Below are 57,392 nucleotides of genomic sequence, written 5' to 3'. Positions count from 1 at the left end.
TAAAGCAAGTGATGCATTAAACTTAGCCAACGGTGAGCTAGTTCTAATAGGTTCCTATATTTGCCTTACTCTAGTCGCAGTATATAAAATCCCTTTTATCATCGCACTTATTATTACACTAGTGTTCAATGCCCTTCTAGGAATGGCAATTGAACGAGTTGTACTAAGACCTCTCATAAATGCTCCAGTTATTTCAGTTATTATGGCCACGATTGGTTTAGCTAGTTTACTGGCTGGTCTTGTCCATATGATTTGGGGACACCAAACAAAATCTTATCCACCTATTTTTTCATCACAGCCTATCCGAATAGGAGAAATAATCATCGCTCCAGTTTACCTATGGTCTTTCATTATTGTAATGACTTTACTTGTTATATTTACACTCTTCTTCAAATACTCAAAAATGGGTCTTGCAATGCGAGCTGTTGCAGATGATCAGATGGCTGCACTTTCGATGGGCATTAGTGTTAAGTCCGTATATGCGATCACATGGGGTATTGCGGCATTAGTGGCTGCAGTAGGTGGAGTTTTATTAGGTAACATCAATGGTGTAAACGCTTCCATGGCAACGATTGGTCTAGCTGTTCTCCCAGTTGTTATTTTAGGGGGGTTAGATAGTATTCCAGGTGCAATAATTGGTGGGTTTATTATCGGAATCGTTCAAAACTTAGCAGCGGGATATTTACAACCTATCTTTGGTGGAGGATTAAAAGAAGTAATTCCGTTCATCATTGTAACGATTATTTTAATGCTAAAACCGAATGGCCTCTTTGGTAAAGGTGGAATAGAAAGGGTGTGAATAAATGAAAAATCCATTTGTTATGGAGTGTGGGAACTATAAAACGAGTTACAGCAGAGACATGGAGCTATTCCGAACTCCACAGATGAAACTGAGAATGTTAATCATCGTTATTTTACTATTTTTGTTCCCTCTAGTTGCATCTAATTACGTTGTTGGTTTAGCGACTCTCTGTGCAATCGCTGTTATTGGTGCAATCGGTTTAAATATACTAACCGGATTTACAGGACAAATTTCTGTAGGGGTTGGTGCATTTTTAGCGGTAGGTGGTTATACCTCAGCCATTTTAACAATGACCCTAGGATGGAGCTTTTGGATTGCACTGCCTCTTGCTGGATTAATTACAGCTGTAATTGGAGGGTTGTTCGGAATTCCATCTTTAAGGTTAAAAGGGTTATATTTGGCCATTGCCACTTTAGCTGCACAAGTAGTTATTCTTTGGATCATCGGTCGCTGGAGTAGCTTAACTGGTGGTGGAGCTGGAATGGTATTAAATCGCCCATCTATTGGCGGTTATACATTTTCTAGTCATAACAGTTATTACTTTCTATGTTTGATCATTGCAATTTTAACGACGATTTATGCTCTTAATCTATTCCGTACCCGTACAGGTCGAGCTTTTCTAGCTGTAAGAGACCGAGACGTTGCTGCACAAATTATGGGAATTAACTTGTTTAGTTACAAAGTAATGTCATTTGCCATCTCTTCCTTTATCGTAGGAATCGCTGGTGCACTTCTTGCTCACTATACGATGGTTGTTACGGTAGAACTTTATAGTATCCAAGTTTCAATTCAATACTTAGCGATGATCTTAGTAGGCGGATTAGGAAGTGTATTTGGAGCGATCTTAGGAGCCATTTTTATTACACTTCTTCCAGTTGGTTTAGGCTTCATGGTTGAATTCTTAACGATTTATATGCCAAATGCGTACCACCTGCTTTCTTCATTCCGTGAATTTGTCTTTGGTCTAGTCATTATATTGTTCTTAATTTTTGAACCTGGTGGTTTAGTACACATCTGGAATAACATTAAAAACTACTTTAGGTTATGGCCATTTTCTTACTAAGGGTTTGCACCCGCTTCTAAAGGGATTTCGAAGTCTCTTTACATAAGGGAACTTCAGCCAATAAAATGATGTATCTATTAAGGGGGAAAACAAATGAAAAAAAGTCATTGGAAAAAAACGATGACCGCAGTTGCAACTTCTGTACTTGCATTAGGGTTGCTCGCAGGTTGTGGGGGAAATGAAGCATCAAGTGATACATCAAATGACTCAAATGACTCAGGAAAAGTAATTAAATTAGGCGGGATTTTCGATGAGTCCGGTGCAACTGGGGATGTAGGAGCACCTTATGCAGAAGGTGAAAGAGCGTTCTTCGAATACTTAAATTCAAATGGCGGTGTGGATGGTTACACGATCGACTTTGTGGGTGAAGATTATGCTTATGATACAAGTCGTGCACAACAAGTTTATCAATCATTAAGAGACCGGCATAAAGTGGCAGCTGTTCTAGGTTGGGGAACAGCAGATACAGAAGCTTTACGTCAACAAATCATTAACGATGAAATCCCATTTTTCTCAGCTTCATATTCTGAAAATTTAAAAGATACTGGAAGTGAGAGCGGGTTTAATTTCCTAGTTGCAGCCAGTTATTCAGATCAAGGACGTGCCATGCTTGAATGGATTGGAGAAAATCACCAAGGCTCATCTCCTGCAACAGTAGCATTAGTTTATCACGAAGGACACCCGTTCAGTGAGTCACCGATTCAAGATATTAAAAACTATGCCGAAGAACATTTAGCAGGTGTAGTTGAAATTGTTCCTGACATCCAAATCGAGCTTGGTGACACTGATCCACAGACAACACTTCAATCATGGGTAAGAAATAATGAGGTTCCTGATTATGCAATTCTCAACTATACATGGAACCAAACGAGAAATGTTGTTCGTGATGGAAAACAACTTGGATGGGATACACAATTCATGGGTCTAAACTGGACAGCTGGAGAAGGTTTAGTTCCTAGTGGAAGTGATAACCAACAGTGGGTTGACGCATTAGATGGATTTATTGGAGTCGTCACACACGCATTTCCGACGGAAGATCTTCCAGGAATGGAGCCTATTATTGAGTACTTAGATTCGAAAGGTAGAAGCGTAGAAGATATTAATCAGAAGTTCGTTCAAGGATGGGCGACAGCATCAATCATGGCAGAAGCCATCCGAATTGCAATTGCTGAAACTGATGGAGACGTGACTGGCTCAGATATTCGTGCAGCAATTGAGTCAATCGACAACTTTGATCTAGGTGGTTTAGGTGCAAATGTTTCTTTCGCTCCAGATAATCACGCAGGTACAGATCAAATTCGTTTAGGTCAACTTAATAACGGTGAGTGGGAAATGATTACAGACTATTTTGGCGTAAGCGATATGCGCTAGTGGTTAAGGGGAGAGGGTACTTGCCGCTTAGTCCCCTCTCTCTAACCCATAAAGTGTTTTGATAATTTGCTAAGGTTAAGTCCCAATGACTGTCGTTTAAATCTAGGCGTGGGCGAGTTAGCCGAACATCTAGTTTAGATCATATAGTCCGTGTTCAAAAAGGAGGACAAAAAGATCCAAGAAGTTCGAGGCGGTGCAGTTGCGAGTACCGCAGCGTATGCTATTAATACGTGAGGAACGCAACAGCAAACCAACGAGCTTCCACAGGATGTGGTGACTTCGACGTTCCCACAGGACGTGGGGCTCTTAGTCGAAGGTCTTCTACCGCCAGAGATTTTTCCCGGACTTTTTGAACATCCTTTTATAGTTTCGTTATCTATTTTTTAGGGAGGGTAAACGATGCTCCGTCTAAACAATATAGAGGTTGTATATAACAAAATTATTTTAGCGATTAAAGGAATGTCACTTGAGGTACCTGATGGAAAAATTGTTGCTCTTTTAGGAAGTAATGGAGCGGGGAAGTCAACGACATTAAAAGCAATCTCAGGGTTACTAAAAAATGAAGGTGGCCAAATAACAGACGGCTACATAGAGTTTGAAGGAGAAAAAATTAGTGGGGTTGACCCAGATAAGATCGTGAAACAAGGGGTCTTTCAATGTATAGAAGGCAGAAGAGTATTTAAACATTTAACAGTTGAAGAAAATTTATTAGCAGGAGCGTATACGAGGAAAGACCGAAAGAACATCTCGGATGATTTAGAGAGGGTTTATCATTATTTCCCTAAATTAAAAGCACTTAGAAGCAGGGCATCAGGTCTTCTTTCAGGTGGGGAACAACAAATGCTTGCGATTGGAAGAGGAATTATGGCAAAACCTAAGATCTTATTACTGGATGAACCTTCCTTAGGAATTGCACCGCTCCTCGTAAAAGAGATCTTTCAAAATATTAAGCAAATCAATCAAGAAGAAGGTACATCGATCTTAGTAGTAGAGCAAAACGCCAATGTAGCACTTTCAATCGCTGATTTTGGTTACATTATGGAAAACGGAAGAATTGTTATGGAAGGACCTGTCGACCAGTTGCTTTCAAACGAAGGCGTTCGTGAGTCTTACTTAGGGATGAACAAAGAGGGGAAGAAAAGTTTCCGCGAAGTAAAGTCGTATAAAAAAATTAAACGTTGGGTGTAAAATAGGTATTTTTTTCAAAGAGAGATACTAACTTATTAAGAGGTGTTCAAATTAAAGAGGTTGATTAAAAAATAATGTTTCTAATGGCAATAAGTAACTAGCAGGGCGTGTTCAAAAAGGAGGACAAAAAGATCCAAGAAGTTCGAGGCGGTGCAGCTGCGAGTACCACAGCGTATGGTATTAATACGTGAGGAACGCAGCAGCAAACCAACGAGCTTCCACAGGATGTGGTGACTTCGACGTTCCCACAGGACGTGGGGGGGCTTAGTCGAAGGTCTTCTACTGCCAGAGATTTTTCCCGGACTTTTTGAACATCCTCTAGCAATCTCTTTTTTTTAGGATAAATTTGAACCATTGCTCAGTTACATTAAATTTAAATAAAAAATGATTATATATTAGGAGGAAATAATTATGAATTTTGAATTAACGAAAGAACAACAAATGATCCGTGATATGGTAAGGGATTTTGCACAAAATGAGGTAGCTCCAAAAGCAGAGCATGTCGATAAAACGGCTGAATTTCCGATTGAAACGTTTAAAAAAATGGGTGAGTTAGGCATGCTAGGGATTCCATTCCCAGAACAGTATGGGGGATCAGGCGGAGATACGATTTCTTATGCATTAGCCGTTGAGGAAATTGGTCGCGCTTGCGGAAGTACGGGATTAAGCTATGCAGCGGCAGTTTCTTTAGGTGCGAGTCCAATCTATTATTTTGGCAGTGAAAAGCAAAAGCAAGATCACCTTGTTCCACTTGCTTCAGGGGAAGCATTAGGTTCGTTTGGCTTAACAGAACCAAATGCTGGATCAGATGCAGGAGGTACACAAACTCGAGCAGTTATCGAAGGAAATGAATACGTTATCAACGGTGAAAAGTGCTGGATTACAAACGCTGGATTTGCAAGAACAGTCATTGTTACTGCAGTAACTGGAAAAGATGCAAGAGGGAAGAATATTATTTCAGCTATCATTGTTCCTACAGGTACACCTGGTTTCACAATTAATAGCAATTATGAAAAGATGGGTGTCCGTGGTTCCAATACATCTGAGTTAATCTTAGAAGATGTACGTGTTCCAACTGAAAATCTTTTAGGAGATCCGCAAGCTGGATTTAAGCAATTCTTATACACACTAGACGGCGGACGTATTTCAATTGCAGCGTTAGCCGTTGGTATAGCTCAAGGTGCTTTTGATAAAGCATTGCAATATTCGAAAGAGAGAAAGCAATTCGGTCAATCGATTTCTAACTTCCAAGCAATTCAATTTAAACTTGCCGATATGGCAATGGAAATTGAACTTGCACGAAATATGGTAATGAAAGCAGCATGGTTAAAAGATCAGGAGAAACCATTCTCTAAAGAAGGTGCTTTCGCTAAATTGTTTGCTTCAGAAATGGCGACAAGAGTATGTAATCAAGCGATCCAAATCCACGGTGGGTACGGTTATATGCGTGAGTACGAGGTTGAAAGAATGTTACGCGATGCTAAACTCATGGAAATTGGAGAAGGGACATCTGAAATTCAACGTCTGGTAATCGCACGTAATTTAGGTTGTGGCGAAAAAGCTAGAGTAAAAGCGTAAGACAAATCATAAAGTAAAAGTAAATAGATTTAAAGGAGGAATACAAATTGGCGGAGTTAATGAATGTAACGGTTGGTAGATTGCTAGAAGAGGTAGCTAGTAACCAACCGAATCATGAAGCTGTCGTATATCCTGACCGAGGATTGCGTTATACGTATCAACAGTTCGATGAATTATGTCGTCAAGTTGCCAAAGGGTTTATGAAGCTCGGGGTTGAACACGGTGAACATGTTGCCATATGGTCCACGAACATGCCTGAGTGGCTGACTTCTCAATTTGCCACAGGTAAAATGGGTGCCGTATTAGTGACGGTGAATACAAACTACCGTACGGCCGAGCTTGAATACTTACTGAAACAATCGGACTCATCGACTATCATTTTGATGGACGAATTTCGCGGTGCTTCTTACACAGAAATGCTCTATGAAATTATTCCCGAGCTAAAAACAGCAGAACCAGGAAAGTTACAGTCGAAAAAACTGCCACACTTAAAAAATGTTGTGTTTCTAGGAGATGAGCGTAAGCCTGGGATGTACACTTGGGCAGATCTACTTGAAATGGGTGACCAAGTAACAGATGCCGAATTAAATGAACGGATGAGTTCCCTTGAACCTGATGATGTGATCAATATGCAATATACTTCTGGTACAACCGGTTTTCCAAAAGGAGTAATGCTTACCCATAACAATCTAGTCAACAATGCAATTAATATTGCGGAATGTATGAATTTAACTGCAAGTGACCGGATGTGTATCCCTGTTCCATTCTTCCATTGTTTTGGATGTGTACTAGGAACGATGGCATGCGTGACGGTTGGAGCAACGATGATCCCCGTTCAAGAATTTGATCCAAAGCAAGTTCTTCAAGCCGTTCAGGATGAAAAATGTACTGCATTACACGGTGTACCAACGATGTTTATTGCCGAATTAAATGATAAAGAGTTTGAAAACTACAATTTGTCTTCGTTACGCACAGGAATTATGGCAGGGTCGAATTGTCCAATTGAAGTAATGAAAGCTGTAATCGAGCGGATGGGAGCATCTGAAATTACAATTGCTTATGGTCAAACGGAGTCTTCTCCTGTTATTACACAAACGCGTGTAAATGACTCTTTAGAGCGACGAGTTGAGACCGTTGGCCGTGCCTTGCCAAATGTAGAAGTTAAAATTGTTGAACCGGGTACAGAAAAAGAAGTTCCACGAGGCGTTCAAGGTGAACTTTGTACACGTGGTTACCATGTGATGAAAGGGTATTATAAAAATCCGGATGCAACTTCTGCCGCAATATCCGAAGACGGTTGGCTCCATACCGGTGATTTAGCCGTCATGGATGAAGAGGGATATTGCCGTATTACAGGACGTCTCAAAGATATGATTATCCGTGGTGGAGAAAATGTTTATCCACGAGAAATCGAAGAATTTTTATATCAACATCCAAAAGTACTGGATGTGCAAGTTGTAGGTGTACCAGATCCAAAATTTGGTGAAGAAGTTTCGGCATGGATTGTATTAAAAGAAGGAGAATCCGCTACATCTGACGAAATACGTAACTATTGCAAAGGAAAAATCTCCCGTCATAAAATTCCGCGCTATATCGAATTTATTTCAGAGTATCCAATGACTGCGTCTGGAAAAATCCAAAAATTCAAACTTCGGGAAATTGCAATGGATCGTTTTAATTTAACGGAGTCGGCAGAAGTCTAACTTTTTGTAAGCGTTATCAAATACTGAAGAACCTTGTCGAAACAGGTTCTTCAGTATCCCACTTTATTTCAAGAACAAATATATTAAAGAGGTGAAGCCATTGTTTCAAAAAGTGTTAATAGCGAATCGTGGAGAAATTGCATTACGAATTATTCGTACATGTCAACGTCTAGGAATTAAAACTGTAGCTGTATATTCCGAAGCAGATGCTGAGTCATTACATGTAAAACATGCAGATGAAGCGTACTTAATTGGAAAACCAAGAGTTAATGAAAGTTATTTAAACATGGATATTATTCTTGAAAAGGCGAAAGAAACTGGAGCGGATGCCATTCACCCTGGCTACGGCTTACTTTCAGAGAATAGTAGTTTTGCCCAAAGGTGTCATGAAGAAGGAATTACATTTATTGGTCCTTCCCCAGAAGTAATTGCTAATATGGGCAGTAAAATTGAAGCTAGAAAAGCAATGGAGAAAGCGGGAGTTCCTGTTGTACCAGGAATTACAAGACCGCTGACGGATGCCGATGAAGCTGTTCTTATAGCAAATGAGATTGGATATCCGGTTATGCTGAAAGCTTCTGCTGGTGGTGGCGGAATTGGCATGCAAGTAGTCAGAAGTGATGAAGAAATAAAAAAAGCCTACGAAGGAAATCAAAAACGAGCAACGGATTTCTTCGGTGATGGCGCCATGTATGTTGAAAAATTCGTTGAAAACCCCCGGCATATTGAAATTCAAATATTAGCTGATCAATCTGGAAACACATTGTACTTGTGGGAAAGAGATTGCTCGGTTCAAAGACGCCATCAAAAGGTAGTTGAAGAAGCACCTTCTCCATTTCTAGATGAAGAAACACGTAAAAATATGGGGGAAGCTGCCGTACGTGCTGCAAAAGCCATTGGCTATGAAAATGCAGGTACAATTGAATTTTTAGTAGATGAAAATAAAAATTTCTACTTTCTTGAAATGAATACGAGATTACAAGTTGAGCATCCGGTAACGGAAGAAATTACAGGCTTAGACCTTGTTGAACAACAGCTTAAAATTGCTTCTGGACAATTACTAGAAATGAATCAGGAAGATGTACAGTTGCAAGGTCATGCGATCGAAGTGCGCATATATGCGGAAGATCCAAAGACATTTTTCCCTTCACCAGGAAAAATTACGGTATTTCAGTTGCCTGAGCAGCCATTTGTCAGAAATGAATGTGCAGTGAGCGAGCACTCAGTTGTTACACCATTTTATGATCCGATGATTGCTAAATTAATTGTTAAAGGTGAAGATCGCGAAGAAGCAATTGAGTACTTACAACAAGCATTAAAAAGTTATGTAGTTGAAGGAATTAAAACAAATATTCCGATGCTCCAGCAAGTTGTAGAGCACCCTTCATTTATAGTAGGAGATGTGACAACAAACTTTGTTTCTGAAAAATTACAAAATAAACCAATTAAAAAATAATCCGAGGAGGAATTATGATGAGTCAAGTAATTACAAATATGGCAGGTAACCTTTGGAAACTATTAGTTCAAGTAGGAGATAAAGTAGAAGAAGGGCAAGACATTGCAATCCTAGAGTCGATGAAAATGGAGATACCTGTTGCTGCAGAAGAGAGTGGAACAGTAAAAGAAGTATTAAAAGAAGAAGGCGATTTCGTTGATGAGGGTGAAGTGTTGATCGTACTTGAATAGTAACGACTATTAAGGTCGAACATCTATTTTCACTAAAAGAATTCCAATCACTTTAAAGAGTAGAGTCTTAGGAAAGACATTAATTATTGCCATTCTCGGTAATCAATCGTGCTTTCTAATTAAGGGGGGAAATCGTGAAATTTCCTAACAACATTCTATTGAAGGAAGTTGGACCACGGGATGGACTGCAAAACGAAAAATCTTTTATTTCAACTGAAGATAAAGTGGAATGGATTAATATGTTGTCTAATACTGGACTTTCGTATATTGAAATAACGTCTTTTGTTCATCCGAAGTGGATCCCGGCACTTGCTGACGCTGTCGATGTAGCCAAAAAGATTAAAAGAAAACCAGGCATCACTTATGCAGCGTTAGTCCCTAATGAAAAAGGGTTACAACGTGCTTTAGAGGCTAATATCGATGAAGTTTCTGTCTTTATGTCAGCAAGTGAAACACATAATCAAAAAAATATAAATAAATCAATTGACGATACATTTAAGGTGCTCAGGCCCGTTGTTCAAGAAGCAAAAGCAAATGGTAAAACGACGAGAGGATATGTGTCTACTGTTTTCGGGTGTCCCTATGAACAAAATATCTCAATCGAAGATGTCATTAAAGTGTCTGAGCATTTGTTTGATATGGGAATCGATGAGTTATCTTTAGGGGATACGATTGGTGTTGGTAACCCTGCACAAGTTCAACGTGTTTTAGATGAACTTCTAACAAGATTCCCAGCCGATCAGCTTGCTATGCACTTCCACGATACAAGAGGTACAGCGCTAGCTAATATCTTAGCTTCATTAGACATGGGCATTACGAAATTTGACGCAGCTGTAGCTGGTCTAGGCGGTTGTCCGTATGCTCCAGGTGCATCAGGCAATGTTGCTACTGAAGATTTACTTTATATGTTAAATGAGATGAGAATTGAAACGGGTGTAAATCAAGATCTTTTAATAGCAGCAGCACAGTGGATTGAAGAAAAGGTAGGCAGAACATTGCCTAGTCGAAATTTACAAGTAGCAAAAGCAAGCTGTCAAACTAGAGCCTAATCGTAAGGGGGATTTAACATTGGATAAAAAAGTATTGTTGACGATAGACGAGTCAGGTGTAGCACATATTACGCTTGATCGTCCAGAAGCAGCTAATGCTCTATCCCTTCAAATGTTATACGAGTTACACGAAGCAATACACGAGGTGAAATACAATCCTGAAGTACGTTGTGTTGTCATAAAAGCATCAGGTGAAAAGGTGTTTTGTGCAGGTGCTGACTTAAAAGAGCGTGCGGGAATGGACCCTATTCAAGTGAAACGAACAGTGTCACTGATTAGAGGTAATATTAATGATATTGAAGCTCTTCCTCAGCCAGTTATTTGTGCTTTAAATGGAAGTGCATTCGGTGGTGGACTTGAACTTGCTTTGGCTTGCGATATTCGTATAGCAGCCGATCATATCAAAATGGGGTTAACTGAAACGTCATTAGCCATTATTCCAGGAGCTGGTGGAACACAACGTCTTCCGAGGCTCATTGGAAAAGGAAAGGCTAAAGAACTGATCTATACCGCTCGAAGGGTAGATGCGTATGAAGCAGAGAAAATCGGCTTAGTTGAATATGTCGTTCCTCTAGAGAGTATGGATCAGAAAGTGAGTGAAATCACTTCACAAATCGCAAAAAATGGACCAATTGCCTTGCAACAAGCAAAGTATGCCATTGATAAAGGCTTAGAAGTTGATTTACAAACAGGGTTAGCACTTGAACAAAAAGCATATGAAGTAACGATTCCGACAAAGGACCGAATAGAGGGGTTAACAGCTTTTAAAGAAAAGCGAACACCTAATTATACTGGTGAATAAAGAAACATTTTAAGGAGGCGATCTACCATGTCATTTGAAAAAGAATTACAGGATCGAATCGAAACGATAAAAAAAGGCGGAGCGGACAAATATCATCAAAGCAACGCCGAAAAAGGGAAGTTATTCGTCCGTGAAAGGCTTGAACTTTTATTCGATGACGGATTAAATATTGAAGATGGATTCTTTGCTAATTGCACGGCTGAAGGACTTCCAGCTGATGGGGTAGTTACGGGTATTGGGAAGATTAATGGTGAGACGGTCTGTGTAATGGCAAATGACTCAACCATTAAAGCCGGATCATGGGGATCGAGAACAGTCGAAAAAATCATCCGTATCCAAGAAACAGCGGAGAAGCTAAATGTACCGATGCTTTATTTAGTCGATTCAGCTGGAGCTCGTATTACTGACCAAGTTGAAATGTTTCCAGGGCGCCGCGGGGCAGGGAGAATTTTTTATAACCAAGTAAAACTGTCTGGCCGCGTTCCACAAATCTGTTTATTATTTGGTCCATCTGCTGCTGGTGGAGCATATATCCCAGCATTTTGCGATATTGTAATTATGGTTGACGGAAATGCCTCGATGTATTTAGGATCTCCACGTATGGCTGAAATGGTTATTGGCGAAAAAGTGACACTAGAAGAAATGGGTGGAGCGAAAATGCACTGCTCCGTTTCCGGATGTGGTGATATTCTAGCCAAAACTGAACAAGATGCCATTGAAATGGCAAGACAATACTTATCTTATTTTCCAGCAAACTATGGAGAAGATGCACCTGTTAAAGAACCAGTTGCACCAAAAGCTTTTGAGAAAACATTGGAAGAAGTTATTCCTCAAAATCAAAATGCACCGTTCAACATGCACGATCTTATTAATCGAATTATAGATGAAGGAACGTTCTTTGAAATTAAGAAATTGTTCGCTCAAGAGTTAATTACCGGCTTAGCTAGAATAGATGGTCGTCCTGTTGGGATTATTGCAAATCAACCGAGAATGAAAGGTGGGGTATTATTCCACGATTCAGCGGATAAAGCGGCGAAGTTTATTAACTTATGTGATGCTTACAATATTCCTTTACTATTCTTAGCTGACATCCCAGGATTTATGATTGGTACGAAAGTAGAGCGAGCTGGAATTATTCGCCACGGTGCAAAAATGATTTCTGCAATGAGTGAAGCGACAGTACCTAAAATTTCAATCATTGTTAGAAAAGCGTATGGTGCCGGATTATATGCAATGGCTGGTCCAGCGTTTGAGCCAGATTGTTGCTTAGCACTTCCGAACGCGCAAATCGCTGTAATGGGACCTGAAGCAGCAGTAAACGCTGTGTATGCGAATAAAATTGCTCAGCTTCCAGAAGAAGAAAGACCTGACTTTGTGGCACAAAAGCGTGAAGAGTATAAAGAAGATATAGATATTTACCGATTAGCTTCTGAAATGGTGATTGACGGAATTGTTCCTGCTAATTCATTACGTGACGAATTGTCGAAACGTTTTGAATCTTATATGTCTAAGTATGTTGCATTTACGCATCGTAAGCATCCAGTATATCCAGTATAAGATAAGGAAAATGGACTCAAAAGTGCCTGGCTTAAACCAATGCCATTTATTGTGTTGGTGGTGCCTGGCACTTGGCTTTTGTGATGAAGCCAAAAATAGTTTGAGTTGAAAATTTTAGTGTAAAAAGGGGGATTATGCATGACAGTAGCGTGGAAGCCATCAGATGAAATGATTGAACAGACTCGTCTTTATCGATGGATGAAACAGCTCGGGTACACTGATTATGAAGAGTTTCTTAATGCCTCTACAAAAGATATTGCTTGGTTTTGGAAGGAAGCAGAAAAAGTCTTAAATATAGATTGGTACGAGCCATATAAAGAAACCCTTTCACTTGAGGATGGTGTGAAGTGGCCGAAGTGGTATGTAGGAGGCAAGTTAAATACAGCTTACAATACAGTTGAAACGTGGGCTGAAAAAGAACAAACAGCTAACGCAACGGCTATTGTCTGGGAAAGTGAAGATGGAATCGTTCAAACGTATACGTATGCACAATTATCGGAAGCTGTTGCTCGTGTTGCAAACGGTTTTAAGCAACATGGTTTAAAAAAAGGTGATATTATTGCTATTTATATGCCGATGGTACCGGAGACGGTTATCGCGATGATGGCAGCAGCTAAAATTGGTGCGATTTATTCCCCAATTTTTTCAGGGTATGGAACCGATGCAGTAGCAACGCGTTTAAATGCAGCAGAAGCAAAAATGATCGTAACGGCTGATGGATTTTTACGAAGAGGCCGACCGGTTGCCATGAAAGAAGAGGCAGATCGCGCAGTGGAAAAATCGCCATCGATTGAGAAGGTCATTGTATTTCGAAGACTCGATCGAGATATTCCTTGGAATGACTCAAGAGATGTTGATTGGAAACAATTAATAAAAGAGGAACCATTAAATGAAACACTTTCAATGGATAGTGCAGACCCTTTAATGTTAATTTACACGTCAGGCACTACGGGTCGCCCAAAAGGTGCTGTACATACACATTCGGGATTTCCAATTAAAGCGGCGTTTGATGCTGGTATTGGAATGGATGTAAAAAAAGGGGACACATTATTTTGGTTTACAGACATGGGTTGGATGATGGGGCCGTTTTTAGTGTTTGGTGGTTTAATGAATGGGGCGACGATTTTATTGTATGAGGGAACCCCTGATTTTCCACAACCAGACCGGTTATGGGAAGTCGTTGATAAACACCAAGTGACACATTTAGGAATATCGCCAACGCTTATTCGCTCGATGATGAAGCATGGTGAAGAGTGGCCCCAAAAACATAATTTAAGTATGCTCCGGGTTATTGCTTCAACTGGTGAACCGTGGAACCCAGAACCGTGGTTATGGTTATTTGAAAAAGTAGGCCAATCGCGGATCCCCATTTTTAATTACTCAGGAGGAACAGAAATTTCCGGTGGCATATTAGGAAATGTGTTAGTGCGTCCCATTGGACCGATTACATTTAATTCACCTCTTCCTGGGATGGATGTTGATGTTTTTGAAGAAGACGGAAATCCAGTTTTGAACCAAGTTGGAGAGCTGGTGATCAAGCAGCCTTGGGTTGGAATGACAAAAGGGTTTTGGAATGAACCAGAGCGGTATGAAGAAGCCTATTGGAACCGCTGGGAAAACATTTGGGTTCACGGCGATTGGGTCATTCAAGATTCAAATGGTTTCTGGACTATTACTGGAAGATCAGACGATATATTAAATGTTGCCGGAAAACGCCTGGGCCCAGCTGAAATCGAATCCATTTTAGTTGAACACCCAAATGTCGTTGAAGCAGGTACAATCGGTATACCGGACGATGTAAAAGGAGAAGCTGCGGTTTGTTTTGCAGTACTCAATAAAAGTGGTTTACAGGTAGAACAATTAAAAGAAGAACTGCTTCAACTCGTAGCTGAGAAAATGGGGAAAGCGTTAAAACCTAAAGCGATTTACTTCGTACAAGATTTACCGAAAACGAGAAATGCAAAAGTCATGCGTCGAGCAATCAAAGCTGCTTACTTAAATAAAGATGCTGGTGATCTGTCATCGCTTGAAAATCCACAGGCGCTTACGGAAATTAATCAATTAGGTAAAAACGCTTAAGGTAACATAAATCCCCTTAATCTGGTAAAAAATTATTCTAAACTTTAAACTAAGGTTTAGTAACTAATGGAACTCAATAGGGTGTTAATTTAGCAAAACATCGCATCGGTCAAAACAACCAATGCGATGTTTTTTACTTTAAACTATATTACCTAATATTTCTAACTAGAAAATGTACATAGACTTGTCCAAAAGAAACATACTAGGTTTACAAAGAGGAGGTGAACACACATGCCAACAAACAGCAGCAACAACTCAAATCAATTAGTAGTACCTGGTGTACAACAAGCACTAGACCAAATGAAGTATGAGATTGCTCAAGAGTTTGGTGTTCAACTTGGTCCTGATGCTACTTCTCGTGCTAACGGTTCAGTAGGTGGCGAAATCACAAAGCGTTTAGTTCAAATGGCTGAACAACAAATGAGTGGTTATCAACAACAATAATAATGTTTTGGCGTAGAAGAGGTGGGTAACCCATCTCTTCTTTTTCAGGAAATCACTAATTTTTAAGCTGATGGGCGTTTGCGCTTTAATTTAAGACGAAATAGACTCTTAAGGAGCTTATGATATGGACCACATTTGCCCAATATGTAATGGATTTGAAATGATTAGAGCAGCTTGTGATCGATGTGGGTGTACACTGGAAGACAAAGGAAGGTTAATGGATTACTTTGATGATTATAGTGCTTATTTAGAAATTGATGATATGAAGAAGTCAAATACAATTTCAAATGATTTTCAAAACAATCAATGTCCACACACTCTATCATGCCCAAATTGCGGTACTAACTCAATCATGCTCGTGGGTGAGTGGTAGAAGGTAAAATGTAAATGAAATAACTCAAGTCAGAGCTCGTAATTTATATATAGGAAAGGCCACCGATTTTTTGAAGTCGGTGGCCTTTCCAGCATGTATTAACGAATGCGTTCTTCTGTTTCAGGGTTAAAGAAGTGAACTTTGTTCATATCGAATGCAAGATCGATATTTTGTCCGTTTTGAATATCCGTGCGAGAGTCAACACGTGCTATAACATCTTGCTCATCGATCTTTGTATATAATACAGTCTCTGCACCTGTTAATTCAGCTACTTCTACTTTTGCTGTTACTTTTGTTTCTGGTGAAGACTCGATGAAAAGAAGTTCATCATGGATATCTTCAGGGCGGACCCCAAGAATTATCTCCTTTTCAGCAAAGCCTTTCTCTTTTAATGTTTTTAATTTACCTTGAGGAATACGTACTGATACGTTGTTTAATTTGAAAAACTCACCTTCAATACGTCCGTTAAGGAAGTTCATTGCCGGCGATCCAATAAATCCACCAACAAACACATTTTCAGGGTTATCATAAACGTCTTTAGGTGTACCTACTTGCTGAATAAGTCCATCTTTCATAATAACAATACGAGTAGCCATCGTCATTGCTTCTGTTTGATCGTGTGTAACGTAAATTGTAGTTGTTTGCAGACGGTGGTGAAGTTTTGTTATTTCAGCACGCATTTGTACACGAAGCTTGGCATCTAAGTTAGATAACGGTTCGTCCATTAAGAAAACTTGTGGATCACGAACGATAGCTCGTCCAAGTGCAACACGTTGACGCTGACCACCTGACATTGCTTTCGGTTTACGATCGAGCATTTCTTCTAAGCCAAGAATTTTAGCTGCATCTTTTACACGACGGTCGATTTCTTCTTTTTTAAACTTTCGAAGTTTTAGACCAAAAGCCATATTATCATAAACATTCATATGAGGATATAATGCATAGTTTTGGAATACCATTGCGATATCACGATCTTTTGGAGCGACATCATTCACACGCCTTTCGCCAATGAAAAGATCACCTTTTGAGATATCTTCAAGTCCTGCAATCATTCTAAGAGTTGTTGATTTACCACAACCTGATGGTCCAACAAATACGATAAATTCTTTATCTTTAATATCTAAGTTAAAGTCAGTAACTGCAGTTACATCACCATCATAAATTTTATAAACATGATTTAATTTAATATCAGCCATTTCATTACCTCCTGATTGTTTTCATAGCCTTATTGTAAACACTTACATTGCAACTAACAATTGGCACGGTGAACAAAAAAAAAAACTCCCTTTGTGCATAGTGCACTATTAGAGAGTTTGGTAAATCATAAGCGCGATATAAACAGACACGGCTTGGTCAAAATGCTTAATATCAATCCCTGTTTTTTCAATAAATTTATCAATTCGATATTGTAAAGTGTTTCGATGCATAAATAATTCTTTGGCAGCTAATGTCGTGTTTAGATTATTTTTAAAATACACTTGAATGGTTTTGATTAGTTCTTTATCTAGGTTTACTTCTTTAATTAAGTGGCTCGATATCTTTTGAAGTGCTTCCATGGGCACATGTTCTAGAAGTAAATAAGGAGTTGCCTGATGATAGTATGTAACGTGCTGTGAGGGAGAATGATTTTTCATCACAGTGAAACATTTTTCTTCCCAATTGTATTGCTGGCGTGCTGTTGTAATATTTGACAATTTAGTTCCTACAAAAAAGTGAACATTTATAAAAAAGTCAGCAGTTAAGGCTGCACTTAGTTCTTCAAAATCATCCGTTTCAATCGGTAAATCATTAAAGAATTCTATAATCAGTCCATCTTGATTATTTTTCCATATAATTATAATTTGATGATCAGAAAAACTATGTAAAAAAATTTCATTGAGCTCAGCGGTGTTTTCAATTTCGTGACTAGTAGAAAAATGAATAAATCGAAAGTGATCTGTTTGAAAGATAGGTTCTTTTTCATCGGCATGTGATAAATAATTTAGCCACTGTTGTTCTCTTTCATTTAATTGAATCGGTTGAATTTCTGTTTTCTCTAAAATAATATCGAGTAAAGTAATTTCTTGATCGTCAACAGAAGTTGTATCAATTCCAAACGTTTCACCCGCAGGAGTTGTATACCACTTTATCGTGTTCGGTAACGATGAATGATAATTCAAGTAAAAAGAAGCCCCAAATCGGCGTTCGAGTTCATTAATCATATGTTTCTCCTTATAGAATCTTATGGTTTGTAGACGTTAAATGAGGTCTTTTATTACCTCATTCATTATTGTATCAAAAAAAGAAAGGGCAATCGCCCCTTCTACTTTATTTCGCCTTCCGTGTGGTTTGGCGGGTCCTCTTCGACTAGGTCTCGTGCTTCTTCTATAATGCCAGAGTTATTTTCGTAACTGACAGTTCCGCCCCCGAGTCCTTCGTTTATCATTCGGTCAACATCCATAAAGAAATTTGCACGGTCTTCATTAGCATTCTCAAATGTATCTTTATTTTGGTCTTTATCCAATGTAAATCCCTCCTTCCCCATTAACTTTTGACATTTATTCAATCGTTATTCATCCTTCTACAGCTTAAAGTAATAACAAAAAAAGACTAACTCATGGCAGTAAGGCAAGGTGAAAGGGAGTGAACACGCGATGGTGCCCAGTTCCTTAAATGCTTTACATATGAGTTAGTCGTAATGGTTTTAGTGTTCTTCATACACATGATAGAGAAAAAGGTCATGAACTTGGAGTTCTAACTGCTTTCTTTCTTCCTCATTTGGGGCTGGTTCTGACCAGCTAATCGAACCATCTTTATAATAAACCCCAAGAAAATGTTCTCCTTTATAGAAAAAAGAAAACTCCCACTCTTGACGGACAAGGTTATTACGAAGTTCTTTCCATTGAAAGTGTGAAATCACTGGCTTCTTCCCCTTTCTTTTCTGCATACAACCTTCATTTTAGCGCATTGAAAAAAAGAAAGCTAGGATAAGCCTTTTTAAGCGAACATTAGGTAATCAACTGATTAATAAACTGATGGGGGGATTCAAAGGCTCTCTTACTCAGATAAATGGCATACTCTAGAGGAAGTTCTCTAGAAATGATATCTTCCCTTTTAAGTTTTCCTTGTTCGAAAATCAATCGTCCAGGCTTTGAGTTAGCTTCAAAGAGCCAAATATCTCCATTCTCGTCAATTCCTAAATCAAATCCAATTTCACCTATACAACCTTCTAATTGATGATCGAGTGCGTGACTTAATGTGAGCGCAGCCTGTTTTAGTTGGCTCACTCTTTTCTTTGAAAGAAGTCCATCGTGGACAAGGTCATCTACTGAAATAACTTCGCCTCCACGGTGAATGTGTGTCGTTACACTTTGCCAACCAGCTTTCTTTGCAGCGATCGCGGTGATTTCCCAGCGACCGTTTATATTTTTATTGGTATGAATACGAAAGTCCATCGGTTGTTTACCCAGCTTTAATAGATGAATCCCCTGCTGGACAATGACATCTTCTAAACCGTTAGGATATTCATGTTGTAGAAGACGCGTTAAGTTCGAGTACCTTCGTAAGCGTATTTGATCTTCATCATGGTAACGGCAGTAAAAATAAGGTTCTTCCGGAAGTTTAATGATTTGTTTAATTTCATCACCGTGACTGCCTTCAATTGGCTTAAGATACAAATGCTTATACTTACTTAGTAATGCTTTAAGCTCATGAGAACTTGGTTTGACTAAACTTTCAGGCAAAAAGGGTAGAACGGTGTCATCTCTAGATAATTTCTCGTGAATTTCCTGCTTGTTAAAAAAGTTAGGGTTAAAATATGGGATCGCATATTCTGTTTCAAATTTCTTTTTTGTTGTTTGGATCGTTGCTAAATTTTCAGTTCGCCGGTTAGGGATACGATTATAAATAACATTTGGAAATGGAACGGTTAATAAAGTCCAAGAACCATCGTTTAAGAAGTACCCGTTAATCTCTCCATTTTCCCAATCGATAAGGTGATGGCCGAATACAAAATAAAAGCCTCCTATTTCTTCTTGTGATTGCAATATTTTTGCGTACTGTGAAGTTCTTTGGCCCAATGGAAACTGTTTAGAAGATGTAAATCCGGCTGTAAAAATTCCAATCAGCGGACCAATTAATAAGCATCCATTCTGGTAAAAAAGATGAATAGACGTTTCAAATGGAAACTTTAACTGTTTCCACAGAAGATCTGAGAGGAAGACAGTCTGATCACAATCATTATGTTGTGTGATTTGACAACGTACGGTTTTGCTTCCAAATGACAATTCAATTGAAGTGTTCGCAGTTAATGAATGTTCTTGGAGATACGATGCCGGCAATTGAATGGTAGACTTTTCATCGAACCTTCTTTTTAATTGAAAAGTTTGTTTCATTAGGAGCTCTCCTTCATTAATAAAATTTTTCAAATGATGGCGTTTCACATAGTCAAAATAAGAAGCAGCCATTTCCTTTTTAACCATTTTTCGATATGATGGATAATAGTGTCAGTTTGAATCCAATTCGAAATAGGCATTTGCTGATAGCGTATAGTATGTTTTTAAACAAAATTTCGTGAATAGATGAGTTATAGGGGGCAAGTGGCAACGTGAAGGAAGTAATAATAATTCTTATGATGATCATTATTGGAGCAACAATTGGAGGCGTAACGAACTCTTTAGCTATTAAGATGTTGTTTAGACCTTATAATCCCATCTATATAGGTAAAAAACGAGTTCCGTTCACACCAGGGTTAATTCCGAAAAGAAGAGATGAGTTAGCGGAACAACTAGGTAAAATGGTCGTACAACACCTTTTGACGACTGAAGGACTGCAAAAAAAGTTACTGGATGAAAAGTTTACAAATGAAATGAAGTTATGGGCGCAAGGAGAAGCTAGAGCTATCCTAGAAAGTGATACGACATTAGCAGCTGTATTTCATGAACGATTTGGTGTAGAAAATGTTAGGGGCACGATTGAAGATAAAACCGAACGATGGATCCGGGACGGATTTGAGACCTTCCGTATGCAAAATGGCTCCCGTCCTATTTCTGAAGTGTTGCCATCTAACCTAACACAGAAGTTAGATATTGCAATTCCCGATTTCACTCAATTTATCTTATCGAGAGCGAAAGATTATTTTGAAAGTGAAGAAGGTAAAGATCGTCTCAGTGATATGATTGATAGATTTTTAATGGGCAAGGGAACCCTGGGTAATATGGTGTCGATGTTCTTGGGGAATGACAGGCTAGTGGATAAAGTCCAACCTGAGATTATTAAGTTTTTGGATGATGCGAGTGCAGAGAAGATGATCGAGGCCGTGTTGAGAAAAGAGTGGAATAAACTTAAAGAAAAGCCGCTTTCGTACTACTTAAACAAAGTAGATAAAGAAGAAGTCATTTCTCTACTAAAGAAAACGATTATTAACAGAGTTCCTGTCTATGAGTGGGTGGACCAACCATTAAATGAATGGACAAAGCCATATATGGAAACCATTGTTTCTGAATGGGTACCTAAAGGTGTCGATCTATTAGGACAAACACTGGTCTCTCGTCTTGATAGTCTCATGCAAAAGCTGAACTTAGAAGAAGTTGTTAAAGGTCAAGTTCAAGGTTTTGCTGTTGAACGTCTAGAAGAGATGGTACTTTCTATCTCTAGGCGAGAATTTAAAATGATTACGTATCTTGGGGGATTACTTGGTGGAATGATTGGATTAATTCAAGGAATAATTGTTATTTTTCTTTAGGATTCATAAAAAAATCGACATGAGAGATGAAATTAAACTCATATTATGTTAGAGTCGGTGAAGACCACTTTGAAGGAGGAATCGTTATGTCAAACATTTATGATATAGCACATGAACTTGGAAAATCAATTAAGGAAAGTGACGAGTTTAAGGTACTGAAACAGTTACACGAGGAAATTGAAAAAGATCCGGCAGCGAACCAAATGCTTGAAAACTTCCGTAGAATGCAAATGGAATTACAACAAAAGCAAATGCAAGGAATGCAAATTACAGAAGAAGAAGCACAAAAAGCGCAACAACTATTTGAGTTAGTTCAGCAGCAACCAATCATTTCTAAAATGATGGAAGCAGAACAACGTTTAAGTATGATTATTACAGATATTAACCGTATTATCACTGAACCATTAGAAGAATTATACGGCAACCCTGAACAATAAAATTATCATCGTATGTGTTCAAAGAAAAGGATTAGAAAACAAGACGTATCGCCTAATACTGCGAAAATGAATGTCTTTTCTCATACTTTAATTGAACGACAACTAAAAATGTTCTATTCTAGCCCCCGTTTTCATAGTCTTTACTATAACGTACGTCACGTTCGTAGTAGAAACAATGAGAAGGGGGATTTTTGTGGCTTATCGTCTATTAGCTCTAAATATTGATGGGGTTCTTTTACGCTCAAATGCTCGCCTTAGTAGACAAACTAAAGATGCAATTGAATTTGTAAAAAATAAAGGTGTATATATTACACTAGCGACTGATCGACCGTTTCCAGCTGCTAAGAGAGTTGCAAAAGCTTTAAAGCTAGATACGTGTTTAATTACACATGACGGTGCATACTTAGCTTCAGAACTAGATGAACCTTTATTTGAAAGACGTATTCATGAGGATAAAGTTTTTCAAATTGGTGAAATCCTAGAAAATTATACATGTCATGTTCGGCTTCTCCATGAAAAGTATGGGATCGGAAATAAGCTCAAAAGCAAAAATCAACTCTTGGCCAAGATGACGATAGGAATAGGGGATCCATTATTTTATCCAGTTACCTTTGTTGACTCTATTTGTGATTATATTTTAGATAACCCGGTTGCACCTCCAAAAATCCAAGTGCAGTTCTTAGATAAAGAACAGCAGTTAGAAGCAATGGAAGAGATTGAAAAACAAGTTTCTAACATAACTATTATTGAAGGAAAACAAGGACGTATTAGTATTGTGCCTGAAGGGGTTTCTAAAGTAAGAGGCTTACACCGTTTAGGACGTGAGCTGGGTATTGGTCTAGATCAAATGGTAGCGATTGGTTCTTCTGAAGAAGATCTGGATCTAATTACTCAAGTGGGCTTAGGAGTGGCAATGGGGAACTCACCAAAAGAGGTCCAACAAGCAGCAGATTGGGTGACTCGCTCAAACGACATGCACGGAGTAGCGTACATGGTGCGTGAAGTATTTCGTAAACAACTAAAAATAGAGAATTAACACTACGAATTGTAAAGAATAAAAAGGAGACTGTTTTTCAGTCTCCTTTTTTGCGTAATAAGACGCACTGCTAGTCAGTGCTGTCTAGCAGGCGCCTTCTACTTTTCGTGCCTAACGGTGGAACATTAGGATTTTTCCTGCTCTTGTTAAGCGGTGAGGGTACTCACTGTAGTTTGTTTCTGCTAGTTTTTGCTCGCCGATTTTTTTCGCTTCTTCATCACTTGCAGCTTGAATCGTTTCATTTAACAACTGTTCACCAGTTTGGTTAAATACAGTTAAATAGTAATCTGCCATGGGTTATCCACCTCTAATATTTGTTAGACTTGTACTAATATTTTAAATTCAATCGCTTACATATTCAAGTGAAACATATTGTTGAATAACGTAGACTTTTTAAAAATTTTGTGAAACATAATTCCAGTTCATTCGTATATAAACGATAACACGAGTTTTGGAGGTTTAAAATGAGTTTAGTAATAGAGGATCTAACAAAGAAGTTTGGTAAAACAACTGCAGTCAATCATTTAAATTTGACGATTGAGAAAGGTCAAATGTTTGGTATGTTAGGTGCAAATGGTGCAGGAAAGACGACAACTTTTCGAATGATTTTAAATCTATTAGAACCAACAGAAGGAAAGATCTCATGGAATAACGAAAAGATCAATTATAAATCAAGTCAAATAATAGGATACTTACCAGAAGAAAGAGGGTTATATCCGAAACTTAAAGTGTCAGAGCAATTAATTTATTTAGGTAGACTAAGAGGTATGGAGAAAACTATCATTTTAAAAGAGATGAATCAATGGCTTGAACGTTTTAAAGTTCCTGAATACAAGAATAAAAAAGTAGAAGAGTTATCGAAAGGTAATCAGCAAAAAATTCAATTTATTGCTTCTGTGATACATCGACCGGAGTTACTCATTTTAGATGAACCGTTTAGCGGTCTTGACCCTGTAAATGTTGAATTATTAAAAGAGGCAGTAATTGACCTTAATAAATCGGGAACGACGATCGTTTTTTCCAGTCACAGAATGGAGCATGTAGAAGAACTTTGTGAACACTTAGTAATATTACATAATGGTTCATCTGTTGTGGGAGGGAATATCCGAGATGTTAAACGGTCTTTTGGAAAAATGAATGTGGTCATCCGAGCAGAATTTTCACTCGAATTTCTTGATCAACTGGAAGGTATTCTTAAGGTTAAACATACGAAAGAAGGAGCTGTAGTTCAAATAGCTACTGAAGAAACAGCACATAAGTTATTTCAATTATTAGCAACAAAAGGGTTCGTTCGAAAGTTTGAAATAGAAGACCCATCGTTACATGACATTTTCTTAGAAAAGGTGGGTGCCCAATATGAATAAATTTTTTATTGTTTTAGCACATACTTATCTTTCAAAGTTAAAATCAAAATCCTTCCTCATATCGACGGCAATAACACTCTTATTTATTTTTGGCTTCATGAATTTTGATCGAATTATTACGGTTTTTGATCAAGATCAAAAAGAGAGCAGTGTTGTATTAGTGTTGGATGAAACAGGTCAACTTTTTGAACCGCTTAAACATACTGTCGGTCAAATCAACCCTACTGTAGAATTAAAGGAGTTTGGGGGCTCGTATTCGGAAGCGAAAACGTTAGTGATAGATCAAGAAGTAGAAGGTATGATTGAAGTTTCACTAGGGGAGACAGGGTTACCTGAAGGAAAATATTATGCGATGACAGTTGTCGAACAAATATTACCTTGGCAATTAGAGCAGGCACTTCAGCAAGTAAAAGAAGAAATTGTGACATCAAGCTTAAATCTACAGCCTGAAGAAGTAGCTAGCATTTATGCCCCAATTCAATTCGAGCGCGTTGCGATTGCTGAAACAGCAAAAACAGAAATGGAACTGAACCAAGCACGTATTTTTGTTTACATCTTGCTTTTTATTATTTATTTTTCTGTCCTTATGTTCGGTAATATGATTGCGACGGAAATAGCAATTGAGAAGTCATCAAGAGTGATGGAAATCTTGATTTCTAGTTCCTCACCAATTCAACAAATGTTTGGAAAAATATTTGGGATTGCTTTGTTAGGGTTAACTCAATATGTACTCATTTTCTTAGTGGGTGTTCTTTCCCTTAGACAAAGATTGTCAACCGACTCTTTTGATCCAGAATTAGGAGAGTTAATTGTAGGTCAAGGTATTCCGCTGCATTTGATTGGATACGCATTTTTATTTTTCATCCTCGGCTATTTCTTGTATGCAACGATCTCAGCTATGCTCGGTTCGCTTGTTAGTCGCATTGAGGACGTTAATCAAATGGTCACACCAATGATATTTTTAATTGTAGCTGCCTTTTTAATTGCCATGTTTGGTCTAGCTAATCCAGAAGCTAAGATTGTTACGGTGACTTCATTTATTCCATTTTTTGCACCGATGATTATGTTTTTACGCGTAGGAATGCTATCACTGCCATTATGGGAAGTGTTGCTTGGAGTAGGGATTCTTATAGCCACAATCATTTTATTCGCTTGGATTGGTGCTCGAGTGTATCGCGGTGGTGTACTAATGTACGGAAAGTCGTCTTCATTAAAAGATTTTAAACGAGCATTACAGTTGTCCAAAAGAGAAAAATAATCGATTAGTTTGGTTTGAAGTTCCTTTGAGTTTTCTTTGTCTAGCTCCAGGTGCCATCGGCTCGAGGTCGCTTCGGTCCAACAATCGTGTCTAAAGAGCAAGACACTTATTGCTGGCCCTCCAGCGCTTGTCGCCGATAAGCGGGCACCTTGCGCTTTTCTTTGTAAATGTTATAATTTAACAAAACGTATTAGAAAGGGGGCGATGAGTATGTTTGAGGTGACGTTTGATCTTCCTGTTATTTGGCTTTTACTCGGTGTATCAATGGTCTATATTACAGCCGCATTATCGAGAAAAGTTATGCATTGGCATTTTCAACGAAAGTACTTTGCTAAAAGCAATGATAGAGACAACGAAATACTCAATGTTACGCCACCACTACTCATCGTCCTATCGTTTATATTAATAAAAAGAAAGATACCGAGCTTTCATGATCGAAACTCGAAAAACGATGATGATGCAATTCCTTCCTTATTATTGAACGTATAAAACTCAATAATAAGGAGGATGTTCATTGAAACAGATTACGAATAAGTATATACTGTTCTTTTTATTAATTGGATGTACGCTGTTGCTTGCTAGTTGTGGAGCAACGACTCAACCTATTTCCGCAGAATCAACAGGAATTTGGAATCACTATTTTGTGTATCCCCTATCCTGGTTAATTACATTTGTTGCTCAACTCTTTAACGGTAGTTTTGGTTTATCGATTATTGTAGTTACTATTTTTATTCGCTTGGTAATTTTACCGCTAACTTTAAAACAAAACCGAAGTAGTCGCGCGATGCAAGCGATAAAGCCTGAAATGGAAGCTTTAAAAAGTCGTTATAATATGAAAGATCCAAAAGAACAGCAAAAGTTTCAAAAAGAAATGTTCAGTCTATATCAGAAACATGGGGTTAACCCTATGGCAGGTTGTTTGCCAATATTCATTCAAATGCCGGTTTTAATGGCTTTTTATTTTGCTATTATGAGAACAGAAGAAATTGCGAGGCATTCTTTTCTTTGGTTCAATCTAGGTAGTCCAGATCCATTATTTATATTACCGATTGTTGCTGCGATTACTACTTTTATTCAAGGGAAACTAACGATGCGTACGCTGCCCGCCAATATGCAAGTCACAATATATATCATGCCTGCTATGATCTTGATGGCTGCTTTAGCGATGCCGTCAGCACTAGCGTTGTATTGGGTAATCGGTAATTTATTTATGATCGTACAAAGTTACTTCCTTTTTGGAAGAACAAGAGATGTTGAGTTAAATGCATAAATTAAGAATGAAAGAGGGTGACATCTTAGTCATCCTCTTTCATTTTTGAAAGTAGGAAAGCATAAAATTCGAGATGTCTAGCTCCAGGCGCCATCGGCTCGAGGTCGCTTCGGTCCATCAATCGTGTCTAAAGAGCAAGACACTTATTGTTGGCCCTCCAGCGCTTGTCGCCGATAAACAGGCGCCTTGCGCTTTTCTTGTAACCATTCGCCCAACGTTGAATATGATGAAATGGATTAATCATGAGGAGGGCGTAAACATGTATAATAAACAGTACATGCAATCGCTATGTCAGCAATACATGAATCAGAATGTAATGGTGCAAACGGCGGATCAACAAACGTTTCACGGTATTATCGAACACGTTGATAATGATCATGTATACTTAGCGGTGCCAATGGATGATATGCAGCAATCCGGTCATGGATATATGAGAAGCGATGAAAGACAATGGGGTTATCCCTACGGTGGATTTGGATATCCCTATGCTCCGTATCCATTCTATCCACGACCACGGCCATTTCGTCGACTCGTCTTGCCATTAGCAGCTTTAACTGCCATTTCGTTATTACCTTATTTTTGGTGGTAAGATTAAATAAAACATTTAAGGAGGCTGGGCCTCCTTTTTTTGTTTGCGCTGTTAGTTCACCATAGAGGAAAAAACAAGGAGGAGCAGAGGGAGAGGTAAAAATTAGGAGGAAGCGTGAACGAAAGTGCGGAATGGTGAGTGGTAGGGGAAAATTAGGAGAAAGTGTGAACGAAAAGCGCGGAATGATGAGCGGTAGAGGGAAAAATTAGGAGAAAGCGTGAACGAAAAGCGCGGAATGATGAGCGGTAGAGGAACAACCTAGGGGAACCCACGAACCCATCAACCAAAACGCCTGAATGGTATCCACTAGAGGAAATATCTATGAGAAGACAACCGTCGTAAGCAACAGGAGATGGAATTGATGACGTTGCTTATGGTTATCACCTCTTTACTCTTTTCTAAAGCAGTCATACTATTCGAGTCTTTATAGAACACATGTTCACTTTTTGGTATAATAAAGCTATGAAAAACAGAAAGAGTTTCTATGAGGTGGTGAAACATTGAAACAGTTGCGTTTTATACATACTGCTGATTTACATTTGGATAGTCCTTTTAAAGGTTTGGCGCATTTACCTGAACCTCTGCTTAAACAAATATATCAAAGCTCGTTTTATTCATTTAGGAAAATAATTGACCTTGCGATAGAACAACAAGTTGATTTTATATTGATCTCAGGCGACTTATATGATCATGATCAAAGAAGTTTAAAAGCTCAACTTTTTCTTAGAAAAGAATTTGCAAGATTAGACGAAGAAAACATTCCAGTTTATATTATCCACGGGAATCACGATCACCTTAATGGTAATTGGGTGTCTGTGAGTTGGACAAATAATGTTCATTTTTTTTCAAGCGAAATAGAATGTAAACGTTTTGTTAGTTCAAATGGTACAACAGCTCATATCTACGGGTTTAGTTATCAGGAGCGAGAAATATATGAAAGAAAAATTGACCAGTATAAAAAAGTCGAAGGAGCAGACTTCCATATTGGAATGCTTCATGGGCAAGAGCATAGCATAACCGGCCACAATCCATATGCGCCATTCCATACGAAGGAATTAGAAGAAAAGGACTTCAACTACTGGGCTTTAGGACACATACATCAGAGGGTTCAACTAAAACCAACAATTTTCTACCCGGGAAATATTCAAGGCAGGCATAGGAAAGAAACGGGGAAAAAAGGGTGTTTATTAGTAGAGATCGATGAAACAAATGATGTTCATGCCGAATTTTATAAAACAGCTCCATTACTTTGGGAAACGTTAGAAATTCCCATTAACAACATCCAAACACATGATCAATTTTTAGCTTACTGTGAACAAATGATTGATGATAGACGGAGATTAAAGAAAAGCTTCATGTTACATCTACAATTTACGGGGGAAGGACCAATTTCAGATCTTTTTGAAGAAAAAGATCAGATAGAGGATTGGATAACACATGTGAATGAAGATCAAGACCATGAAGAAACTTTCGTTTGGATTTCTTCGTATGAAAATAACACAAAAAAGAAATGGGATATTCATCAATTACAACAGCAAGATGACTTTTTAGGTGATATTACGAGAGTTACGGCGGAATTAATTGAAAGCTCTCATGAGGATGTAAAAGAAGTACTTAAAGAATTATATAATCATCGAAAAGCTAAACCATTCCTAGAGCCATTGAGTGGTGAGGATTTTGAAAAACTACTAGAAGATGGCCGAGATCTGTTATTAAAAGAATTATTAAAGGAGTGGGGTTAATGAGAATTACGCACTTACATATTTACGGATATGGAAAATTTTGCGATAAGCAAATTAACTTCGATTCTACAGGATTACAAGTTATATATGGGGAAAACGAAAAGGGGAAGTCTACAATAAAATCGTTCGTCACAGTGATGTTGTTTGGTTTTCCGACAAAATCTCAAGCAGGTGCCCACTATGAACCGAAGCAAGGAACAAGTTATGGTGGTAAGTTAACTATAGAAATGAAAGAGGTAGGTAAAGTTACGATTGAAAGACAAAAAGGGAAAAATAATGGGAAAGCTGTAGTTTATTTTGAAGATGGAACGGTTAGTGGTGAAGAAGCATTACACAACCTGTTAGGTGGGATAGATAAACGGGTCTTCTTAGGTATATTTTCATTTAGTGCTAGTGATTTACAAAAAATGGAGCAGTTAAAGACGGAAGAATTAAACCAATACTTGCATGGTGCAAGTATTTGGGGGAAAGGTTCGTTAAGTGAACTGGAGAAAAAGATTGAAAAAGGACAACAAGAATTATTCAAGCCAAGTGGGAAAAGGCCTATTCTTAATGAAAAGTTACAACAGTTAGAAGAGATGAAGAAAAGTTTAAAACAAGTTGAGAGTCAGCTCAATCATTATAATGAATTACTAGTGCAGCGAAGGGACCTTCAATCTCAATCTAAGCAGATCAGCGAAACTATTAATTTGTTAAAAGACAGAATAAAGATACAAGAAAAATTAAAGATTATCGAGCCATTGTATGTTCAGGAAAAGGGTATCGTTGCACAACTAGAGCAACTTCCATTTATTGAAAATTTTCCAATCCACGGTATTGATGCAGTGAAAGATAGTATAGCAAAAGAACAGGCATTGAAGGAGCAGTTAGTCGACTTAGAACTTAAGTTAAGCGAACAGGAGCAACAAACAAAGGAAGGTACACTAAGAGCTAATTTTGAACAAATTAAAGAACAAGCACTACTGCTAAAAGAGCATACTTATGAGTATGAAAGATTAAAAGAAGAGTTATCTAGTGTAGATCTAGAGTTGCATAAAACCAATCAACTAATTGCAGATCATACAGAAAGATTAGGCCGTGATTGGAGTACTGAAACCGTTTTGCGTGCAGAAACTAGTTTAACAGCAAAAGAAGAGTTAAAAACACTAGTGCAACGAGAAAGAAAGTCTCTTTATGAACAAGAACAGTTAGAGGTTGAACTGAAGACGAAGTCCTTTCAACTTGAACAAGCGAAAGGAAAGGTGACAGACATACAAGGACAGTGTCTGTCAATCATAGAGAAAGAAGAAATCGAACAAGAGTTGATAAATCTTAAAGAGAAAAGATCCAAAAGACTTGAGTTAGAGCAACAAATTCATTGGCAGAAGCTTCATCCCAAAAGCTCTGATCATCAAAAGAAAAACCGGTTTTATCTTATCCTTATATCTCTATTATTATTTGGGATGGGGGGATGGTTAGTATATATACAACAGTGGATTCCTTCTATTCTGGCATTTGTTTCGGCTGTTATCATGCTTTATATGAACAGTACTAACAAAATGAGTAATGATCAAATGGTTCACCCTGAAATTGTAGAACAGGAAAAAAAGCTAGAACAATTAAGAACAACTTATGAGTTAGAAAGAGATATTGAACAATTAGAACGGACGCTTAACCATAATACTGTTAAAGCAAATCAATTAGAGTTAAGGCAACAACAATTGTCACAAGATGAAAAAGGGTATCACCTATTATTAGCAGCTATTGAAACTTGTGAAAACGAGCTTGAACTTATCCATAATCAATTAATGGAATGGTGTAGAAAATATCAATTTGATCATCATGGTAATTGCCAACATCATTTAGAATTGTTCGACCTTATTGTTGACACGAAACAACTAATAAACGATCAAAAGTACTTTAAAAAAAGAAAATCAGTAATTTGTGAGCGACTCAAGGAAATTCACAGCTTAGGACAGAAAATAGCTGGTGAATTGTTCATAAAAGAAAACGAGAGTTTTGCTGTACTTGTACATAAAATTCATGAAGTGATCGAGCTAGAAGAAAAATCAAGAATGCAAATTTTAGAAACAAACAAAAGTGTGGAGAAACTCAAATCCGAAATAGATACACTGAAAAAGAAAATTCAGTATTTACAAGAAGGTCGTTTTGAATGGCTAGAGAGGGGTTCAGCTAGAGAGGAAGAAGAATTCTTTTATTTAGCTGACATTGCAATTGAAAGACAGGCGCTTAACAAAGAATTAGTATTTCTTCGCTCCCAACAAGCCCAAATTGCAACTGAAAGTTTAACTAAAGAAGAAGTAGTCTCTCAATTAGAGCAAGGGCTCGTTACCATAGAAGAAGGTTTAGTTATGTTAAATGAGCAGTTAGCAGAAGCAGTAGAACGACAATCGGCACATCAAAAACAACTTGGGAAAATAGATCATGAAATTGAACAATTGGAAATAGGAACGAATCATTCTCAACTCTGTCAAACGTATGAATTAAAAAAATCAGAATTCCAGGAGGTTGCCAAAGACTGGGCAACCTTGCGACTCGGACAATTGATAATGAAGCAAGCTAAGTCGATTTATGAAATGGAAAGACAGCCTGTTGTCATCCAAAAAGCAAAAGAAATATTTTCAAAAATGACAAATGGTGAGTATGTTCACTTATTTGCGCCTATTTCAGAAAATACATTCATTGTTGAGCGACATGATGGGGTTCGATTTTATCCGGATGAGTTGAGTCAGGGGACAGGTGAACAATTATATTTATCCCTTCGACTCGCTTTAGCACTGGAGTATCAGGTAAAATCTCCTATGCCAATTATTTTAGATGATATTATGGTAAATTTTGATGATGTAAGAAAGGTTAACGCCAAGTCAGTCATAGAGGAAGTAGCTAAAAAGCACCAAATTCTTTTCTTTTCATGTCATAAACAAATTAAAAACCTTTTTCAACAAGAGTCAACGTTCGTACTGTCGTAATCATGTTTCTTTATAAAAAGAAATAGATTTGATAAAATATGAATCATATGTGATGACGCATTTGTTTGAAAGAAGTGAAAAAATCCTACTGATGAAGTGGGATTTTTTTAAAATTATAGCTGAATAAAATTATACAGTTGATATTCGTTGATTTTGAAGCACTGCCGTTTGTAAAGTCAACTTCTTGTTAATCCTAGGAGGGATAAGAGTATGAATCAATTTATTGTACATTTAGTAGAAGATGAAGAAAACCTGTCTCAAGTGTTAAAGGCCTATTTAGAAAAAGAAGGCTGGTTTGTAAAAGCATTTGATAATGGTGATGCAGCCGTTCAAGCGATAGAAGAGAAACCACATTTATGGATATTAGATATTATGCTACCTGGCACAGATGGTTATCAAGTATTGAAGGCGATAAAGGAACACAGTGATACACCAGTTATTTTTATATCCGCTCGTGATCAAGATTTGGACCGAGTCTTAGGGTTAGAAATGGGTAGTGATGATTATTTGGCAAAACCGTTTTTACCTCAAGAACTGATTATTCGAACAAAAAAATTGCTTTCACGTGTGTATGGCACTGGACAAAACGAACAACGAAAGATTGAACTAAATGATTATCTTATTGATCCAGTTGGCAGAACGGTGATCGATAAGCACGGGCCTGCTGATCCAGTTGATTTAACGACAAAAGAAATGGACTTAATCTTATTGTTAACAGGAAAAGTGGGTAAAGCTTTTTCAAGGGAAGAAATAATTGAGCATGTTTGGGGAGAAAACTATTACGGTTCGGAACGAGCAGTTGATGATGTCGTAAGACGGGTTCGTAAAAAGATGCCTCGCGTACACTTAGAAACTCTTTATGGTTATGGATATCGAGTCTTATCATCATGATTAGAGTTAATTTAACACAGAGGATTTGGCTTTCGTTTATTTCGTTAATTGTACTCGTTGGCCTCTCCATCATTATTATCTATCCGATCTCCCTTAAAGGAACCTTGACGGAAGAAACGTATCGAATTATTGAACAAGAGCAGGCGAGGTTTGCTAATCCCTACAGTGAATATTTTACGCCACCACAATCAGAGGTCGATTTCATCGAACGGCGTGAAGCGGAACGGTCTGTAGGACACTTGTTTGTCATCAACCAATATGGTACACGTCGTGGTGACTCTGTGCCAAACGAAGTTCTTCAAGAAATGGGTGAAAACGCGTTTGCTCAAGAAACAACTAGAGGGCGTTACGAATTAACCTATAACGGAGCTACTTTATTTTATGTGATTACGAAAATTAAGACGACAAATGAGGAAGCTTATCAAATTTCTTACATGTGGGATACGTATCGCGATCGAATGGTTAATAGACTTTGGGAACGATTACTTTATATTTTACTACTTACGAGTGCATTAAGTTTATTACCAGCGATTTATTTGAACCATTATTTAAGACAACCTCTTACGGTATTGGGAAATCACTTTGAACAAATTGCTAAAAGAAATTGGCAAGAACCTTTTATATGGAAGGGCGATGATGATTTCCAAAAGTTATCTTACCAATTTGAACGAATGCGGCAAAACCTGATGCGTTATGATCGAGCGCAAAAGACATTTATACAGCATGCTTCCCATGAATTAAAAACACCAATTATGGTTATCAAAAGTTATGCTCAAAGTGTAAAAGACGGGATACTGCCGAAGGAGAATATTGAAAGTACAATGAATGTAATCCTTGAAGAAGCGGATCGAATGGAGCGCCGTGTAAAGGATATGTTGTACTTTACTAAATTAGACTCTTTAAAAGATGAGGATCCGGTTCGCGAGGAAATTACGTTTGGTGCCATCGCTTTCCACTTAGAAGAACGTTTTCGGATTCAGCGTGAAGATGTGACGTTCATTATTACCGGAGCTGATGTTAAATTCAGAGGAGATAAAGAACAAATACAAGTATTATTAGAAAACTTCATCGAAAATGCGCTTCGATATGCCAATCAGAAAATATATATTAAAGCTGAAAAGAGCGAACAAACCGTAAGACTTACCGTTGACAATGACGGTGATCAAATATCTGTAAGTGATATTCATAATATTTTTACCCCTTTCCATAAAGGAAATAAGGGCCAGTTTGGATTAGGATTAGCTATTGTAAAACGGATTGCGGAATTACACGGTGGATACCCTGGCGTTGAAAACAGAGAAGAAGGTGTGAGCTTTTTTGTAGTATTACCGCATGATGGTGAGTCAAAAAAGAAAAAAACAGAGTAAAAAAAGAGGAATAAAGAAAGAAGGTCAATCACTAATGGAGCAGCAATTGGAAGAAGAAAGAGTGAGTAAGAAACCATTAATTATGCTCATGTTAAATATGTTTGTCATTATGATGGGAATTGGATTAGTTATTCCAATTCTTCCATACTATATAGAACAATTTGGTGCTTCAAGTATCGAGCTTGGTATTCTTATTGCGATTTTTTCTTTTATGCAATTTCTGCTAGCACCATTTTGGGGAAGGCTTTCGGACCGTGTAGGAAGAAAACCGTTAATTGCCTTAGGAATGTTTGGTTTTGCAATAGCTGAATTTATTTTTGCATTTGCTACGCAACTTTGGATGCTTTTTCTTTCAAGAATGCTAGCCGGAGCATTTGGGTCTGCGATCATGCCGTCTGCGATGGCCTTTGTATCTGATCGAACTTCAGAACAAAAAAGAGGTCAAGGAATGGGAATGTTAGGAGCTGCTATGGCTCTAGGCTTTGTAGTGGGGCCAGGGATTGGAGGATGGTTAGCAGAAATCAATCTCGCTGCACCGTTTGTGTTTGCAGGGATTGCTGCTAGTATTGCCGGATTGTTCTCCTTATTTTTATTACCTGAGTCACTTCCAAAAGAACAAAGAGAAGCAAATGCAGTGAAACAAAGTGAAGTAAAACAAAGTCAAATGGTCCAGATGGGAAAAGCAATCAAGAGCCCGATTGGATTTTGGTTAATCCTTGTTTTCGTAATGAGCTTTGCCCTAGCTAACTTCCAAACAATCTTCGGAATTTATGCACTGTATCAGTTTAATTACTCTCCTAGTCAAGTAGGGACGATCATGGTATTTGTCGGTGTCGTCGGTGCTGTTGCCCAAGGCGTTCTTGTCGGTCGTTTAACAACAAAGTTTGGTGATGACAAAGTTGTGTTAGGCGCCTTATTAGTCGGTGGAATCGGGTTTATATTCATGTCCCTTGCTTTTAATTTTACCACCGTTCTTTTGACAACTTGTTTCTTTTTCTTAGGTAACTCCATATTGCGTCCTGCATTAAATACGACGCTGTCAAGATTAGCAGATGGACATCAAGGTATGGTCATGGGCCTAAATAATTCGTTTATGAGTCTAGGAAATGTCGTCGGTGCTTTAATAGCAGGTGTTTTATTTGAAGTAAATATCTTTCTGCCATATAGTTTAGGGGCTGTAACATTGCTAATGGCATTTTTTGTTACAATTTATTGGTTATCTCGAAAAAAACGACGACAAGCCGTTATCTAATTACATTCTCTTTACTTAATGTAAAAGAACTATATGATATACTAAGAGTAAGAAAACTGTTGAAAGTGGTGTAATTATGAGTAAAGGAATTGTCCATTATCGAACTGGGGATTCTTTAGATAGTTACTTTTTAATAAAAACAGCAACCAAAGGAACAGCTAGCAATGGTAAACCTTTTTTGACACTTATATTAAGTGACAATACAGGAGAGGTTGAGGCGAAACTATGGTCTTGTTCCCCTGAAGATGAAGCGACGTTTAAAAGTAAAGAAATCGTTCATATTATTGGTGAGCTTTCTGAGTTTCGCGGAAAGAACCAATTGAAGATTAATAGTATTCGCCCTACTACAGCAATGGATAATGTAAAAATTGCAGATTTTATTCGATCGGCCCCCATTTCTCCTGAGGAAATGCTAGAGAAAGTCACTCAATATATTTTTGATATGAGAAATGCCAATATTCAAAGGATTACAAGGCATTTATTAAAGAAGCATCAAGAAGCTTTTCTTGAGTCGCCGGCAGCCACGAAAAATCATCATGAATTTGTGTCTGGCTTGGCCTATCATGTGGTATCGATGTTAGACTTAGCCAAATCAATTTCGGTGCTGTACCCTAGTCTAGATACTGATTTATTATATGCTGGAATTATCTTGCACGATTTAGGTAAAGTAAGAGAATTGTCTGGTCCTATTGACACAATCTATACGATTGAAGGTAAACTTCTTGGACATATTACAATTATGGTTAATGAAATTGCGGAAGCAGCGAAAGAACTCGGAATAGACGGTGAAGAAGTGCTCATTCTTCAACATCTTGTCCTTAGTCATCATGGTAAAGGAGAGTGGGGAAGTCCGAAGCCGCCTCTTATTCGTGAAGCAGAAATTCTTCATATGATTGATAACGTCGATGCGAAGATGAATATGATGGATCGAGCCTTAGAACGAGTCCAGCCAGGAGAGTTTTCAGATCGAGTTCATGCTCTAGAAAATCGTTCATTATATAAGCCTAGTTTTCATGAAAAACCGTTAGACATTTAAAATCTAATAATCTCTTTAAAAAAACTTCCTTTCATTCTTAATTTAGACATACAAAAAAAAGACAAGCATAGATTAATAGAAAGACAGTGAAAGGAAGGGAGATTTATATGAAAAATAAACAAATGCAAATGATAGTCCTCGTATGTATCGGTCTTTTACTATTTCTTGTTTCAGGACTAGACTTTTCATCAATTGTGTTACTTAATGCTGAACCGTGGTGGATGTATTTTGTTATATTAGGGATTATAATTAGTGCTTATTATTTTATAAAACATTCGCTAGCAGATAAAAAAGTTGATGATGAGTTTATTGAAAAAGAAGGACAAGTTTTTATGGAACGGATACAAGAAGATCGGGAAAAGCGTAAGCGTTACAGTGAAGAGCCATGAGTGAATTCCACTTATGGCTCTTTTTAAAATTGAAGTTGTCTAGCTCCAGGCGCCATCGGCTCGAGGTCGCTTCGGTCCATCAAGCGTGTCTAAAGAGCAAGACACTTATTGCTGGCCCTCCAGCGCTTGTCGCCGATAAGCAGGCACCTTGCGCTTTTCTTATATAACGGTTAGCAGTATGCCGCACCGACAATAATTAATAAGATAAATAAAACTACGATTAAAGTAAATCCGCCAAATGCTGGAGTTGCTTTTGTCATTTCAATCATCCTTTCAGTGACTTAATTAGTTATCTAACTATACAACAAACTATGCAAGTTTAAAGAAGGATGTTCTAGGCGGATGCGGAAACAAAGAAAACAGGTGAAGCGAAATGCTTCACCTGCGGGTGTTTTATTAGAAAAGTTCTTTAAATTGTGGGTCATTTACCTTGATGTTAGCTTCATTATATAGTTCTTCCATAACTTCATCGTACGTTTTTACAATGACACGCTTATCGGTTACTTTAATGATGTGGTAGCCATATTCAGTTTCTACGAGGTCACTCACTCCACCAATTTCTAGGTTGAATGCAGCTGTCTCAAACTCAGGAACCATTCTTCCTTTTCCAAAAAAGCCAAGTTCGCCACCTCTTTGAGCTGAACCTGGGTCGATTGAATATTCAGTAGCTAGTTCTTGAAAATCTTCACCGGCATTGATTTTAGCAAGTATTTCTTCAGCCGTTTCTTTCTCTTCAACTAAGATATGACTCGCTTCAACTTCGATTTGATCTTCATCGATAATTTCAAGGTCAGCTTCATCAATGTCTTGAGTCATTAAACCTTGAACAGCTAGTCTTGAAATAATAAATTCATTTTTAAATTCTTCCATTGTTTCTACAGGTAAGCCAAATTGCATTTGAAGAATTTGTAGTAGTTCTTCATCTGTTTCTACACCAAACTCTGCTTTAAATGTATTAACTTCTTCTTCAACCTTTGCTGGGTCAATATCAGCATTAGCAATGACCTGATCTAAAATTTGTTTTTCGACCATCTCTTTTAATAATTCATCACCATGTCTATCTTTTAATTCTTGAATAAAAGCTTCTTCGGTAACTGTAATATTAGTTCCTTCAACAATGGCTCCGCCTTGTGTACCGCCATCATTTGCACAAGCCCCTAATAATAGCGCACCAGATAAACCAAGTGCGAGAATACTTTTTTTCATCATGCCTGTCCACTCCTCAACCAATATGATTTTGCCTTTTTCCTTGCGCACTCTCTACTATAACATAATCTTTATGGAAAAGAAAAAAGAGTAAGCTTTTTATCAATTGACAGAATTGGTGCATTCGCCCAGTACGTTGAACTGATTTGTGCATAGGATATGGTAACGAAGCAATGAGGAGGTGTTATAGATGTCTCACGCATACTACGGTGGATTCGCGTTAATTGTTGTGTTGTTCATCTTATTAATCATCGTTGGTGCATCTTGGTACTAAGAGATACCGCTAAATAAACCTCGATCATTTACTTCTATTTAATTGGATCAAAGGCGGTTCTTTCGAGAAGTTGCCGAAAAATCAGAATCATTTAAAGGAGGATGTATTATGTCACACGGATATCATGGTGGATTCGCGTTACTAGTAGTATTATTCATCTTGTTAGTAATCATCGGAGCTAGCTGGGGTTACGGTTACTAATCATTCAAAAATGTAACACAAAAAGGATGAGACCACGTCTCATCCTTTTTGAAGTTAAGATATTATAAATTGTAAGCAAAGAAGTACATTCGACGTAGTAAACAATTAGGAATTAAGTATATGTGCAACTACGCCTCTGTCTTCGCTTAAACGCTCGCCAATGGGCAAGTTTTCTTTATCGCTTTGTACTATGTGAAGAGTATCTTTACATAGGTTGATGTCAATAAAATAGTAATAAGAACATTTATTGTACGAAAGACGATAGGTTGTCTTTCTTCTGGAATTTCTTTTTGCAAACATAAAGCATTCGTCATAGAATTAAAGATGAATAAAATAAATAAGGCAAATATAGCAAATATAAAAAGCATGAAGGAGCCTCCAATATATTTAATAAAAATAAGATGGACGTGACGCAGCATATTCTTATAAAATTACTTTAACAAAAGATTCGTGAAAAAGATAGTTGTTCGCTTGAAGTTCTAAATATGATCAACATTAGTAACTAATTATTATAGGGGGTGTAATGTGAAAAAGGCGATCAATTGGAAAGTAAGTTTTTTAGTTTTGGCCAGTATCAATATCATCTTTTTACTTACAGTCTTAATTATCATTTTAACACTCTTTCCAGCCGTTGATAAGAAAGAGTATTTAACAATTCCTGATGTAACACCTGAAGCAAACTTTACGATTCATACGACGAGAGATGAATTAAATCAACTCATTTCGCTTAAACTTCTCGAACAACCGAATCACCTAGTAACATATGATGTTTATTTATCGGAAGAGCAAATTGAATTTAAGACGATGATACCGATAATGTCTAGGGAGATTGGAATACAAGTAGATATGGTTCCTGAGGTTGCACCTAATGGGGACTTATTGCTTAACATCTCAACTATTTCAATGGGGCACTTTCAAATACCACGGCATTTAGTTATGCAGACGCTTATGGATTACATTTCATTTCCACCCTATATAAAGATTTTTCCTAATGAACAATTAGTACATCTTAACATGTCAGAAATTACAGAAGAAGAGAATATTTCATTTTATTTCAATAAGTTTGACCTATCTCATAATGAAATTGAATTGTTACTAAAAGTCCAATAACTAAAGGCTGACTCGGCTTTTACAGTTTTCATAAACTTTGTTGCTATTGGACCGCTTTTTTAAAGCTTCACGCTAAAGCGTGAGGAACCAAGCTTTCGTTTGGTTAACGGTCCAATAGCTAGCGGCAACAATCTTTTAGAAAAGAGCCTTTAGTATATGTTCTTCGGGTGTCAGCGTTTATGTTGTACTGTCACTATAAGGGAGTTATTCATGTAAAGTTAGCTCGCTTTATTTAATAATATATGAAAGCCGTCCAGGTGATCCTCAATGAAGGATGATTTGGGTGCTTTAATTAAATGATTAACATAAATAATATCGTACACACTAAGTCCAAAATTGATCGTTGCATAAATCGCCAAGTAGGGGAGATGTTCTGGTGAATATATAGCCCCAATGGTTGAAAATAGAGTAAACGTAAACAACGGAAATAATGAAGAAGTTATACATAATCTTTTTGAAATTTTATTTGGAATATAACAAAATAAGATCGGTACTTTCGCTGTACGTTTTATCGTCAATATCGCTCGTTTTCCGCATGACCAAATCGGTAAACAATGTAGTAATTTATGAATTAAAGGAACTAAAAAAAGACCAACAATAAAGGGAAATATTCCATATTGGTTAACTGTTGTAATTTCGACAAATGAACTTAAAAATAAATAGAAAAAAAGAAAAAATAAAATAGCAGCACTTATGGATACAATGGCAAGTCTTGTACGACCGAAATCGCGTGTAATATTAACAGATTTCCAGCAAAACAAGGTGAATGGCACCTCCTTAATCTATTTGAATAATTTACGACGATTTTGCTAGAAAATCAATAGGTATGACAAAAATATTAAATTTTCTATGTTTAACGACAAATGAAAAATAAAGGGAGGGATAGACATGAGGGTGTACGATGAAGACGATTATTTAAGTAAATTAAAGTTTCAACATCGATTGTTATTGAAGATGATTGATAGAAATTCGTTTCCTTTTTATTCTCTTGCACTTGAAAAAGACTTGTCCGAGGGCGAAGTAGAACAAGTATTGATGTTGTGTCAAGAACTGCAAAAAGAATACGAGGAGCAGTGCGAACTTGGTTTCGTTCATCATACACCGCTTCTCGTACACTTTGTCGGAATGTTGCCTGAAAAATTACCGATAGCTGAAACTTTACAAGCTTTAAAAGCCCAAAATTTATATATTGACTTAATAGATGTGTTACAAAGAGCAGAAAAAAGAGTAGAGGAAGACTAATTAATGTTAAGCTTTCTTATCTTGTTTCTGCGGGCTGCTGAGGTTTTAACGTTCCATCTTCGTCTGTAAACTCATTTTCAAATTTATCTAGTGTCTTTTCGAAGATTTCTATAAAGTCTGGACCATAAATATGACGAACGATACTCATTAACTCAGAAAACTCAGGAAATTTACCATATAAGTCTTTAATCGGCAGGGCACCGCCATAAATACTGTATGTCCCTGGGTTATAACACTCTAACGTTTTAAGAAGTAATTCCTCACCTGCCGGCGTTAAATAAACATAAGTATTTCGTTTATCATTTTCTTTTTTTGAAAAAGTAAGTAGACCGCGTTCTTCAAGCTTTTTAGAAAAGTTGAAAGCTGTTGAGACGTGCATAACCCCGAATTTCGCAATATCAGAGATTGAAGCCCCCTCCAAGTAATAAGCAATCCATAGAATATGATGTTCATTGATATTTAAATCAAACGGTTTAATCCATGACTGCCAATCTTTTTCAACAGATTTCCACAAAGCCTTACTGAGTTGAGCAACCTTGTGGCTAAACATTATTGACTGCTTTATAGAGTAAGGTACGTTATGGTCCATTGTTCTCCCCCATTACTAAAATATTTTTATACTATATTTTCTTTATATTATGACAAGAAATTGTATATTAATAAAGAGAAATTTTAATTTTTTTTAAAAAATTAGATAATTTTGTGAATGAATATTCAATTAGAAAGTTTAATCCTAGGAATTTTTATACCGTTTAACTAGCGCTAAGGCTCCACTTTAAGCCTTTAAGGAAGCAAAAAAGGCTTAAAGTGGGAGACGATTGAACACAGATTAAGGTCGCCACGTCCTGTGGTTGGGTCTGTGTGCTCCACATCGTGTAGGCCTCAGTAACAACCAAATTGGTTTGACTAATTTTCAGTGGGAGATGAGGAACCCACCACTGAAAAAGCTTTATTTTATGTGTTACGGCTGTTTTGGAACACTTCCTGTAGTTCATCCATTTCTTTTTGGAGTTGTTTTATAGCGGGTTCGACTTCTTGCTTCCAATCGTCAATTGAAATTTTTACATCCTGAGAAACAACTTCTATTGCTTCTTTACTAATTTTGGCTGTTTCAGAAAATTGATCTTTAAGAGAGAGAGTTTGTTCTTTCGTCTCATTTAGATTTCTTTTTATTAAATTCACAGAATTTGTAAGCGAGGCTTGAACCTCTTTTCCAGACTTAGGTGTCACTAGAAGTGTAGTAAGGCTTGCAACCGCACTTCCCGCAATTACTCCGTATATCAAGGATTTAAGTTTCATAAAAATAACCTCCGAATGAATTTATTAAATTAGGAAATTAGACAATCGTTCCAACATATAATAGTTAAACTCAACACTGTCATACTATAAAGGAGGCTTACAATGAGTGGATTAATTTTTGCTTTCTTTGCCTTTGCGACTTTACTATTCTTTAGTACGGGCTATACTTTATTATTTACAGCGGAACGGGCCCAAGATTATGATGAAAGGAAGAAATGGAAACGATATGGACTGAAGATGGGTATTTTATCATTTCTATTTCTAGGTATGGGAATATGGTTATATGTCTCCTATTATTAAATTTTTAACAAAGCACCTCCAATGAATTTGGAAGGTGCTTAAAAAAATTTCTTATTAATGATTGTTTCTAAACGTGATCATAAACTTGCGTAGTGCCTCACAAGCTTCTACTGGAACTGCATTATAAGTTGATGCCCTGCACCCACCAACAGAACGGTGTCCATTTAGACCAACAAACCCTGCAGCTTTTGCTTCAGCTAAGAATTTTTTATTCAACTCTTCACTTGGGAGGTTAAATGTAATATTCATAAGAGAACGACTGTCTTTTTCAGCATGACCACAATAGAAGTCATTACTTTCATCAATGGCATCATAGATGAGTTTAGCTTTCTCAATGTTTCTTTTTTCAACCGTTTGAACGCCACCTTGTTCTTTTACCCATTCGAGTACTTTAGCTAACATATAAATAGCGAAAGTAGGAGGAGTATTATAGAGTGAATTAGCATCTGCGTGGGTAGAATATCGTAAAATTGACGGTATATCTTGTCGTGAATTTTCAATTAATTGTTTTTTTAAGATAACGACTGTTACTCCAGATGGTCCAAGGTTCTTTTGGGCTCCGGCATAAATCATGGAGAAGTTCTCTACTTGGATGGGACGACATAAAATATCACTAGACATATCAGCTATTAGCGACGTATTTTCAAATTCAGGGAACTGATGCCACTGTGTTCCATAAATCGTGTTGTTAGATGTAACATGCAGGTAAGCGTCATTTTTGTTAATTGAAATTTCTTCTACATTAGGTATGGAACGATATCCTTGTTCTTTCGCTGAAGCACCGATGAACGTTTCCCCGATTAATTTTGCTTCTTTTAAAGCTTTTTCTGACCAAGAACCGGTAAGCACATAATTTCCGATTTTTCCTTCTTTAAGAAGATTCATCGGAATTTGCGCAAATTGAAGGCTTGCACCACCTTGAAGAAATAGAACTTCGTAGTCGTTCGGAATTTGTAACAGTTCCTTTAACATAGATTGAGCTTGTGTATGAACTTCATCGTATTCTTTACTTCGATGGCTCAATTCCATTACAGACATTCCAGTTTGTTTGAAATTCACAAGTTCATCCTGCGCTCGTTTCAAAACTTCTAATGGTAATGCAGATGGTCCCGCATTAAAGTTATATGCTCTCTCCAAGTTTTCCACTCCTTTAACTCTTTAAAACATTAAGGTTTATAATACTCCTATACTATCACGGGTAGTGTCTTGTTTCTATTATTTTTTTAATTATTAATAAATTTGTCTTTTATTTAAAAAGCGCTGTTAAAGAGTATTGTTGATTTTGGGATCACATTCCTCAACCTTTCAGTTCCTGCAAGGCGTGTGAAATAAAAATTTCAAACGATGAGCCCAAAATCAACACCGGATATCAACAGCATTATTTAACATAGCTATTTAAAAAAGGCTCTTTTCTAAAAGAAACATAGTATACGTAACAGCTAATTCGAAGCATACAAAAAGTGAGACTGGATTGCAGCCTCACTTTTTTAACTTATTTAATTCCGGCGGCAATTGAAGTCGCCATTTCTTGTAGTTGTTCAAATGAATATTGACTACTATGGTCTTTCCATACTGCACCAAATCCGTCACCTTCACCATAGCGAGGAATAAGGTGAATATGATAATGGAACACAGTTTGTCCTGCAGCTTCACCATTGTTATTAACAATATTTAAACCAAGTGGCTTAAATTGTTTCTTAATAGAGTTTGCAATCTTTGGAATTACACTAAAAAGGTGTGAAGCGACATCTTCGTCTAATTCAAAAATGTCCTCTTGATGTACTTTAGGGATGACTAAAGTATGTCCTTTTGTTACTTGGCTAATGTCCATGAACGCTAAAACATGCTCGTCTTCATAAACCTTTGCGGCGGGAATTTCCCCCTGTACAATTTTACAGAAAATACAGTTTGGATCGAAATTGGTCATTAATTATCCCCACTTTCAATTTAATGGTACTTTTTACTATATGTAAAGGATACCGTTTAATAGAGGGGGATGCAACAAACTAACTGAAGAGGTATTAAAAAGTAAGTAAACAAAGTTAATTACTCTGTTATAAAACAGTTAGTAATTTTAATAGAATTATCATACAGAATATAGACACAGACTGAGCGGTTTGTTATAATTATTTTGAACATTATAAAAATATAAAAATTTTAAGTGTGGAGAAGATATCTATTAGGGGAGGAATACAGTATGCATGTACCTTTAGTTTTAACTCATTTTTTAGACAGGGCTGTTAGTCTTTATGGAGAGAAACTAGCAATCATCGATGACACTAGAGAATTGACGTATAACCAATTAAATGAAAGAGTCAACCGTCTTTCACACGGATTGAAAGCGCTTAATATTGAAAAAGGCGACAAAGTTGCCTACCTTGCACCAAATACAATAGAAATGCTAGAAGGTTTTTATGGAGTGTATCAAGTAGGTGGAGTAATGACTCCTTTAAATACTAGATTAAAGCCAGAAGACTATGTCTTCATTTTAAATCACAGTGAGAGCCAAGTTTTATTTGTAGATGAAGAACTCTACCCTTTAGTTGAGCCAATTTTGAATGAGTTGAATACTGTTAAGAAAGTGATCATTCATGGTGCGACTAAGGCTTATGAAAATGCCGAAAGCTATGATGAATGGTTAAATCGATATCCAACAACAACGTTTGAGCGAGTGGAGTTAGAAGAAACGGATGTGGCTAGCCTACTATATACTAGTGGAACAACTGGAAATCCAAAGGGTGTACTACAAACACATCGTGCTAACTATCTACACGCTTTAAGTGTTCAGCACCATTTAAAGGTTTCAGATGAAGATAGATTGCTTCATATTTTGCCAATGTTCCACGTAAATGGCTGGGGGTCTCCGTTCTACTATACAGCCAATGGAGCAACTCAAGTAATGCTTCGTAAAGTAGATCCAAAGGTGATCTTAGAAAAAGTTCAGAAGTACAATATTTCGATTATGCACATGGCACCAACCGTGTTAAATATGATCTTAGAAGAGTATGATCTAACTAAACCAACGATTGATCAAGACGTTCGTGTCGTCATTGCGGGATCTGCACCACCGCCAGCGTTTGTAAGACGTGTCGAAGAAGATCTTGGTTGGGAGTTTATACAAGTTTATGGTATGACTGAAACATCGCCGCTAATTACGGTTTCTAGAATTCGTTCTCACCTTAGTGAATTACCACAAGATCAACAATACCGTTTAAAAGCAAAAACGGGATACTCGATGATTGGTACACAAGTTAAGGTAGTAGATGAAAATGGAGATGAAATTCCGCACGATGGAGTAGCAATAGGTGAAATTGTAACGCGTACAAATGGTGTCATGGAAGGTTATTTAAAAAATCCAGAGGCGACAGCAGAAACGATTCGTAACGGTTGGCTCCATACAGGTGATATGGCAACAGTTGATGAGAATGGATATATTGAAATCTGTGATCGTAAAAAAGACGTCATCATCAGTGGTGGAGAAAATATTTCTTCTATTGAAGTTGAAGGGGTTCTTTACGATCACCCAGCCGTACTTGAAGCAGCAGTCATTGCTGTTCCGCATGAAAAATGGGGAGAAGTTCCGCATGGTGTAGTTGTTCTTCGCGATGGGGAAACGCTTACTGAAGAAGAACTGATTGCATTTTCTCGTACAAAGCTTGCTAATTTTAAAGCACCAAAAGGAATTACATTTACAGACGCACTTCCAAAAACAGCGTCTGGTAAAATTCAAAAAGTAGAAATTCGTAAAGAGTTCTGGGGCGAACGTTCTCGACTTGTTAACTAACATCGAACAAAGGCTGACCTTGTGTCAGCCTTTTATTTTTACCCAAATATTCTCCGCGGTCAGTTTTCTTTTTTGTCAAATCGTTTGTATATCGTTTGTGATATACTTTGTTTGATTATAGGAAAGGTGGGAGTGGCAGATATGAAACGAATTTCAATAATATCACTATTTATTCTACTAATGGCTTCTTTTTTAGCAGGTTGCGGGCAAGACGAAGCTACACACCATCAAGGTCACGAAGCAGGTCATGTTGAACACTATAAAGGGGATCTGAGAGAGACAACAACTTCTATTGAAGAGCTTCCTAGTTTTTTAGAACATTATCATTCTAATATTATAGATATCTATGAACGAGTGCCTTATTATCAAGATCTTTTAGAGCATATTCCTTGTTACTGCGGGTGTTCTGATTATGTGTCTCATCGTCATACTTACGATTGCTTTGTTCATGAGCACTTTGAGAATGGAAAAGTTCAATGGGATGATCACGGTGCAAGATGCGGAGTTTGTTTGGAAATTGCCCATTATTCCATGAGATATTACGATGAAGGAGTTTCTCCAGTAGAAATTCGACAGATCATTGATGAAATGTATAAAGAAGGTTTTCCGGAGCCAACAGACACACCAATGCCTATTTCTTAAAAAAGCAATCATTAAAAGAGGCTGTTACCCATAAGTGTTAGACATCGTATAAAGGTAGCTGTTGCAACAATATGCACCTATCTTTAGGTTCTCTAAAACTTACATAGGGGACAGTCTCTTTATTCATGTATGATGATCGTTTAAAGGCAAAATATCTGGTACAATAAGGTAATGGAATTGAGAGATACAATCATTTTTGTGACTAATATGCGCAAGATGTTATATAAACGGTTAGAAAAGGAAGGGGTAGACGCGTGGGAAAAGTATTGGATGTTAGAAACTTAACGGGTGGTTATCACGCCAGTAAACCGGTTCTTCATGATGTAAGTTTTGAAGTTCATCCAGGGGAAATTGTCGGCCTTATTGGTTTAAATGGTGCTGGTAAAAGTACGACAATTAAACATATTCTAGGATTGATGGAACCTATAAAAGGTAGTGTTACGATAGATGGACAATCGTTTATAGAAAAACCAAATGAATACCGGGCTTCTTTAGCGTACATACCAGAGATCCCAATCTTATATGAAGAATTAACGTTATGGGAACATTTAGAGCTTACGGCAATGGCTTATGGGGTGGATGAAAAAACATTGCAAGTAAGAGGGGAAGCCTTACTTAAAGAGTTTAAAATGGATAAAATGAAGCGTTGGTTTCCAAGTCACTTTTCTAAAGGTATGAAGCAAAAAGTAATGATTATGTGTGCTTTCCTAGTAAATCCTAGCGTCTATATTGTAGATGAACCTATTGTTGGTTTAGACCCCGTCGGTATTAAATCATTTTTAGACTTAACGGTTGAAATGAAAGAGAATGGGGCAAGTGTCCTTATGTCAACACATATTTTAGCAACAGCAGAGAAATACTGTGATCGGTTTATTATTCTTCACCGTGGAAGAGTTATTTTATATGGGACGTTGCAAGATTTACAAGCGGCGTTAAACATGCCGAATGGAAGTCTCGATGACATTTATATTGAGGCGACAAAGGATGATAGCCAATGAAAGATGTAGGGCAGTTATGGAGTAGTCGTTTAAAGAGTTACTGGGAGATCGCTATAAGATATTTGCGTCTGATTGGAAATAGTGGCTTCTTGTTTACGATCTACTTGTTAATTATTGTAGGTAGTTATTATTATCGACATTTTTTAGATTGGCTTCCTCAGACATTTCCTGCAGTATTGTTCTTTGTGATCGTGAGTACGTTTTTATTAACGAGAGGTGCAGTTAGGACATTTGTAAAAGAAGGCGATTTAGTTTTTCTATTACCTATGGAAGGTCGCCTGCAGCCTTATTTTCGTTCTTCAATCCTATATTCTAGCATTTTACAGATCTTTACGATGACCGTTATCTTCTTTATTTTAGCTCCAATATTTGCAGAAAGAATTAATAGTTCGTTTTCTTTCTTCTTAGTAGTGTTACTTATTTTAGCTGGAGCAAAAGTATGGAATTTGCTATGCCATTTCGAAGAACAGCGGCTAGCTTCTTCGAGAGAAAGAATTTACCATATCGTACTGCGTGTTGCAATGAATGCCAGCTTTTCGTTTTTCTTATTTATAGAAGGTGGTTGGGCCTTTTTACTTGCCGTATGGGTTATTATGTTAGGCGTGTATTTGATTTATTATCGAAAGTTGCAAAAAAACCATAGTATAAAGTGGGAACAACTTCTTTCAATAGAAAATAAAATGTTAACGCTCTTTTTCCGAGTCGCCAATATGTTTACGGATGTTCCTAGTCTTAAAAGTTCGTTTAAGAAGAGACGATGGGCAAACGCAATTGTAACTAGAATACCATACAAGCATAAGCATACGTTTGACTACTTGTACACGAGAGCTTTTCTCCGATCTAATGATTACTTTGGTATTTATATTCGGCTAATCATTGTGGGCACGGTTATTTTGTTAGTGCTACCCGATGGAATCATTCGATATCTTTTGTATTTTGTATTTCTTTATATGTCAGGACTGCAACTATCGACGCTTTGGAAGCACTTCTACAAAGCGATATGGGTTGACTTATATCCAATACACGCAAAAGATCGACAACAGTCTTTTTTAAGACTTATATTTATTCTTCTATCAATTAAAGCAACTGTACTTGTCGTACTATTAGTTATTTTTGCTGAAGTTGCCATGGTAACACTTATCCTATTACCGCTGGGCGTTGCGTTCTCATATGCATATAGCTTTCATTGGATGCATAGAAAAGTGAGTATAAGGTAATAAGCTTTTTGGGAGGGAGGAGGTATAAATGGCAGTAGATGTTAGAATTCAAGATGAACTTCGGAGCTGGCAAAAAAAGATGGAAAAACGTCAATCCATGACAGGACGTTTGGCGAAACGATTACAAACCAAAATGAATCAAATCATTCCTGAGAAAGTTCATCATGTCGTAACGACTAGTATTAAAAGTATGGTGCATGCAACTTTAATCGGATCAGAATATACGACTTCGATAAAACGAGTAGATAATACAAGCTTTGAAGAACGAGAACGTCGAGTGGATGAAGCCATTAAAAAGTATAAAAAAACAGCTGCAGTAGAAGGTGCGGGTACTGGAGCTGGCGGTATCCTGTTAGGAATGGCTGACTTCCCGCTTTTGTTAGGGATCAAAATGAAGTTCCTTTTTGAAACAGCAAGTTGTTATGGTTATGATGTAAATGATTTCAGGGAACGTTTATTTATTCTTTATTTGTTTCAATTGGCATTTTCAAGCGAGGAAAAACGTAAAGAAGTTTATGAAATCGTCTCTAACTGGGATGAGTATGTTCATACAATCCCTACAGAAGAAGAGTATTTAGAAAATATCAATTGGAAGGAATTCCAACTCGAATATCGTGACCACATTGACTTAGTAAAAATGCTCCAGCTTATTCCAGGATTTGGAGCCATTGTCGGTGCCGCAGCGAACTATCACTTTTTGGATGTTCTCGGTGAAACCGCCAAAAATGGGTATCGAATGAGGTTATTGAAGTTATAAAAGTAGGAATAGAAAATGAGCACAATAAAACGCAAACATTATGCGTTTTATTGTGCTTTTCTGTTTTACTGCTTATCAGAGTTTTAGCCATGCATCGTTCCCACCGATAAATAGGCTCTCAGACACAAGGGGAATTTTTAGCGTTAGCTGGTTGCCTACGCATAGGCAGGGCTTTGCTACTCTAAAGTAAAGAGCGTTTCCACCTAAATAGTGAAAACGCTCAAGTTCAAAAAATATGAAGCTATTTTTTAATACGGTTACCCTTTTTCTTCTGAACCAAGATAATGTAAGGTAATATGACCTAACGTTTTAGCTGCAATTAGCATTGCTCTTTCATCAAAATCAAATTTTGGATGGTGATGAGGATATGCGACATTCCATTCTGGGTTTCTAGCACCTGTAAAGAAGAACGATCCTTTCACATGTTGAAGATAGTAGGCAAAGTCTTCTCCACCCATTTGCGGATCCATGTTTTCTACCTCATACACGCCAGGTACTTTATTAGCGACTGTTGCTACTACTTCCGTTTCCTTATCATGATTTACAACTGCTGGGTATCCTCTAAAGTAGTGATAAGTAGCTGAAGCATCAGCAGCTAAAGTCGTACCGTCTATAATTCTTTTAATCTCGTGTTCCATTGTAGTACGGATGTCTTCATCAAAAGTTCGTACAGTACCAATCAATTTAGCCGAGTCAGCGATAACATTAAACGCATTTTGTGCTTGAAACGAACCGATAGACAAAACGGCTGCCTTTAATGGATCCACTCTTCTACTCACAAGTTGTTGTAGGTTGGTAACAAGTTGAGCACCAATGACCACTGCATCTTTGGTTAGATGGGGCATGGCACCGTGCCCGCCTTGGCCGTGAATTTCGACTTCAAAGCGGTCAGCAGCAGCCATAATAGGTCCTTTTCGATATTGAATTTTCCCTAATGGTTCAGTCGCCCAAAGATGAGTTCCAAATACATAATCGACCCCTTCTAAACAACCGTCTTGGATCATGGCAATCGCCCCGCCTGGAGCATACTCTTCTGCATGTTGATGGATAAATACAATCGTCCCCGACAATTCGTCTTTTATACTGTTAAAAACTTTCGCTAAACAGAGCAGACTAGCGGTATGACCATCATGACCACATGCATGCATCGCTCCGTCTATTTTTGATTTGTAAGGAACATCTTTTTCGTCTTGGATCGGTAAGCCGTCAAAATCAGCCCGTAGAGCAATTGTTTTTCCCGGCTTACTTCCACGAAGAATGGCAACTACACCTCGTTCTCCTACTCCTGTTTTAACTTCATGTCCAAGCTTTTTATGAAATTCAGCAATGTATGCTGGAGTTTTCTCTTCCTGAAATGAAAGCTCAGGATATTGATGCAAGTATCTTCTAATATCAACCATTTCTGAATAAATGGTGTCCAACCCTTTATTAAGTAGTTCTTTCATGACTATCACCCCAACACTAAGAAAATGGCTTTCTTAACATCATACTTCGAGGAGTGATTGAAATATTCCTCTAATTCTGTTGTTTTAGAGGTTAAAAAGTTGAAAGCGAGTTAAGTAAGCCGCAATGGCTGCAAATTTTCCAGTGAATAGTAAGATCCCAAGAATGATTAAGATATATCCACTTACTTTTTGGATCTTTGGAATGATACGGTTTAATTTTCGTAGTTTGTGAAGCGATCTCGACCATAATAACGCCACAAGAATAAATGGAACTCCAAGCCCCATCGAATAAATGAATAGCATAAACATCCCTTTAAACATCGTTTCTGATTCCATCGCTAATAACAGAATAGACGATAGGACAAGTCCAATACACGGTGACCAGCCTGCACCAAAAAATAAGCCGAAAAATACAGAATTTGCAAAGCTTTTTGATTTCTTCGGTGTATTTTTAAAGCGTTTTTCGCTTAGAAGCATCGATATTGAAATAATCCCAGCCATCTGCAACCCAAATACAACAATGACAATCCCACCGATTTGTTGGATCAATTGCTGATTTTCAAGAAATATTCTTCCAACAAACGTAGAAGATGCCCCGAGCATTACAAAAATTATAGTAAACCCGATAATAAATCCAATACTTCGTGAAAGGATTAAGGACCGATCTGCTTGTACTTGATTGTCACTTACTGATGTTCCTGTTAGTTGTGCTAAATAAGCGGGTACTAATGGGAAGACACAAGGAGATAAAAAGGAAATAACTCCTGCGAAAAAGGCTAACCATATTGTAATTTCTGTCATCATTTCACCTCGTTTAATAATTGCACTTCCACTTTTCAGTTCGAACTCTCACTTTTAAGGAGTCTATGAAATAGGCAGACAAGTATTCATGTAATACCGTCATTATAACTGATTTTCCTTAAAGGAAGAAAATGAATGGACGTTACAATCTTATGATACTTAAAAAATGTGTAGTATTTGTGAAGTTGGTCTGAAAAACAATCCGCCTCAAGGCTGATAGTAAAACCGTTCTCATGCTCGTTATCGCTTCACTTTTTAATGATTACAATAAAGGTAGCTTAAGACAAAGGAGGCGAGAAAATGAATTGGACTGGTAAAGCGATAGTAGGGATTATTCTTCTCTTTATTGGAGCAAATCTTTTCTTACAAACATTAGGTATTCAACTTGGAGGGGTAATTGGATTAGCGATATCGGTACTCCTCATTATTTATGGGTATCGAAAAATGAAATCAGATCACGGATCTAATTTACTCGGTATGGCCATCTTAATTTTTGGATTACTTCTTGCCATGGGTCACCTTCATATATTTGCAGGCATCTTCATTGCAGCGATGATCATTTACTTTGGGTATCGATTAGTTACAGGTGAGAAAACGAAAAGGCTGGTTGACCAAGACGAAGAAGTAGCAGGCTCAACATCAGATGCATCTCAAACAAGCAAAGATGCTTTCGATGATGAGTGGAATAAATTTTTAGAAAAAAACCATTTGAAATCTTAGGAGGAATAAAAGATGATATTTAAACGAATTCGCGATTTAACGGTAGCTACTATTCATGAGGGCTTGGATCAATTAGAAAATCCAGTTGTGATGTTGAACCAATACTTACGTGACATGGAAAAAGAGATCGTTTCAGCGGAAAAAGCAATTACGAAGCAAATGACAATTAAAGCAAATTTTGAAAAGCAAAAAAACGAGGCTGTTGAATTGATGGAAAAACGCGGGCAGCAAGCTGAACTAGCTTTGAAATCTAGAGAGGAACCGTTAGCCAAGAAAGCCTTACTATCAAAAAAACAATATGAAGAAAAGGTATCCTATTATGAGGAAGTTTGCTTACAAAATGATGAAAAAATAGCTGAGTTAAAAGATCAGTTATATGGAATGAGAGAGAAGTATCAAGAAATGAAAGATAAAAAGGTGGTTTTAATTGCTCGAGCTAATGCTGCAAAAACAAAACAATCGATGGATGAAGCGATGGACCGTTTTGATCATGAAAAAGCCCAAGCAGGATTTGAACGAATGGAACGGAAAATCTTTGAAATGGAAACGATCATTAATCTTAACAGAAATAAACGAGATGTTTTGTTAAACAGTCAAACGATTGAATTGGAATATAATGAAGAGGTGGAACAAGAATTTAATAAGTTGAAGGAAAGAATTCACCCTCAAACTACTTCTTAAAGATAATCTTCGTATAAATAAGATAGGAGAAAAGGAAAAATCTCCTATCTTCCTTTCTTATAGCTATAGTAAAATGAAGAAGACTTGAAAAGGGAGGATGAAGGTGTGAAACGTTCCTTAGGAGTATTGCTTATTATTATTGGTATCATTATTGCATTTAGTACCATTTTTCAACCGTTAATTAGCTCTAATCGAACGAGTACTGTCAGTGAACAAGGGATTAATATTAATGGCTATGATAAGCTCTCTATTGTTACATCTGTCGCAGACTTAAAAATTCGCCAGTATCCGGGTGAAGAATTAATGTTGGAAGTAAAAGGGAACTCTTCAAATTATCACATCCAGTCAGAGTCAAAAAATTCGATCTTAGAAGTCGAAATAAAAAGTAATAAAAGATGGCAGTTCTTTAATGTTAGTAAGTCATCTGTAGATGTTCTTATTCCTGAGCATTATACCAGGTCCGTCACGATTGAGAATACAGTTGGCGATTTAAGGTTTCAATCACCCCTTACCTTGGCAGAGTTAAATATTAAAATGACAGCAGGCGATGTTAGTGGATTAACAGGTTCAATTGATCACCTTACTTTTCATAGTACAGCAGGTGACTTTCATGCTAATGATTTAACTTCAGTAAGTACTGAGATAAAAGGAACAGCAGGTGACTTCCGTCTTGAGAGATTTACAGGAAATATAAAAGGTACAAACACAGCAGGAAATATTACAGTAGAGTATGAACGAGAGAATGGTGACATTGAGTTGCAAACGACTGCAGGCGATATCCGGTTATCGATTCCTGAACCTTCTTTTGAACTTAATGCAAGCACCACATTAGGTGATGTTTCTATTAATATTCCGATTATGCTTGAACAAAGCGGTAAGACGTATAAAGGTGTTGTCAATAATGGTGAAAAGAAAGTTAAAGTATCGACTACATTAGGCGATATTAAAATTGATTAAGTGAAAAAACACACAATGTTTATAGGAAGGAGGAACGAAAAATGCACACGTCAAGAAATGTAATCATAGGTATTATTATCATCCTCATTGGACTTAGTGCATTGTTAAACACAATTGGATTTAACTTTCATCTAGGATTGTTAATCGGTCCCCTTATTTTCTTTGTTATTGGTCTATTTTTTTACCGGAAAGGTCATAGATGGTTAAGTATCATTTTTTTATTAATCAGCTTAGTTACTTTTTTTGACAATGTAGTAGGCGTTAATATTACTGGTATTATTATTGCTATTGTATTTATATTCTTTGGTTACAAATTATTAACCGGGCATGAAAAAACAAAAAACAATGGGGCCAATGACAATACCATTGATAGAGAAATTGACGAACTTGTAAAATCAGTTGATGAACTTGTAGAGGATGTTTCCCCCTTAACAAAAGAAAAACCAAAACAAGAGGAACCCGTAAAAAAAGTTCATACTACACCTTCTTTTAGAAGTGCACTGATTGGAGACTTCAGGTTACTGTCAGACCGTTATGAATTACAAGATATGAACATTCGAAATGGGATTGGCGATATCAAAATCGACCTTTCAAAAGCAATTATTCCAGAAGGTGAAACGGTTATTGTTATTCATGGTTGGATTGGCGATATTGATGTTTACGTTCCCTACGATTTGGATCTCTCTGTCCAAGCTATGGTTACCGTTGGTGATTTAGATATTTTAGACAGTAGGCAAAGTGGAATTAATCGTAATATTGCAATCGCTACTAAAGATTATAAACAAGCTCCTCGGCGGGTTAAGCTTGTGTTATCACTACTCATTGGAGATATAGATGTGAGGTACGTGTAATGAAGCGAGTTCTTCTGGCTAATATTCAATGGCAAATGGTTAGAAATTCGATTTGGATCAGCTTACTTACTGCGTTATTTGCTGTTTTTATTTTAACGTATGGTGAAGCAGAGGGGCTGGCAGTCCTGCTGCGAAAGAAGTTATTTGGAATTCCTTTAATTCTTGTTATCCCAGTTATATCTATTTTCATTGGCGGTGCTTTTGGTTATATAGCTGGAGATAAGGTGAAAAAAAGGTTAGAAATCTTACAACAAGGGACATTGTCATTGGAGCGAGGGAATTTCTCGTATCGCTTCCCTGATCTAGGTACTGATGAAGTAGGATTGATAGGGAAACAGATTAATGAAATGGTAAAAAGAGTAGAAAGCCAGGTCATATCGTTACAAAAGTTATCAACGGAACGAGCAGAGTGGCAGGAAACGATCAAACAATCTGCGATAAACGAAGAAAGGCAGCGTCTTGCTAGAGATCTGCATGACGCGGTCAGCCAACAACTATTTGCGATATCCATGATGACAGCAGCCTTGCCACACACTTTAGAAAAGGATGTAAAAAAAGCAACCCAACAAATTGAAATGGTCGAACAAATGGCCTCGGCCGCACAATCTGAAATGAGAGCACTACTTTTACATTTACGTCCGGCCCATCTTGAAGGTAAGGATCTACAGGAAGGAATTCAAGAGTTATTCGTTGAAATAAAAACGAAACATGGCTTACAAATTGATGCAAAAATTGAAAAAACGAACCCGATACCAAAAGGAATAGAAGATCAACTGTTCCGAATTGTCCAAGAAGCATTATCGAATATTTTGCGTCACGCGAAAGCAAGTCGAATTGAGTTTCAATTAAGACAAATACATGATCAACTTCGGTTGAAAATCATTGATAATGGAATTGGATTTGAATTTAGGGATCAAAAAATGGGCTCGTACGGTTTACAGATGATGAAAGAGCGAGTGACTGAAATTGGAGGTACGTTAGAAATTATATCGATTCCTAATAAAGGAACCCAAGTCGAAGCGATGGTTCCTCTCGTTCCACTTTAGGATAGGGAATATATATTTCTTATCTAACTGCCGTTGGAGGTGAATGGAGTTGATTAAAGTATTACTTGTTGATGATCATGAAATGGTTCGGATGGGGTTAAGTGCATACTTATCAACTGAAGAAAATATTGAGGTAGTAGGAGAAGCTTCTAATGGAAAAGAAGGTGTAGCGCTTGCGTTACAATTACAACCTGATGTTATCTTAATGGATTTAGTTATGGAAGTGATGGACGGGATTGAAGCCACAAAGCAAATTACAAGCCAATTGCCGACTGTAAAAGTGATCGTCCTAACAAGCTTTGTGGATGATGAAAAAGTATATCCAGTTATCGAGGCAGGGGCTTTTAGTTACTTATTAAAAACAACAAGAGCGCCTGAAATTGCCCAAGCAATTAGAGCAGCATTTGAAGGTGAGTCGGTTGTTGAGTCTCAAGTGACAAATAAAATGATGCAACGAATGCGCACCCAGCAAAAGAAATTGCTTCATGAGGAATTAACACGAAGAGAATTAGATGTCCTTAAGCTCATCGGAATCGGTAAAACGAATCAAGAAATCGCTGATGAGTTGTATATTGGGATTAAGACGGTAAAAACTCATGTAAGTAATATATTAGCTAAACTAAATGTTGACGATCGTACGCAAATAGCCATTTATGCACACCGTCATGGTCTAGTAAATTAAGAAACTGCCTAAAGTGTATTGAGTATACTTAGGCAGTTTTTTTCTGCAGAAAAATATCTTTTCAAAGATGTCTAGCTCCAGTGCCCAGCGTCTAGTGGACTTCGCTCTCCTCCTTACGATAAGTCAACATCGACTCGCTAAACTCCTCGTGTTTCCTTTATC

At 37.4% G+C, this 57,392-nt stretch carries 61 protein-coding genes (1 of these 61 running past the window's edge); 45 read left to right on the top strand and 16 right to left on the bottom strand.

Annotated elements, in window-relative coordinates; translation table 11 throughout:
* The 14 genes from AC2VNP_RS06560 to AC2VNP_RS06495 form a co-directional block, all read left to right on the top strand.
* Nucleotides 1-799: the 3' portion of a branched-chain amino acid ABC transporter permease gene (locus AC2VNP_RS06560; protein ID WP_486916564.1), read on the top strand. 86 nt of this gene lie to the left of the window's left edge; 799 of the gene's 885 nt are visible here — the last part of the coding sequence; the start codon falls outside the window, past its left edge; its stop codon occupies nucleotides 797-799.
* A gap of 4 nt (nucleotides 800-803) precedes the next feature.
* Nucleotides 804-1,865, top strand: coding sequence for a branched-chain amino acid ABC transporter permease (locus tag AC2VNP_RS06555; protein WP_418198547.1), 1,062 nt, complete (start codon nucleotides 804-806; stop codon nucleotides 1,863-1,865).
* Nucleotides 1,866-1,958: 93 nt separating this feature from the next.
* On the top strand, nucleotides 1,959-3,236 hold the full coding sequence (locus AC2VNP_RS06550; protein WP_486916563.1) for an ABC transporter substrate-binding protein: 1,278 nt from the start codon (nucleotides 1,959-1,961) through the stop codon (nucleotides 3,234-3,236).
* A 399-nt stretch (nucleotides 3,237-3,635) separates the two neighbouring features.
* A complete protein-coding gene (locus tag AC2VNP_RS06545; RefSeq protein WP_418198545.1) occupies nucleotides 3,636-4,424 on the top strand; it encodes an ABC transporter ATP-binding protein in 789 nt (262 codons plus the stop codon).
* A gap of 411 nt (nucleotides 4,425-4,835) precedes the next feature.
* Nucleotides 4,836-6,002 carry an acyl-CoA dehydrogenase gene (locus tag AC2VNP_RS06540; protein WP_486916562.1) on the top strand — a complete coding sequence of 389 codons (1,167 nt, stop codon included), beginning with the start codon at nucleotides 4,836-4,838 and terminating at the stop codon, nucleotides 6,000-6,002.
* A gap of 59 nt (nucleotides 6,003-6,061) precedes the next feature.
* On the top strand, nucleotides 6,062-7,705 hold the full coding sequence (locus tag AC2VNP_RS06535) for an AMP-binding protein (protein ID WP_486916603.1): 1,644 nt from the start codon (nucleotides 6,062-6,064) through the stop codon (nucleotides 7,703-7,705).
* A 100-nt stretch (nucleotides 7,706-7,805) separates the two neighbouring features.
* A complete protein-coding gene (accC, locus tag AC2VNP_RS06530) occupies nucleotides 7,806-9,161 on the top strand; it encodes an acetyl-CoA carboxylase biotin carboxylase subunit (RefSeq protein ID WP_486916561.1) in 1,356 nt (451 codons plus the stop codon).
* 17 nt (nucleotides 9,162-9,178) lie between these two features.
* Nucleotides 9,179-9,391 carry an acetyl-CoA carboxylase biotin carboxyl carrier protein subunit gene (locus AC2VNP_RS06525; protein ID WP_275119547.1) on the top strand — a complete coding sequence of 71 codons (213 nt, stop codon included), beginning with the start codon at nucleotides 9,179-9,181 and terminating at the stop codon, nucleotides 9,389-9,391.
* A 134-nt stretch (nucleotides 9,392-9,525) separates the two neighbouring features.
* On the top strand, nucleotides 9,526-10,440 hold the full coding sequence (locus tag AC2VNP_RS06520; RefSeq protein ID WP_486916560.1) for a hydroxymethylglutaryl-CoA lyase: 915 nt from the start codon (nucleotides 9,526-9,528) through the stop codon (nucleotides 10,438-10,440).
* A gap of 19 nt (nucleotides 10,441-10,459) precedes the next feature.
* Nucleotides 10,460-11,242, top strand: coding sequence for an enoyl-CoA hydratase (locus tag AC2VNP_RS06515; RefSeq protein WP_486916559.1), 783 nt, complete (start codon nucleotides 10,460-10,462; stop codon nucleotides 11,240-11,242).
* A gap of 27 nt (nucleotides 11,243-11,269) precedes the next feature.
* Nucleotides 11,270-12,799: an acyl-CoA carboxylase subunit beta gene (locus tag AC2VNP_RS06510; RefSeq protein WP_486916558.1), complete on the top strand. Its 1,530-nt coding sequence runs from the start codon at nucleotides 11,270-11,272 to the stop codon at nucleotides 12,797-12,799.
* Nucleotides 12,800-12,937: 138 nt separating this feature from the next.
* Complete coding sequence (locus AC2VNP_RS06505; protein ID WP_486916557.1) at nucleotides 12,938-14,878, top strand: AMP-binding protein; 1,941 nt, start codon at nucleotides 12,938-12,940, stop codon at nucleotides 14,876-14,878.
* A gap of 231 nt (nucleotides 14,879-15,109) precedes the next feature.
* Nucleotides 15,110-15,322 carry an alpha/beta-type small acid-soluble spore protein gene (locus tag AC2VNP_RS06500; RefSeq protein WP_418198538.1) on the top strand — a complete coding sequence of 71 codons (213 nt, stop codon included), beginning with the start codon at nucleotides 15,110-15,112 and terminating at the stop codon, nucleotides 15,320-15,322.
* A 124-nt stretch (nucleotides 15,323-15,446) separates the two neighbouring features.
* A complete protein-coding gene (locus tag AC2VNP_RS06495) occupies nucleotides 15,447-15,695 on the top strand; it encodes a hypothetical protein (protein ID WP_418198537.1) in 249 nt (82 codons plus the stop codon).
* Nucleotides 15,696-15,793: 98 nt separating this feature from the next.
* Here AC2VNP_RS06495 and AC2VNP_RS06490 read toward each other — a convergent pair whose 3' ends face one another.
* From AC2VNP_RS06490 to AC2VNP_RS06470, 5 genes are all read right to left on the bottom strand, one after another.
* Nucleotides 15,794-16,891 carry an ABC transporter ATP-binding protein gene (locus AC2VNP_RS06490; RefSeq protein ID WP_486916556.1) on the bottom strand — a complete coding sequence of 366 codons (1,098 nt, stop codon included), beginning with the start codon at nucleotides 16,889-16,891 and terminating at the stop codon, nucleotides 15,794-15,796.
* A gap of 108 nt (nucleotides 16,892-16,999) precedes the next feature.
* On the bottom strand, nucleotides 17,000-17,896 hold the full coding sequence (locus AC2VNP_RS06485; RefSeq protein ID WP_486916555.1) for a PucR family transcriptional regulator: 897 nt from the start codon (nucleotides 17,894-17,896) through the stop codon (nucleotides 17,000-17,002).
* Between the two features lie 101 nt (nucleotides 17,897-17,997).
* Nucleotides 17,998-18,198, bottom strand: a complete 201-nt coding sequence (locus AC2VNP_RS06480; RefSeq protein WP_486916554.1) for a hypothetical protein — start codon at nucleotides 18,196-18,198, stop codon at nucleotides 17,998-18,000.
* A 180-nt stretch (nucleotides 18,199-18,378) separates the two neighbouring features.
* Entirely contained in the window at nucleotides 18,379-18,621 is a 243-nt protein-coding gene (locus AC2VNP_RS06475) for a DUF5342 family protein (RefSeq protein ID WP_486916553.1), read from the bottom strand.
* A gap of 61 nt (nucleotides 18,622-18,682) precedes the next feature.
* On the bottom strand, nucleotides 18,683-20,068 hold the full coding sequence (locus tag AC2VNP_RS06470) for a YheC/YheD family endospore coat-associated protein (protein ID WP_486916552.1): 1,386 nt from the start codon (nucleotides 20,066-20,068) through the stop codon (nucleotides 18,683-18,685).
* Between the two features lie 212 nt (nucleotides 20,069-20,280).
* Between AC2VNP_RS06470 and AC2VNP_RS06465 the strand changes: the two genes are divergently transcribed.
* From AC2VNP_RS06465 to AC2VNP_RS06455, 3 genes are all read left to right on the top strand, one after another.
* A complete protein-coding gene (locus AC2VNP_RS06465) occupies nucleotides 20,281-21,417 on the top strand; it encodes a DUF445 domain-containing protein (RefSeq protein ID WP_486916551.1) in 1,137 nt (378 codons plus the stop codon).
* Nucleotides 21,418-21,503: 86 nt separating this feature from the next.
* Nucleotides 21,504-21,854, top strand: coding sequence for a YlbF/YmcA family competence regulator (locus AC2VNP_RS06460; RefSeq protein WP_418198530.1), 351 nt, complete (start codon nucleotides 21,504-21,506; stop codon nucleotides 21,852-21,854).
* 193 nt (nucleotides 21,855-22,047) lie between these two features.
* A complete protein-coding gene (locus AC2VNP_RS06455; protein WP_418198529.1) occupies nucleotides 22,048-22,890 on the top strand; it encodes an HAD family hydrolase in 843 nt (280 codons plus the stop codon).
* A gap of 111 nt (nucleotides 22,891-23,001) precedes the next feature.
* Here the strand turns inward: AC2VNP_RS06455 and AC2VNP_RS06450 are convergent, their stop codons facing one another.
* Nucleotides 23,002-23,184, bottom strand: a complete 183-nt coding sequence (locus AC2VNP_RS06450) for a YhzD family protein (protein WP_486916550.1) — start codon at nucleotides 23,182-23,184, stop codon at nucleotides 23,002-23,004.
* A 170-nt stretch (nucleotides 23,185-23,354) separates the two neighbouring features.
* Between AC2VNP_RS06450 and AC2VNP_RS06445 the strand changes: the two genes are divergently transcribed.
* From AC2VNP_RS06445 to AC2VNP_RS06390, 12 genes are all read left to right on the top strand, one after another.
* Nucleotides 23,355-24,254 (top strand): ABC transporter ATP-binding protein, encoded by a 900-nt coding sequence (locus tag AC2VNP_RS06445; protein WP_486916549.1) that lies wholly within the window; start codon nucleotides 23,355-23,357, stop codon nucleotides 24,252-24,254.
* Entirely contained in the window at nucleotides 24,247-25,512 is a 1,266-nt protein-coding gene (locus tag AC2VNP_RS06440; RefSeq protein WP_486916548.1) for an ABC transporter permease, read from the top strand. Before AC2VNP_RS06445 ends, AC2VNP_RS06440 begins: the two co-directional genes overlap by 8 nt.
* Nucleotides 25,513-25,722: 210 nt before the next feature.
* Nucleotides 25,723-26,001: a hypothetical protein gene (locus tag AC2VNP_RS06435; protein ID WP_486916547.1), complete on the top strand. Its 279-nt coding sequence runs from the start codon at nucleotides 25,723-25,725 to the stop codon at nucleotides 25,999-26,001.
* 34 nt (nucleotides 26,002-26,035) lie between these two features.
* Nucleotides 26,036-26,782: a membrane protein insertase YidC gene (yidC, locus tag AC2VNP_RS06430; protein ID WP_486916602.1), complete on the top strand. Its 747-nt coding sequence runs from the start codon at nucleotides 26,036-26,038 to the stop codon at nucleotides 26,780-26,782.
* 259 nt (nucleotides 26,783-27,041) lie between these two features.
* Nucleotides 27,042-27,371: a hypothetical protein gene (locus AC2VNP_RS06425; RefSeq protein WP_418198524.1), complete on the top strand. Its 330-nt coding sequence runs from the start codon at nucleotides 27,042-27,044 to the stop codon at nucleotides 27,369-27,371.
* Nucleotides 27,372-27,871: 500 nt separating this feature from the next.
* Nucleotides 27,872-29,113 (top strand): metallophosphoesterase family protein, encoded by a 1,242-nt coding sequence (locus AC2VNP_RS06420; protein ID WP_486916546.1) that lies wholly within the window; start codon nucleotides 27,872-27,874, stop codon nucleotides 29,111-29,113.
* Nucleotides 29,113-32,082, top strand: a complete 2,970-nt coding sequence (locus AC2VNP_RS06415) for an ATP-binding protein (RefSeq protein ID WP_486916545.1) — start codon at nucleotides 29,113-29,115, stop codon at nucleotides 32,080-32,082. Before AC2VNP_RS06420 ends, AC2VNP_RS06415 begins: the two co-directional genes overlap by 1 nt.
* 210 nt (nucleotides 32,083-32,292) lie before the next feature.
* Nucleotides 32,293-32,973, top strand: a complete 681-nt coding sequence (locus tag AC2VNP_RS06410; protein WP_418198521.1) for a response regulator transcription factor — start codon at nucleotides 32,293-32,295, stop codon at nucleotides 32,971-32,973.
* Nucleotides 32,970-34,340: a sensor histidine kinase gene (locus AC2VNP_RS06405; RefSeq protein WP_486916544.1), complete on the top strand. Its 1,371-nt coding sequence runs from the start codon at nucleotides 32,970-32,972 to the stop codon at nucleotides 34,338-34,340. Before AC2VNP_RS06410 ends, AC2VNP_RS06405 begins: the two co-directional genes overlap by 4 nt.
* Before the next feature lie 34 nt (nucleotides 34,341-34,374).
* Nucleotides 34,375-35,592, top strand: coding sequence for an MFS transporter (locus AC2VNP_RS06400; RefSeq protein ID WP_486916543.1), 1,218 nt, complete (start codon nucleotides 34,375-34,377; stop codon nucleotides 35,590-35,592).
* Between the two features lie 76 nt (nucleotides 35,593-35,668).
* A complete protein-coding gene (gene yhaM / locus AC2VNP_RS06395) occupies nucleotides 35,669-36,628 on the top strand; it encodes a 3'-5' exoribonuclease YhaM (RefSeq protein ID WP_486916542.1) in 960 nt (319 codons plus the stop codon).
* Nucleotides 36,629-36,735: 107 nt separating this feature from the next.
* Nucleotides 36,736-37,017: a sporulation YhaL family protein gene (locus AC2VNP_RS06390; protein ID WP_486916541.1), complete on the top strand. Its 282-nt coding sequence runs from the start codon at nucleotides 36,736-36,738 to the stop codon at nucleotides 37,015-37,017.
* A gap of 170 nt (nucleotides 37,018-37,187) precedes the next feature.
* On the opposite strand, the gene AC2VNP_RS06385 is transcribed toward AC2VNP_RS06390, so the two are convergent.
* Together AC2VNP_RS06385 and AC2VNP_RS06380 are read right to left on the bottom strand one after the other, a co-directional pair.
* Nucleotides 37,188-37,277 (bottom strand): YjcZ family sporulation protein, encoded by a 90-nt coding sequence (locus AC2VNP_RS06385; RefSeq protein WP_275119574.1) that lies wholly within the window; start codon nucleotides 37,275-37,277, stop codon nucleotides 37,188-37,190.
* 136 nt (nucleotides 37,278-37,413) lie between these two features.
* The gene (locus tag AC2VNP_RS06380; RefSeq protein ID WP_486916540.1) at nucleotides 37,414-38,226 is read right to left on the bottom strand and encodes a peptidylprolyl isomerase; all 813 of its coding nucleotides are present in this window, start codon (nucleotides 38,224-38,226) and stop codon (nucleotides 37,414-37,416) included.
* A gap of 187 nt (nucleotides 38,227-38,413) precedes the next feature.
* Here AC2VNP_RS06380 and AC2VNP_RS06375 point away from each other — a divergent pair, with 187 nt between their 5' ends.
* Nucleotides 38,414-38,497 (top strand): YjcZ family sporulation protein, encoded by an 84-nt coding sequence (locus tag AC2VNP_RS06375; RefSeq protein WP_075387556.1) that lies wholly within the window; start codon nucleotides 38,414-38,416, stop codon nucleotides 38,495-38,497.
* Nucleotides 38,498-38,605: 108 nt separating this feature from the next.
* Nucleotides 38,606-38,698, top strand: coding sequence for a YjcZ family sporulation protein (locus tag AC2VNP_RS06370; RefSeq protein WP_216829380.1), 93 nt, complete (start codon nucleotides 38,606-38,608; stop codon nucleotides 38,696-38,698).
* 188 nt (nucleotides 38,699-38,886) lie between these two features.
* Here AC2VNP_RS06370 and AC2VNP_RS06365 read toward each other — a convergent pair whose 3' ends face one another.
* A complete protein-coding gene (locus AC2VNP_RS06365) occupies nucleotides 38,887-39,066 on the bottom strand; it encodes a hypothetical protein (RefSeq protein WP_275119576.1) in 180 nt (59 codons plus the stop codon).
* A 157-nt stretch (nucleotides 39,067-39,223) separates the two neighbouring features.
* Between AC2VNP_RS06365 and AC2VNP_RS06360 the strand changes: the two genes are divergently transcribed.
* Entirely contained in the window at nucleotides 39,224-39,808 is a 585-nt protein-coding gene (locus AC2VNP_RS06360) for a YpmS family protein (RefSeq protein WP_486916539.1), read from the top strand.
* A 218-nt stretch (nucleotides 39,809-40,026) separates the two neighbouring features.
* Here AC2VNP_RS06360 and AC2VNP_RS06355 read toward each other — a convergent pair whose 3' ends face one another.
* Entirely contained in the window at nucleotides 40,027-40,569 is a 543-nt protein-coding gene (locus AC2VNP_RS06355) for a DUF3267 domain-containing protein (protein WP_486916538.1), read from the bottom strand.
* 127 nt (nucleotides 40,570-40,696) lie between these two features.
* Here AC2VNP_RS06355 and AC2VNP_RS06350 point away from each other — a divergent pair, with 127 nt between their 5' ends.
* Entirely contained in the window at nucleotides 40,697-41,050 is a 354-nt protein-coding gene (locus tag AC2VNP_RS06350) for a DUF1878 family protein (protein ID WP_418198512.1), read from the top strand.
* A 16-nt stretch (nucleotides 41,051-41,066) separates the two neighbouring features.
* On the opposite strand, the gene AC2VNP_RS06345 is transcribed toward AC2VNP_RS06350, so the two are convergent.
* Together AC2VNP_RS06345 and AC2VNP_RS06340 are read right to left on the bottom strand one after the other, a co-directional pair.
* A complete protein-coding gene (locus AC2VNP_RS06345) occupies nucleotides 41,067-41,639 on the bottom strand; it encodes an HTH-type transcriptional regulator Hpr (RefSeq protein ID WP_418198511.1) in 573 nt (190 codons plus the stop codon).
* Between the two features lie 365 nt (nucleotides 41,640-42,004).
* Nucleotides 42,005-42,349: a YtxH domain-containing protein gene (locus AC2VNP_RS06340; RefSeq protein ID WP_486916537.1), complete on the bottom strand. Its 345-nt coding sequence runs from the start codon at nucleotides 42,347-42,349 to the stop codon at nucleotides 42,005-42,007.
* A 102-nt stretch (nucleotides 42,350-42,451) separates the two neighbouring features.
* Between AC2VNP_RS06340 and AC2VNP_RS06335 the strand changes: the two genes are divergently transcribed.
* A complete protein-coding gene (locus AC2VNP_RS06335) occupies nucleotides 42,452-42,649 on the top strand; it encodes a hypothetical protein (protein WP_486916536.1) in 198 nt (65 codons plus the stop codon).
* A 54-nt stretch (nucleotides 42,650-42,703) separates the two neighbouring features.
* On the opposite strand, the gene serC is transcribed toward AC2VNP_RS06335, so the two are convergent.
* Nucleotides 42,704-43,786 (bottom strand): 3-phosphoserine/phosphohydroxythreonine transaminase, encoded by a 1,083-nt coding sequence (gene serC / locus AC2VNP_RS06330; RefSeq protein ID WP_486916535.1) that lies wholly within the window; start codon nucleotides 43,784-43,786, stop codon nucleotides 42,704-42,706.
* 355 nt (nucleotides 43,787-44,141) lie between these two features.
* Nucleotides 44,142-44,576 (bottom strand): HIT family protein, encoded by a 435-nt coding sequence (locus AC2VNP_RS06325; RefSeq protein ID WP_418198507.1) that lies wholly within the window; start codon nucleotides 44,574-44,576, stop codon nucleotides 44,142-44,144.
* Between the two features lie 270 nt (nucleotides 44,577-44,846).
* Here AC2VNP_RS06325 and AC2VNP_RS06320 point away from each other — a divergent pair, with 270 nt between their 5' ends.
* The 5 genes from AC2VNP_RS06320 to AC2VNP_RS06300 all read left to right on the top strand — a co-directional run bounded on the left by AC2VNP_RS06320 (nucleotide 44,847) and on the right by AC2VNP_RS06300 (nucleotide 50,047).
* Complete coding sequence (locus AC2VNP_RS06320) at nucleotides 44,847-46,433, top strand: long-chain-fatty-acid--CoA ligase (RefSeq protein ID WP_486916534.1); 1,587 nt, start codon at nucleotides 44,847-44,849, stop codon at nucleotides 46,431-46,433.
* 141 nt (nucleotides 46,434-46,574) lie between these two features.
* Nucleotides 46,575-47,075, top strand: coding sequence for a PCYCGC motif-containing (lipo)protein (locus AC2VNP_RS06315; RefSeq protein ID WP_486916533.1), 501 nt, complete (start codon nucleotides 46,575-46,577; stop codon nucleotides 47,073-47,075).
* A gap of 254 nt (nucleotides 47,076-47,329) precedes the next feature.
* On the top strand, nucleotides 47,330-48,073 hold the full coding sequence (locus AC2VNP_RS06310; RefSeq protein WP_486916532.1) for an ABC transporter ATP-binding protein: 744 nt from the start codon (nucleotides 47,330-47,332) through the stop codon (nucleotides 48,071-48,073).
* Nucleotides 48,070-49,290 carry an ABC transporter permease gene (locus AC2VNP_RS06305; protein WP_486916531.1) on the top strand — a complete coding sequence of 407 codons (1,221 nt, stop codon included), beginning with the start codon at nucleotides 48,070-48,072 and terminating at the stop codon, nucleotides 49,288-49,290. Before AC2VNP_RS06310 ends, AC2VNP_RS06305 begins: the two co-directional genes overlap by 4 nt.
* 28 nt (nucleotides 49,291-49,318) lie before the next feature.
* A complete protein-coding gene (locus tag AC2VNP_RS06300; protein WP_486916530.1) occupies nucleotides 49,319-50,047 on the top strand; it encodes an EcsC family protein in 729 nt (242 codons plus the stop codon).
* 257 nt (nucleotides 50,048-50,304) lie between these two features.
* Here the strand turns inward: AC2VNP_RS06300 and AC2VNP_RS06295 are convergent, their stop codons facing one another.
* Nucleotides 50,305-51,492 (bottom strand): M20 family metallopeptidase, encoded by a 1,188-nt coding sequence (locus AC2VNP_RS06295; protein WP_486916529.1) that lies wholly within the window; start codon nucleotides 51,490-51,492, stop codon nucleotides 50,305-50,307.
* 84 nt (nucleotides 51,493-51,576) lie between these two features.
* Nucleotides 51,577-52,296, bottom strand: a complete 720-nt coding sequence (locus AC2VNP_RS06290) for a cytochrome c biogenesis CcdA family protein (RefSeq protein WP_486916528.1) — start codon at nucleotides 52,294-52,296, stop codon at nucleotides 51,577-51,579.
* A gap of 297 nt (nucleotides 52,297-52,593) precedes the next feature.
* Between AC2VNP_RS06290 and AC2VNP_RS06285 the strand changes: the two genes are divergently transcribed.
* From AC2VNP_RS06285 to AC2VNP_RS06260, 6 genes are all read left to right on the top strand, one after another.
* Nucleotides 52,594-53,013 carry a LiaF transmembrane domain-containing protein gene (locus tag AC2VNP_RS06285; RefSeq protein ID WP_486916527.1) on the top strand — a complete coding sequence of 140 codons (420 nt, stop codon included), beginning with the start codon at nucleotides 52,594-52,596 and terminating at the stop codon, nucleotides 53,011-53,013.
* A 12-nt stretch (nucleotides 53,014-53,025) separates the two neighbouring features.
* The gene (locus tag AC2VNP_RS06280) at nucleotides 53,026-53,694 is read left to right on the top strand and encodes a PspA/IM30 family protein (RefSeq protein WP_486916526.1); all 669 of its coding nucleotides are present in this window, start codon (nucleotides 53,026-53,028) and stop codon (nucleotides 53,692-53,694) included.
* Nucleotides 53,695-53,799: 105 nt separating this feature from the next.
* A complete protein-coding gene (locus tag AC2VNP_RS06275; RefSeq protein ID WP_486916525.1) occupies nucleotides 53,800-54,651 on the top strand; it encodes a DUF4097 family beta strand repeat-containing protein in 852 nt (283 codons plus the stop codon).
* Nucleotides 54,652-54,692: 41 nt separating this feature from the next.
* Nucleotides 54,693-55,502, top strand: coding sequence for a cell wall-active antibiotics response protein LiaF (gene liaF, locus AC2VNP_RS06270; RefSeq protein ID WP_486916524.1), 810 nt, complete (start codon nucleotides 54,693-54,695; stop codon nucleotides 55,500-55,502).
* The gene (locus AC2VNP_RS06265; protein ID WP_486916523.1) at nucleotides 55,502-56,548 is read left to right on the top strand and encodes a sensor histidine kinase; all 1,047 of its coding nucleotides are present in this window, start codon (nucleotides 55,502-55,504) and stop codon (nucleotides 56,546-56,548) included. The genes liaF and AC2VNP_RS06265 overlap by 1 nt, the downstream gene beginning before the upstream one ends.
* A gap of 49 nt (nucleotides 56,549-56,597) precedes the next feature.
* Nucleotides 56,598-57,230, top strand: a complete 633-nt coding sequence (locus AC2VNP_RS06260; RefSeq protein ID WP_486916522.1) for a response regulator transcription factor — start codon at nucleotides 56,598-56,600, stop codon at nucleotides 57,228-57,230.
* Nucleotides 57,231-57,392: the final 162 nt, after the last annotated feature.

The sequence above is a fragment of the Alkalihalobacterium sp. TH-98 genome, from assembly GCF_057473385.1.
The sequence above is the reverse complement of the archived record's forward strand: the minus strand, read 5'-3'. Positions and strand labels throughout refer to the sequence as shown.

Bases quoted from the DNA above. Each gene is read 5' to 3' on its own strand.
- AC2VNP_RS06440 (WP_486916548.1), top strand. From the start codon at position 24,247: ATGAATAAATTTTTTATTGTTTTAGCACATACTTATCTTTCAAAGTTA.
- AC2VNP_RS06325 (WP_418198507.1), bottom strand. From the start codon at position 44,576: ATGACCAATTTCGATCCAAACTGTATTTTCTGTAAAATTGTACAGGGG.
- AC2VNP_RS06485 (WP_486916555.1), bottom strand. From the start codon at position 17,896: ATGATTAATGAACTCGAACGCCGATTTGGGGCTTCTTTTTACTTGAAT.
- AC2VNP_RS06410 (WP_418198521.1), top strand. From the start codon at position 32,293: ATGAATCAATTTATTGTACATTTAGTAGAAGATGAAGAAAACCTGTCT.
- AC2VNP_RS06405 (WP_486916544.1), top strand. From the start codon at position 32,970: ATGATTAGAGTTAATTTAACACAGAGGATTTGGCTTTCGTTTATTTCG.
- AC2VNP_RS06505 (WP_486916557.1), top strand. From the start codon at position 12,938: ATGACAGTAGCGTGGAAGCCATCAGATGAAATGATTGAACAGACTCGT.
- AC2VNP_RS06335 (WP_486916536.1), top strand. From the start codon at position 42,452: ATGAGTGGATTAATTTTTGCTTTCTTTGCCTTTGCGACTTTACTATTC.
- AC2VNP_RS06370 (WP_216829380.1), top strand. From the start codon at position 38,606: ATGTCACACGGATATCATGGTGGATTCGCGTTACTAGTAGTATTATTC.
- AC2VNP_RS06345 (WP_418198511.1), bottom strand. From the start codon at position 41,639: ATGGACCATAACGTACCTTACTCTATAAAGCAGTCAATAATGTTTAGC.
- AC2VNP_RS06340 (WP_486916537.1), bottom strand. From the start codon at position 42,349: ATGAAACTTAAATCCTTGATATACGGAGTAATTGCGGGAAGTGCGGTT.
- AC2VNP_RS06460 (WP_418198530.1), top strand. From the start codon at position 21,504: ATGTCAAACATTTATGATATAGCACATGAACTTGGAAAATCAATTAAG.
- AC2VNP_RS06305 (WP_486916531.1), top strand. From the start codon at position 48,070: ATGAAAGATGTAGGGCAGTTATGGAGTAGTCGTTTAAAGAGTTACTGG.
- AC2VNP_RS06300 (WP_486916530.1), top strand. From the start codon at position 49,319: ATGGCAGTAGATGTTAGAATTCAAGATGAACTTCGGAGCTGGCAAAAA.
- AC2VNP_RS06375 (WP_075387556.1), top strand. From the start codon at position 38,414: ATGTCTCACGCATACTACGGTGGATTCGCGTTAATTGTTGTGTTGTTC.
- AC2VNP_RS06470 (WP_486916552.1), bottom strand. From the start codon at position 20,068: ATGAAACAAACTTTTCAATTAAAAAGAAGGTTCGATGAAAAGTCTACC.
- AC2VNP_RS06535 (WP_486916603.1), top strand. From the start codon at position 6,062: ATGAATGTAACGGTTGGTAGATTGCTAGAAGAGGTAGCTAGTAACCAA.
- AC2VNP_RS06315 (WP_486916533.1), top strand. From the start codon at position 46,575: ATGAAACGAATTTCAATAATATCACTATTTATTCTACTAATGGCTTCT.
- AC2VNP_RS06285 (WP_486916527.1), top strand. From the start codon at position 52,594: ATGAATTGGACTGGTAAAGCGATAGTAGGGATTATTCTTCTCTTTATT.
- AC2VNP_RS06390 (WP_486916541.1), top strand. From the start codon at position 36,736: ATGAAAAATAAACAAATGCAAATGATAGTCCTCGTATGTATCGGTCTT.
- AC2VNP_RS06265 (WP_486916523.1), top strand. From the start codon at position 55,502: ATGAAGCGAGTTCTTCTGGCTAATATTCAATGGCAAATGGTTAGAAAT.
- AC2VNP_RS06350 (WP_418198512.1), top strand. From the start codon at position 40,697: ATGAGGGTGTACGATGAAGACGATTATTTAAGTAAATTAAAGTTTCAA.
- yhaM (WP_486916542.1), top strand. From the start codon at position 35,669: ATGAGTAAAGGAATTGTCCATTATCGAACTGGGGATTCTTTAGATAGT.
- AC2VNP_RS06445 (WP_486916549.1), top strand. From the start codon at position 23,355: ATGAGTTTAGTAATAGAGGATCTAACAAAGAAGTTTGGTAAAACAACT.
- AC2VNP_RS06295 (WP_486916529.1), bottom strand. From the start codon at position 51,492: ATGAAAGAACTACTTAATAAAGGGTTGGACACCATTTATTCAGAAATG.
- AC2VNP_RS06380 (WP_486916540.1), bottom strand. From the start codon at position 38,226: ATGATGAAAAAAAGTATTCTCGCACTTGGTTTATCTGGTGCGCTATTA.
- AC2VNP_RS06545 (WP_418198545.1), top strand. From the start codon at position 3,636: ATGCTCCGTCTAAACAATATAGAGGTTGTATATAACAAAATTATTTTA.
- AC2VNP_RS06290 (WP_486916528.1), bottom strand. From the start codon at position 52,296: ATGATGACAGAAATTACAATATGGTTAGCCTTTTTCGCAGGAGTTATT.
- AC2VNP_RS06525 (WP_275119547.1), top strand. From the start codon at position 9,179: ATGAGTCAAGTAATTACAAATATGGCAGGTAACCTTTGGAAACTATTA.
- AC2VNP_RS06475 (WP_486916553.1), bottom strand. From the start codon at position 18,621: ATGCAGAAAAGAAAGGGGAAGAAGCCAGTGATTTCACACTTTCAATGG.
- AC2VNP_RS06550 (WP_486916563.1), top strand. From the start codon at position 1,959: ATGAAAAAAAGTCATTGGAAAAAAACGATGACCGCAGTTGCAACTTCT.
- AC2VNP_RS06320 (WP_486916534.1), top strand. From the start codon at position 44,847: ATGCATGTACCTTTAGTTTTAACTCATTTTTTAGACAGGGCTGTTAGT.
- AC2VNP_RS06415 (WP_486916545.1), top strand. From the start codon at position 29,113: ATGAGAATTACGCACTTACATATTTACGGATATGGAAAATTTTGCGAT.
- AC2VNP_RS06425 (WP_418198524.1), top strand. From the start codon at position 27,042: ATGTATAATAAACAGTACATGCAATCGCTATGTCAGCAATACATGAAT.
- AC2VNP_RS06385 (WP_275119574.1), bottom strand. From the start codon at position 37,277: ATGACAAAAGCAACTCCAGCATTTGGCGGATTTACTTTAATCGTAGTT.
- AC2VNP_RS06450 (WP_486916550.1), bottom strand. From the start codon at position 23,184: ATGGCAGATTACTATTTAACTGTATTTAACCAAACTGGTGAACAGTTG.
- AC2VNP_RS06540 (WP_486916562.1), top strand. From the start codon at position 4,836: ATGAATTTTGAATTAACGAAAGAACAACAAATGATCCGTGATATGGTA.
- AC2VNP_RS06555 (WP_418198547.1), top strand. From the start codon at position 804: ATGAAAAATCCATTTGTTATGGAGTGTGGGAACTATAAAACGAGTTAC.
- liaF (WP_486916524.1), top strand. From the start codon at position 54,693: ATGCACACGTCAAGAAATGTAATCATAGGTATTATTATCATCCTCATT.
- AC2VNP_RS06435 (WP_486916547.1), top strand. From the start codon at position 25,723: ATGTTTGAGGTGACGTTTGATCTTCCTGTTATTTGGCTTTTACTCGGT.
- AC2VNP_RS06280 (WP_486916526.1), top strand. From the start codon at position 53,026: ATGATATTTAAACGAATTCGCGATTTAACGGTAGCTACTATTCATGAG.
- AC2VNP_RS06490 (WP_486916556.1), bottom strand. From the start codon at position 16,891: ATGGCTGATATTAAATTAAATCATGTTTATAAAATTTATGATGGTGAT.
- AC2VNP_RS06365 (WP_275119576.1), bottom strand. From the start codon at position 39,066: ATGCTTTTTATATTTGCTATATTTGCCTTATTTATTTTATTCATCTTT.
- AC2VNP_RS06510 (WP_486916558.1), top strand. From the start codon at position 11,270: ATGTCATTTGAAAAAGAATTACAGGATCGAATCGAAACGATAAAAAAA.
- AC2VNP_RS06495 (WP_418198537.1), top strand. From the start codon at position 15,447: ATGGACCACATTTGCCCAATATGTAATGGATTTGAAATGATTAGAGCA.
- AC2VNP_RS06500 (WP_418198538.1), top strand. From the start codon at position 15,110: ATGCCAACAAACAGCAGCAACAACTCAAATCAATTAGTAGTACCTGGT.
- AC2VNP_RS06400 (WP_486916543.1), top strand. From the start codon at position 34,375: ATGGAGCAGCAATTGGAAGAAGAAAGAGTGAGTAAGAAACCATTAATT.